The organism is Streptomyces sp. NPDC021096 (assembly GCF_040641275.1).
In the GTDB taxonomy this organism is placed as follows: Bacteria; Actinomycetota; Actinomycetes; order Streptomycetales; family Streptomycetaceae; genus Streptomyces.
Genome location: NZ_JBFADG010000004.1, coordinates 173,026 through 230,106 on the forward strand (window position 1 = coordinate 173,026; position 57,081 = coordinate 230,106).

Consider the following 57,081-nt stretch of genomic DNA (forward strand, 5'->3'; position numbering starts at 1 on the left):
CAGGGCCACCGCCCGAGGCTCCGCTCAGGGCCGCCAGGTGATGCGGTGCTCGGCGAGGTGGGAGAGCACCGCGTGATTGGCCTCCCAGCCGTCCGGGAACTTCACCGTGACCCCCAGTTGCACCGGTTCCGTCGAGGGGTGCTCGTCCAGCAGGCGGTCGACGCCCGCCCGGCACACCACCACGCACGCGTGCCGGTGGCGCGAGGCCAGGACGCACAGGCGCCCGGTCTCCAGGTGGAACGCCGTCGCGTCCGGGCGGCCCGACAGCGGGTGCAGCACCACGGTCAGGTCGAACTCCCGGCCCTGGAGCCGGTTGGCCGTGTCCACCGTGACCCCCTCGACGCCCAGGCCGGCGAGCGCCGCGCGCACGGCCGCGGCCTGGTCGCGGTGGGCCGTGCCGACCGCGATGCGGTCCGCCGTCAGCGGCACCGGGTCGGGCGAGCGCTCGCTGGTCACGGCCCCGCCCCGGTCCAGCGTGCGCCGCACGACCAGGGCCACCGCACCGACCGCCTCCGGGTCCGTGCGCGGCGTATGGCGCGCGGGCAGCTCCAGCAGGCCCCAGCCGGAGACGGCCGCCTCGTCCAGCACCCGGTCCGGGCCCGAGCCGTCGGACGCCACCCCGAACGCCAGCCGGCGGTCGCCGTGATCGGTGCCGCTGTGGAAGGGCGTGTACGGGTAGAACGCGTCGGAGACCAGCGGCGCCGCCGAGGCGGGCAGCCGCCAGGAGACCGGCAGCCGGTGCTGGGGAAGTCCGGGATTGTGCGCGAGCAGCGTGCTCACGGCGCTCGCCGACGGGTCGTACGACAGCCCCGCCCACTGCTCGGCCCCCACCACGCTGAAGGGGTCCAGCTGCCCGGGATCGCCCACGAACAGCGCCCGCTCGAACAGCCCCGCTACCGCGAGCAGCGCGTCCGAGCGCATCTGGTACGCCTCGTCGACGATCGCGTGCCCCCACGGCTCGGCGACCTTGGTGTGCGCCCACTTCGCGGCCGTGGAGACCACGACGTCCAGCCCGGCCAGATCCGCCGCCTTCGCCGACGGCACGACCTGGTCGAGCGCGTCGAGCGCCGGGTCGTAGGGGTGCCGCTCGTTGCTGTGCAGCCGGCCGACCGGCAGCTCGGGCTCCTGCTCCGCCAGCCGCAGCACGAGGTCGTCCACCTGGGCGTTGGTCTGCGCGACGATCATCAGCGGGCGGCCCGCGCCCGCCAGCTCACGCGCCGCCCGCACGACCAGCGTCGACTTGCCCGCGCCCGGCGGGGAGTCCACGACCACACCGCGGTGCGGGCCGTGCAGGGTGTCGCGCAGGATGGCGTCCGTGGCCGCCGCCGCGGCTCCGGCGGGGTCGAAGGCGCGGCCCCGCGCCAGGCGTACGGTCACAGACGGTCCTCCGCGGTCACGGGGTCGGGCGCTTCGGCCGGGGCGGCCGGCGGGCCGCCGTGGGTCCAGGGGGTCCGCTCGGGATCCGGCAGCTCGGGGCCGCCCCTGGGCGCGTGTTCGAAGAGTGTCCAGCACACGCGGTCGCCCGGCCCGGGCACCGAGCCCGTGTCGGGCACTTTGCCGCGCCCCATTCCGCCGGTCAGTCGTACGGTCAGGGCGCCGTCCGGCTCGTACGCCACGAACTCGGCGGGCTGCGCCTTGCCGTCCGGCAGCACACGGTGCAGCTTCACGCCGTCGGACAGGTGCGGGGTGTCGGACGTACGGAGGGTCACCAGCGGGCGGGGGCGCGGGACCTTCGCCTCCGAATACGCCATCACCACCTCGGTGACCTCGCCGGCGAACGCCTCGCCGGCCAGCCGCCGCCCGGCCATCACCAGCGGATCGTCCAGCGCCTCCTGTGCGTCCAGCCGCGCCTGCGCGCTCTCGCGGGCCGCGAGCTTGCGGGCCGCCGTCACGGCGTCGTCCCGCCGGGGCTGCGGGGGCTCGCCGGCGCGGACCCGGTCGCGGTGCGCGGTGTACGACCAGCGGTCGCGCTTCCAGCGCTCGGGGACGTGGGCGCCCTCGGGGAGGGCGCGCAGCAGGTCGACGCCGTGCCAGACGGCGTCCCACGTGGGGCGCAGCTGGGACTCGAGCAACTCGCGGACGGCACGCTCGGCGTCGGCCAGTGCCGTGTGCGCGGCCGCGACGCGGTGCGGCGGCGCCTCGAGGGCCTCGGCGCGGGCGCGGTCGTAGCGGGCGACGGCCGGGGCCAGGAGTCTGTTGTCGAAGACCGGGTCCGTGGCGGGGCCCGCGGGCGGGGTCACCGGCAGGCCGTCCGCGTCGCGCCCGAGCTCCGCCCGCAGGGCCGCCCGCGCGCCGGACGTCCCCTCCGGCGGGTCGATCCAGGCGAGCAGCGCCCCCAGGTGCTGGTCCTCCAGCACGCTCTGGCCCGTCGCCCAGTGCCGGCCCAGCGCCTGCGTCATGGACAGCAGCAGCGACGAGCCCGGTACGTGCGCCCGCTCCCCGTAGTGCGTCAGCCAGCGGCCCAGCAGAGGCACGCGCGGGGGAGCGGGGTGGGCGGCCTCGGGGTCCTGTTCGGCGGTGCGGCGGAAGCGCATCGAGCGGCCGAGCAGCCGGACGTACTCCACGCCGGCCGCACTCGGCACCAGCAGCTGTGGCGCGTCCGCGCACAGCTCGACCTCGACCGGCACCTTCTTCCCGGTCTCCGGATCGGTCTCCTTGCGCTCCTCGCGCTCGACGTCCTCGCCGTAGCCCTCGACGTAGGGCAGCATCTCGGCGGCCAGCTCGGCGAGGAAGGCGAACCGCAGGTCACGGTCGCGCGGCTGGGCCACGACGAGCAGCCGGGGCGCGTCCCGGTCGGTGCCCACCATCGCGCCCAGCGGCGCGCCCGCCTCGCCGGCGGTCGTCAGCGGCACGAACACGAGCGGCTTGCCGGACAGATGCCGGTGCCGCACGGTCGCGAGGGGCCGCGCCCGGCCCTCCCGTACGGCCTCCAGCCGCGCCAGCGTGCTGATCAAAGACATGCCGCCGCCCCCGGTTCCGCCGATGCCTCCGCCCTGAGCGCCGCCGCCCGGCGCAGCGCGGCGACCGTCGGGTCCCCGGGGTCGCCGGCTTCGCCGGCCGCCGCGGCGAGGACGGCCCCGACGGTGGTCAGCCCGCCCAGCTCGGCGCGGACGCCGCGGCCCAGGACCTGGACGCAGTCCGCCGCCCGCGCGCGCTCGCGGCAGTGGAAGGCCAGCTCGCACGCGGCCAGGCACTCGGGGGCGTACGCCGCCGCCACCGCGTCGACGGCGCCGGCCAGCTCGTGCGCGGGACGGGTCGGGGTGCGGCCGTCGTCGGCCAGGCGGAGGTCGAAGCTCGTGCCGTCCGGCAGGGCGGCGGCGATGTCCGCCACGCCCGTGAGCCTCTCGAGCTGGCGGCGGGTCGTGGCGAGCTGTTTGCGGATGTCGACGAGGGCGGCGTCCGGGAGGTTGGAGAAGTCCTTGGGGCAGACGAGCAGGACGTGATGGCGCACCGACGCGCCTTTCTCGACGCGTGCGGCCACGGGCTCCAGCGCGAGGGCGTACACCGCCGCCTGCCGTGCCGCGGCGCCCACCTTCGCGGAGTCGGCCGATCCGTCGACCATCGCGAAGGACTTGATCTCGACGACCGTCCAGCTGCCGTCGGGGTGCACGACGACCGCGTCCGGCTCCAGATAGCTGGGCGTCCCGGCGACGGTCAGGGCCAGCAGGGGATGGTCCAGCAGGGCCCACCGGCCGGCGGCGGTGGCCTCGCGCAGGGCCAGGGCCGTGCGGGCGGTGCGGCCCTCGGGACCGGCGGCGGACAGGTCGGGCCGGTCGATGTCCTGTGGCCCGGGCGGCGGGTCGCCCGCTTCGGCCAGCCGTGCGTGCAGCAGGCGGATCAGCTCCGCGCCCCCGTCGCCCTTGACCCGCGCCTCGAAGGCGTGGCCGCGGACGAACGCGAACTGGGACTGCCCGAACGTCGCCGGCGCGCCGAGGGCCCGTGCCAGCGCGGCCTTGTCCACGCCGGCGCCGTCGAGCAGGGCGCGGCGATGGCAGCCGGGGTTGGCGGCCAGCGCGGCGAGCGCGCGGGCGTCGAGGGGGAGCGGCGCGACGGAGGGGCCGCGCAGCTCAGCGAGCCGCTGTCGCAGCGCCGTCGGTGCGGCTGTCCCCGGCCTCGCCCCGGGCCTGCTGTCGAGGGATCTGGTCACTGGCGTCCGCCTCGCGAAGTCTCTCCGGCGCCCCCGGGCGGCCGGCTCCGGCCGGGGAGCCGGGGAAGGACGTCCGGGGAAGCGCTGTACCCGCCGAAGTCTCGCATCCGGCACTGACAATCGCGGGCGTCCCGGTGGTTTCCACGGGTTCGCTCCGGGTGAGCAGGCCGCGGATCCGCTCGGTGAGCCGCAGCGCGGGCCGCGCCAGCAGGTAGCCCACGCCCATGACGGCGGCGCCGGCGACGGCGTCCAGGAAGTAGTGGTTCGCGGTGCCCATCACCACGAGGGTGATGGCGAGGGGGTAGCCGACACCCGCGATCTTCGCCCAGGTGGCGCGCCCCTGGCGCCAGAGCACGGCACCGCACCACAGGGCCCAGCCGACGTGCAGGCTGGGCATCGCCGCGTACTGGTTGGTGAGCCCGCCCAGCCCGCGCGGTGCGCTGGCGTCGCCTCCCCACCAGCCGTACTCCGAGTACTGGTGCATCGTGTCGACGAAGCCGTAGGCCGGGTCGAGCAGCCGCGGCGGGCAGGTGGGCATGAGGGTGAAGCCGATGAGGCCGATGAGGGTGGAGATCATCAGCCAGGTCCGCATCCGGCGGTACTCGTCGGGGCGGCGCTTGAAGAGCCAGACCAGCAGCGCGGGGGTGAGGAGGTAATGCAGCGCGGCGTAGGCGAAATCGGCGGGTATGCCGATGGAGGCGTGGTCGGTGAACAGCCGGTTGAGCGGGTGCTCGAAGTTTATTCGGAACGTTTTTTCAAGATCGAGGATCGACAGGCCGTGATCGACAGCGGTCTGCACATTGCCTCTGACCAGCAGCCGGCCCGCCGAGTACAGCCCGTACACCACGGCTATCAGTGGCAGTTCGGTCCACCAGCGCGGCCGCTTCCGTTGGGGTGCGGTGCGGTACATCGGGACGGCTCTCCATATGCTCGGGCGACCAAACAAGCGCGCTAGCAACCGTACGGTGTACGCCACATTGCTCGCACACCGCCCCGGCCTTCACACAAACCCCACGGTGCTGGGGAGGAGACGCGGGGAATGGCCGAAGGGTTGCCTCGAGGTGACGTGAGTGATGATGGACGCGGAAAGTCACCGAAATCCCGAAGGGGCCTCACCATGGCACCGCGCATCCTGCTGGCCCGGCACGGACAGACGCAGTGGTCGCTGTCCGGCAAGCACACCGGCCGCACGGACATCCCGCTGCTCGACGAGGGGCGGCGCGGAGCCAAGCTGCTGGGCGAGCGACTGCACCGGGCCCCCTGGAACGCCCTGCCGGACGTGGAGATCCGCACGAGCCCGCTGGTGCGCGCCCGCGAGACCTGTGAGCTGGCCGGCTTCGGCGACCGGGCCACCGACTGGGACGCGCTGATGGAGTGGGACTACGGCGCGTACGAGGGCATGACCCCCGCCGAGATCAAGGCGGGGCGCCCGGACTGGCTGATCTGGCGGGACGGCGTCCCCGAGGGCGAGAGCCGGGAGGCGATCACCGCGCGCGCGGACGAGGTCGTGCGGTGGGCCCGCTCGGCCGACCGCGACGTCCTGATCTTCGCCCACGGCCACATCCTGCGCACGATCGCCGCACGCTGGCTGGGCGAGGACATCTTCTTCGGCTCCCGCATCCGGCTCGACCCGACCTCGCTGTCCGTCCTGGGCTGGGCCTACGGCGCCCCCGCCCTCGAGCGCTGGAACGACACCGGCCACCTCGGCTGACCGCCGCGGCCCACGGCGGGCCCCGCTCAGGCCGACTGCGCGGCCGACTCGTGGCGGGCCAGGAACGTGGCCACCGACGGATGCGTCGCATGCCGCCGGAGCATGCGGGCCGTCGAGGTGAGCATCGTGCGGATGCGGGCCGACTGCACCTGGTCCAGCAGGGCCAGGGCGCGGCCCCCCGCGGCCGCCGCCTCGTCCACGGCACCGGCCCGGGCCAGGTCGCCGGCCAGCTGGGCGGTGTAGAGCGCGATGTTCCGCGCGAAGTGCGGGTCCTGCAGGGCGACCGCGCGCTCCGCGTGCTCCGCCGCGCGCCGCCAGTCGCCGAGGGCGGACCAGCACTGGGACTCCAGCCCCTCCAGCTCCGCCTCGCCGAAGAAGCTCATCCACTCCGGATCCGCCTCGCAGGCCCCCCGCCCGAACAGCGCCCGCGCCCGCAGCAGCGCCTCCTCGGTCGCCGCCCGGTCCTCCAGCCGCGCCCAGCCGCCTGCCTCCCGCAGCGTCAGCAGCGCCATCAGCCGCGCCGACCCCAGCTGCCGGCCCGCCCGCTGGGCCGCCTGCGCGGCGCGCACCGCCTCCCGGGGCCGACCGGCGTCCCGCGCGAGGAACGCGGTGTTGCAGAAGGCGTGCGCCTCCAGACCGGCGTCCCCCGCGACGCGCGCGGTCGCCAGGGCCTCCGCGTAGTGCGAGCGGGCGTCGGCGAAGCGGCCCGAGTCGTGCGCCAGCCAGCCCACGGAAATGGCGAGTTCGCCGGCCCCCGCGTGCAGCCGGTCCGCCACCGACTGCCGCAGCGCCTGTGCGTCCAGCAGGTCGTACGCCGCCTTCAGTGGCCGGCCCGCACGCCGGTAGAGGCCGTCGGCGCCGTGCCGGTCGTCGAGCAGCCGGATGCGCCGCACCGCCTGCTCCACGGCGGCGGCCTCGGTCGCGCCGGCGCGGCGCTGGGCACTGGCGGCCGGGGCGCCGCCCAGGGAGGCGGCGGCCATGGCGGCCGTGCCCGTGGTCATGAACGCGCGACGCAACACGTCGCTCTCCTCGGTGCTGTCGAAGGAGCCGTCCACCGCACCGGGGGTACGGCTTTCGGCCGGGCTCTCGGCAGGCCCGGAGGGCGCGTGGCCCTTCCCGCGCGCCCCCCGTCCGCGCACTGTCTCGCGCGGTGCGAAGCCCATGTCCGCCGGTTCCCGGCCGGGGAACATATGCCGGAACACCCGCTCGTAGGCGTAGTTGGGGCAGCGGATCTCGCCGGACTCGACGCGCCCGATGTAGCGCGCGTCGCACGAGACGTGCTCGCCGATCTCACGGGCCGCACGGCGCACGGCCGCCGCGAACTCGCCTGGTGAGCGCTGTCCCCGCAGCTCCCGGAAGGCGGTGTTCGGACGCGGTGACGAGGACGCGCGGTGCGACGCCATGGCCGGACCCTCTCCCTGGCGAGCCGCCCCTCGGGCAACCCGCGGGGCGGGCGGCTGTGCTGCCGTGTGGCGTGATGACCGTACCGGCTGTGGCGAGGCCACTACATCCTGTTTGCCTACAAACCGGATATCCCACCTGCCATCCGCCATGAACCGCCATCCTTTGCGGCGGCATGGCGCCGTAGCCGTTGACGCCTCGCGGGCGTTGAACCGTGAAGAGCGTGAGCACGCTCGACGCGGAGTGGGCACGGCGTGAGGAGGGGTTTCCCGTGGCGGAGGCCGGACTGGACATCGGCGGCGGCTCGCGAACGACGGTGGCGCTGCACCAGCCGCGTCAGGACCGCAGCCGGTCCCCCTACCCGCCGCCGCCCGGCCACGAGGACGCCGGCCGGCCGTGCGACCTGGTGACCGTGCCCGCCCGCCAGGGCCTGGAGGCGGTCGACATCCTGCGGCTGCGCGACGGCGTCGGCCCCGTCCTGCACGACGGCGACTGCGACACCCTCGGCTTCCTCGTGCCCCCCGGCACGGCGGACGGCTGGGACCTGCCGGGCAGCGCCTGCACCCAGACCTACGGGCGCGGGCTGCGCACCGGGGCCTTCGCCGAGCCGCCCGTCACCGGCACCGGCTGGCTGGTCGCGCCCGACGCCGCCTACGGCGCCGCCACCGACCCCGCCGTGCTGCGTGCCGCGCTCGGCGAGGCGGCCCGCACGATCGAGGCCGTCGACCGCTGCCGTTAGCCGCCTGTGTGGGAGCAGCGATACTGGACGGGTGGCACGTCGGGTAGCAGGAGACAAGCAGAAGCAGGGGCGCGGACGCGCCGCGGAGCCGATATCCGCGCAGGTGGCGGGCGGTCTCGCGGAGCTCGTCCCCGACCGCGACCGGCCGCGCGGCCGCACCCTGCTGATAGACGGGGCCCCGCAGTCCCACGTCGACCTCGACGACCCCGCCTACCTCGACTTCGCCTACCAGCGCCGCCTCGGCCACATCGCCGACCTCGTCGCACCACCCGGAAAGCCCATCCAGGCGTTGCACCTGGGCGGCGGGGCGTTCACGCTCGCCCGCTACATCGCCGCGACCCGGCCCCGCTCCACCCAGCAGATCGTCGAGATCGACGGACCGCTCGTGCAGTTCGTGCGCAGCGAGCTTCCCCTGGAGGGCACCTGGCGCATACGGGTGCGCGGTGGCGACGCCCGCGAGATGCTCGCCAAGGTGCCGGACGGCTGGGCGGACCTGATCATCGCCGATGTGTTCAGTGGCGCCCGCACCCCCGCCCACCTGACCAGCACGGAGTTCACGGGCGAGGTGCGCCGGGCGCTGCGGCCGGGCGGCTTCTACGCCGCGAACCTCGCCGACGGCCCGCCGCTCGCCCACGTCAGGGCCCAGATAGCCACCGTACGGACCGTCTTCCCCGAGCTGTGCCTGACCGCCGACCCGGCGGTGCTGCGCGGGCGCCGCTTCGGCAACGCCGTCCTGCTCGCCGCCGACCGTGAGCTGCCGGTCGCCGAGCTGACGCGGCGGGCCGCCACCGATCCGCACCAGGGGCGCGTCGAACACGGCAAGGCCCTGGCCGACTTCACCGGCGGCGCGGCGCCCGTCACCGACGCCGACGCCCGTCCGTCGCCGGCGCCGCCGCCCTCCGTCTTCGAATAGCCGCCGCTCAGCGGGGCGGCAGCTGCCCCGTCCGCATCAGCCGCGCGTACCAGTGCGCACTGGACTTGGGCGTACGCGCCTGGGTGGCGTAGTCGACGTACACCGCGCCGAAGCGCTTGCTGTAGCCGTACGCCCATTCGAAGTTGTCCAGCAGCGACCACAGGAAGTAGCCGCGCACGTCCGCGCCGTCGGTCAGGGCCCGCAGCACGGCCTCGAGGTGGGCGTGGAGGTAGGCGATGCGTTCGGGGTCGTGCACCGTGCCGTCGGCGCCCGGCTTGTCGTCGTAGGCCGCGCCGTTCTCGGTGACGATCAGCGGCAGGCCCGGGGCCTCGCGCGTGAAGCGCATCAGCAGGTCGTAGAGGCCGGTCGGGTCGACGGACCAGTCCATCGCGGTTTGCTTGCCGGGCGGCCGGTGGAAGGCGACGCCCCCGGCACCCGGCCAGGGCGAGCGTTCGCCGCCGTGGCCGTCGGCGCGGACGGGCCGGTTGTCAGTGGCGGCTGATACCACTGACGGTGCGTAGTAGTTGATGCCCAGCGCGTCGAGGGGGTGCTTGATGACGTCCACGTCGCCGTCGAGGACGAACGACCAGTCGGTGATCGCCGCCGTGTCGGCCAGCAGATCGGCGGGGTACGTCCCGCGCAGCATGGGCTCGGTGAAGATACGGGTGGACAGGGCGTCGATGCGGCGCTGAGCGTCCACGTCCCCGGGGAAGGGGGTGCGGGCCCGTACGGCGCCGGGGTTGAGCGCCACGGACAGCCGCGCCCCGGCGGGCACGACGGCGCGCAGCGCCTGGGCGCCCAGACCGTGCGCCAGGTTGAGGTGGTGGGCGGCCCGCAGGGCGGCCGCGTCGTCCGTACGGCCCGGCGCGTGCACCCCGGAGGCGTAGCCCAGGAAGGCGCTGCACCAGGGTTCGTTGAGGGTGGTCCACAGCCCGACGCGGTCGCCCAGCGCCTCGCCGACCAGGTGCGCGTAGTCGGCGAAGCGGTGCGCGGTCTCGCGCTCGGGCCAGCCGCCCGCGTCCTCCAGCTCCTGGGGGAGGTCCCAGTGATAGAGGGTCAGCACGGGCCGGATGCCCTGGGCTAGGAGGTCGTCGACGAGCGCCCGGTAGAAGTCGAGCCCGCGCCGGGACGCGGGCCCGCGGCCGGTGGGCTGGACCCGCGGCCAGGAGACGGAGAAGCGGTACGCGCCCAGGCCCAGCTCCGCCATGAGGCCGACGTCCTCGCGGCGGCGGTGGTAGTGGTCGGTGGCGGTGTCCCCGGTGTCGCCGCCCAGCACCCGGCCGGGCGTGCGGGCGAACGTGTCCCAGATGGAGGGGGTGCGGCCGTCCTCCGCGGCCGCGCCCTCGACCTGGTAGGCGGCGGTCGCGGCGCCCCACAGGAAGCCGGGCGGGAAGGTCATGGTCATCAAGACGCTCCGAGGGGGGAGAGGGAACGTGCGAAGGTCAGCCCTTGACCGCGCCCCGCATGATGCCGCCGACGATCTGTCTGCCGAACAGGGTGAAGGCGAGCAGCAGCGGCAGGGTGCCCAGCAGTGCACCGGCCATGACCACGGCCTGGTCGGGTACGTAGCCGCGGCCGAGCCCGGTGAGGGCCACCTGCACGGTCGGGTTCTCCTGGGTCAGGGCGATGACGGGCCAGAAGAAGTCGTTCCACGCCTGGACGAAGGAGAGCATGCCCAGGACGGCCATCGCGGGCCGGGCGACGGGGAGGACGATGTGCCACACCACGCGCCAGCTGCTCGCCCCGTCGACGCGGGCCGCCTCGATCAGCTCGGTGGGCAGCGCCTCGAGAAGGTACTGCCGCATGAAGAAGACCCCGAAGGCGCTGACCAGGGTGGGCAGCACCACCGCCTGCAGCTGGTCGGTCCAGCCCAGGCCGGCGACGACCATGAAGAGGGGGACGACGCTCAGCTGCGGCGGGACCATCATCGTGCCGACGGTCAGCAGGAGCAGGGCGCTCTTGAGGCGGAACCGCAGCTTGGCGAAGGCGAAGCCGGCGACGGTGGAGAAGAGCACGGTACCCAGCGCGACCGTCCCGGCGACCAGCGCCGTGTTGAACAGCGCGAGCCCCATGTTGGCATCGCTCCACGCCGAACCGAGGTTCTTCAGCAGCCGGCCGCCGAACCAGAACGGCGGCGGGGTGCGGGCCAGCCGGGCGCTGTCGCCCGAGGCGGCCACCGCCGTCCACACCAGCGGGAACAGCGAGCCGACGGTGAACACCGTCAGCACGGCATAGGCGACGGGCCCGGCGTGCAGCTGCCGTCCCGCGCGGTGGGCCGGGGCCGGGGGCCTGGGGCTGAGGGGCGGCACGGCAGCGGCTCACCGGTCCTTCCGCAGACGTCGCGCGATCAGCCCGTTGGCGGCGGCGATCAGCAGCAGGATCAGGAACATCGTCCAGGCGACGGCCGAGGCGCGCCCGAGGTGGTAGTTGAACCAGCCCTGGTCGTAGAGGTAGAGGCCCAGGGTCTGGAACTGGTGCGAGGCGCCGCCCTTCTGGCCGCCCGCCCCGCCGAACAACAGGGGTTCGCCGAAGAGCTGGGTCGCCCCGATCGTCGAGACGACGACCGTGAAGAGGATCGTCGGCCGCAGCGCGGGCACGGTGATGTGCCGGAACTGCCGCCCGCGCGAGGCGCCGTCCAGCGCCGCCGATTCGTAGAGCTCGTCGGGGACCGCCTGCATGGCGGCCAGATAGATCAGCGCGTTGTAGCCCGTCCACCGCCAGATCACGATCGAGGAGACCGCGAACTGCGAGGACCAGGTGCCGCTCTGCCAGTCGACCGGGCCGATCCCCAGCCCGCCCAGCGCCCAGTTCACCATGCCGTAGTCCCGCCCGTAGAGCAGGACGAAGACGAGCGTGGCGGCGGCGACCGAGGTGGCGTAGGGCGTCAGCAGCGCGACCCGCCAGAACGTGGCGGCGCGCAGCCGGTAGTGGAGCAGATGCGCCAGGCCCAGCGCCATCAGCAGCTGCGGCACGGTCGACAGGACGCCGATGGTGAAGGTGTTGCGCAGGGCGTTCCAGAAGAAGTCGTTGCCCAGGAGCCGGGCGTAGTTGTGCAGCCCGGCCCACTGCATGCGGTCCGGGGCCGTCAGCTCCACGCGGTGCAGGGAGGCCCAGCCCGTATAGAGGAGGGGGAAGAGGCCGAATGCCACGAAGAAGAGGAAGAACGGGGCGACGAACGCATAGGGGCTGTAGTGCAGGTCCCAGCGGTACAGACGGCTGCGCCAGGGGCCCGGGCCCGCCCGGCCGCGGCTGCGCTCCCCGGCCTCGCCGGCCGGCGAGCCCTCCACCACGGTGGTCGTGGCGGTCATTCGTCCACCGCGTTCTCGATCTCCTTCTGCGCCGCCCTCCAGCCCGCGCGCGCGGACCTGCCCTGCTGTTCGACCTGGGGGATGCCGACGTCGGTGAACGCCGTCCCCATCTGCGCCTCCCGGGGACCGAAGACCAGCGTGGGGATGGAGCGGGCCGCCTCCGTATAGATCGCCCCGATGGGGGCGCCGCCGAAGTAGGGATTGCGCGCGTTTCTGACCTGCGGCATGGCGTACGAGGCCGGGGTGGAGGGGACGCCGGCCTGCCGCTCGAAGAGCCTGGCCTGCTGGGCGGGCGCCGTCAGCCAGACCGCGAGCTCGATCGCCGCGGCCTTGTGCCGGGCCGCCTTCGGGACGCCGATGAAGGAGCCGCCCCAGTTGGCGGGCCGGGGGGCCGCGGCCACGTCCCACTTGTCCTTGCCCGCGGCACCCGACTTCTCCTTGATGTAGCCGAGCATCCACGGCGGGCAGGCGACGGTGGCGAAGCGGCCGTTGGCGTACGCCTGGTCCCAGGGTTTCTCGAACTGCTTGAGCCGCGCGGTCAGCCCGCCCCGCACGGCCTGCATGGCCAGGTCCCAGGAGGCCCTGACCGCCGGGCTGTTCGTATAGACCGGCCTGCCCCGCCGGTCGTAGTAGCGCTCGGGGTAGGCGTGGACGGAGGCGTTGTAGATCCCGGCCGCCGAGTCGGTGAAGACCGTGCCGGCCGGGGCCCGCCGCGCATAGGCCCTGCCGGTGTCGATGTACTTCTGCCAGTCGCCGGCCCACAGCCGGCCGACCGCCTCCCGGTCCGTCGGCAGTCCGGCCTGCCGGAAGAGGTCCTTGCGGTAGCAGACGGCGATCGGGCCGATGTCCGTGCCGAGGCCGATGGTCCGGCCGTCCGGCGTGGTGGCCTGGGCCCACTTCCACGGCAGCCAGTCGCCCCTGCGGACGCCCTTGGCCTTGCCCAGGTCGACGAACAGATCGCCCTGGGCGGCCGCCACCTCGTGGATGTTGCCGACCTCCATGGCCTGGATGTCGGCGAGCCCGCTCCCCGCCGCGAGGTGGGTGAGGAGCTGGGGGTAGTAGGCGTCGTTGCGCTCGATCACGCTTTCCTTGATCGTGACGCCCGGGTGGAGCCGCTCGTACTCCTCGTAGAGCCCCGCCTGCTTATAGCCGAAGACACCGAAGGTGCCGATGGTGACCGTGGTCCTGCCGTTGCCGCCGGGGCGGTCCGCTTCACCGTCCGGGCCGTCCTTGGCGCAGCCGTCGAGCACGCTGACGCCGAGGACGAGCGCGGCGGCGGCCACGAGCAGCAGGGCCCGGCGCCGGTAGGGGCCGCTCGACCAGGCCGGGGTCACGTCTCGACGACGACGTTCTCAGCCTGCGGTCCCTTCGGTCCCTGGACGACGTCGTAGGAGACCTTCTGGTCCTCGTACAGCTCCTTGAAGCCGGTGCTCTGGATCGCGGAGAAGTGGACGAACACGTCCGGGCCCCCGTCGTCCTGCGCGATGAAGCCGAAGCCCTTGTCGGCGTTGAACCACTTCACTTTGCCTGTTGCCATTGGTCATGACCCTTCGTCCGGTGCCGCACCTCAGCATTCCCCGGACCAGGGGTGAACTTCCCCCGTACGCGCCGTGCGTCACCCCTGGGGACTACAAAACGACAAGAGCCCGACCCGCTTGCGCGGATCGGGCTCTTGTCGATCAGGGTGAGTAACGGGACTTGAACCCGCGACATCCTGGACCACAACCAGGTGCTCTGCCAGCTGAGCTATACCCACCATGTTGTTCGGTGTGTTTCCCACCGGACGAGAAAAAGTGTACAGGGTCTTCGGGGGTGCTCGCTCCCGGCTTTCGGCCGTGCCGGGAGCGAGCTGCGTCACACCGTCTGAGCGGGCAGGACGTGCTTGGCCGCGATGGCCTTCGCCGTGTCGGAGTCCGGGCCGGGCTGCGGCACGAAGATCGCCTCGCGGTAGTAGCGGAGCTCGGCGATCGACTCGCGGATGTCGGCCAGTGCCCGGTGGTTGCCGTTCTTCTTGGGGCTGGCGAAGTACGCGCGCGGGAACCAGCGGCGGGCCAGCTCCTTCACCGAGGACACATCCACGATCCGGTAGTGCAGGTGGCTCTCCAGAGCGGGCATGTCCCGCAGCAGGAATCCACGGTCGGTGCCGACCGAGTTTCCGCACAGCGGGGCCTTGCCCGGCTCCGGGACGTGCTCGCGGACGTACGCCAGGACCTGCCGCTCCGCTTCCTCGAGCGTCGTCCCGCCGTCCAGCTCCGCGAGCAGCCCGGAGGCCGTGTGCATCTGGCGCACCACCTCGGGCATGGTGACGAGTGCCTCGGCGGGCGGACGGATGACGATGTCCACGCCGTCCCCGAGGATGTTCAGCTCAGAGTCGGTGACCAGGGCGGCCACCTCGATGAGCGCGTCGTCCGACAGCGAGAGCCCGGTCATCTCGCAGTCGATCCACACCATGCGATCGTTCATACGTCTCACCCTACGGGGCGTTCCCGCTGACCGGGCAGGCGTGGGGCGTAGAGGTCGGAATCCGGCTTGCCCGGATCCGGGGCATTGATCCCCGGACCGCCACCATGACCCGGCATATGGGCGATATGGCCGCTGTGTCCGCTATGAGGTGAAGGAGCGCCCAAGGGCGCGCCCGTCACCGCATGGGCGGGGGCCATGGCCGTACGCCGCATCGACATGAGCGTCTCCCCGGACCGGGGCTCGACCGGCTCGGGCCGGTCGAACCTCTCGCTCCGCTCCGCACGCTCCGCCCTCTCGCCCCGCTCCGGCCGGTCCACCGGGCCGCTCTGCGGCCGGCGTGCCCGGTAGGCGGCCCGGTAGGCGGCGGGGGAGGACCCCAGCTGCCGCCGGAAGTGGCCGCGCAGGGCCACCGGCGAGCGGAAGCCGCAGCGCCCGGCGACCTCGTCCACGGAATAGTCCGAGGTCTCCAGGAGCCGCTGCGCCTGGAGGACCCGCTGAGTGATCAGCCACTGCAGCGGGGCACTCCCGGTGAGCGAACGGAACCGCCGGTCGAAGGTGCGACGGCTCATGTACGCGCGGGCGGCCAGGGTCTCCACGTCGAACTGCTCGTGGAGGTGCTCCAGCGCCCAGGCGACGACCTCGGCCAGCGGGTCGGCGCCGATCTCCTCCGGTAAAGACCTGTCGAGGTAGCGCTCCTGTCCGCCGGTGCGGCGCGGCGGTACGACGAGGCGGCGGGCCAGGGCCCCCGCGGCGTCGGCGCCGTGGTCGGTGCGGACGATGTGCAGGCACAGGTCGATGCCTGCCGCGGTGCCCGCGGACGTCAGTACGTCGCCGTCGTCCACGAAGAGCTCCCGCGGGTCCACGTGGACCGACGGATAGCGCTTGGCGAGCGTGGGCGCGTACATCCAGTGGGTGGTGGCGGGCCTGCCGTCGAGCAGGCCCGCGGCGGCCAGTACAAAGGCCCCGGTGCACAGTCCGACGATGCGGGCGCCCTCTTCATGGGCCCGGCGCAGCGCGTCGAGCGCGGCGGCCGGTGGCGGTTGTGTGATCGACCGCCAGGCCGGTACGACGACGGTGCCGGCCCTGGAGAGCGCCTCCAGGCCGTACGGTGCGGTCAATTCCAGGCCGCCGGTTGTTCGCAATGGCACATCTTCGCCCGCGCACACCAGCAATCGGTAGCGGGGAACTCCTGCGTCCTGTCGGTCGATTCCGAACACGGAGAGCGGGATGGAGCTTTCGAAGATGGGGCCGCCGCTGAAAAGAAGTACGGCGACGATCTCCCGGCGGCGGCGTCCGGAGAGCTTGCGCGCGGCCTCCGGTACGGTCGTGGAGTCCTGGCTCATGGCGCTAAGCCCCCCTCGGCGGTCGAGTCCTCTCGGTCCTGCACGTTTCCCCTCGGTCCTGAACGGTTCCCCCGCCGGTCATGGCCAAGATCGAATCTACTGCGTCACTTGGAGACGCGGTGACCAGTTCACCACCCGCCTCTAAGTCGACATGACAACTTGGCGCGAAGCGTTCGATCACGAAGCGTTGCACTTGCAGGCTCCGGTGAAAAGTACGCCTCTCGCCCATGCCCACTGTCCGTAGGCGGCAACCGCCCTCCACGGTGCTTTCCTTGCTGGTCGACCGGCTGTTGGAGGGGCCTCCGGCCAAGGTATGAAGTTCGGCCTGAACTTGGCCGAAAACATATGGGTCCAGGCGTGCGAGGGGGTCAGTCGAGGGGGGTGCCGGAGCCTGGATGGCGAGCCCCGCGGTGGCTTCCGCCGCCCGTCCGGCCATGCCTCCCGCGGTGCGGAATCGACTGCTCCGCCACGGCCCGGGCGGCGCTGCGCGCGGACTGGCGCAGGAGGGCGTGGCAGGCGCAGGTGAGGGCCACCAGACCGGCCGCGGTGCCGGCCGCGCCGCCGAAGGACTGACCGCACATCAGCAGGACGACCGGGACCAGGGCGCAGCTGAAGGCCGCCCAGCGGACCACGTCGCTCACCGGATCGGGGGACGCCCCCTCGGCGGCGTCCTCGCGGGCGTAATCACGGGTTCCGGGCACGGAACGGCTCCCTGCTGGCGGCTGCTGGCGGTATTACAACGGCGAGCCGGGGGCAGGGGTCACTGGGCGGGGAGCGGTGGGGGGCGGAGCCGGGGCCATTGCGCTACGCGCCGCGCTCGTGCATGCTCCGGGGAACGTCCACGGGGCCGTCGGCCCGCCGGGCAGCCTCTGGGCAGGCGGCGAGTGTCGCCGTACCCTGGGGGGTAAGCCCTTGAAAAGATGAATCCCGGACGGATTTCGCCGTCCATGATCCATCGTCGGGCGCACCCCACGACAACTCCAACCAGTCCACCGCCGTTCCCCTCGACAAGAGGCATCCTTCGCCGAGACACCGATGGCCGGTCACGAATTCTCCGAACCCGCGGACCGCAAGCGGATCGCCGATCAGACAGCGCATCCCGAAGCGGCGGAAGAAACACGTCATTCCTGCGATCCGGCGTTCCAGCACGGCGTCGTGGTGGGCTTCGACGGTTCCATGTCGAGCGAACGAGCGCTTGCGTATGCAATCGGAATGGCCCGGCGCTCGGGCTCGGGCCTGATCATCGTCCATGTGGCCAACCGGCTGCCGACGACCGTCTGGGCGGGCTGTGAACCGCCGGTCTTCGTGGACGTACCCGATCACCGCACCGAGGTGCTGGGCCTGGAGCTCGCCTGCGCGGACTATTTGTCCGAAGTGCCATGGATTCTGGTGGAACGCGGTGGGGACATCTGCCACGAACTCGAAGAAGTCGGGCGGGAGTACGCCGCCGACGCGATCGTGGTCGGCTCCACACACGGTCTGGTCGGGCGGATCTTCGGCTCGGTGGCCGGGCGGCTGGCGCGCCGGGCGCAGCGACCGGTGGTCGTCATCCCGTAGGGCGCCTCGACACGCCCCGGTCGAACGTCAACGCGCTTGCGCCGAAACGGGGTTGGCGCCGCGACCGGCTTGACAGTCCGCGAAATCTACTCGCGCGTAGAGGTGGATGGCGCCCTGGAGGCGGGTAAAACTCCGGCACACGACGCTGTCGTGCTGCCGGACGGGAGGTGACGGTTCCCGGGACCGGCGGCATCACGCCGGCGCGAGGGCGGCGCCGGCACAGGGGAGGCGGCTCTCTCCGCGCGCGTGGTGGCACGCGCGGAGAGAGCCGTCCCTTTTTTGCGGCTAAACCGCCGCCGCTCTCGCGGAGGTGGTTGCTCGCCGCCGGGGTTGCTCAATTCATGGTTGCGGGGACAGGCCGCTCCCGTAATGAGCCCCCCAGGTCACTCGACCGTGACGGACTTCGCCAGGTTGCGCGGCTTGTCGATGTCGCGGCCCATGGCCTTCGCCGTGTAGTAGGCGAAGAGCTGCAGCGGGATGCCCATGAGGATCGCGTCCAGCTCGTCCTCGTTCTTCGGCACGACGATCGTGTGGTCGGCCTTCTCCTGCTCCTGGTGCGCGACGGCGAGGATGCGGCCGCTACGGGCCTTGATCTCCTCGAGCGCGGCGCGGTTCTTCTCCAGCAGCTCGTCGTTCGGGACGATCGCGACGGTCGGCATCGCGGGCTCGATGAGCGCCAGCGGACCGTGCTTGAGCTCGGAGGCCGGGTAGGCCTCGGCGTGGATGTACGAGACCTCCTTGAGCTTCAGCGAGGCCTCACGGGCCACCGGGTAGCCCCGGACGCGGCCGATGAACATCATCGACTTGGCCTCGGCGTACTCCTTGGCCAGCTCTTCGATCTGCGCCTCGTTCGCCAGGATCTCCTCGATCTGGCCGGGGAGCTTGCGCAGGCCCTCGATGATCCGCTTGCCGTCCGCGACGGACAGGTCGCGGGTGCGGCCCAGGTGCAGGGCGAGCAGGCCGAAGGAGACCACCATGTTGGTGAAGCACTTGGTGGAGACGACGCAGACCTCGGGGCCGGCGTGGACGTAGATGCCACCGTCGGTCTCGCGGGCGATCGCGGAACCGACCACGTTGACCAGGCCCAGGACGCGGGCGCCCTTGCGCTTGAGCTCCTGGACGGCGGCGAGCACGTCGTAGGTCTCACCGGACTGGGAGACGGCGATGTAGAGGGTGTCGGGGTCCACGACCGGGTTGCGGTAGCGGAACTCGGAGGCCGGCTCGGCGTCCGCGGGGATACGGGCCAGCTCCTCGATCATCTGGGCGCCGATCTGGCCGGCGTGGTACGAGGTGCCGCAGCCGAGGATCTTCACCCGGCGCACGGCGCGGGCGTCGCGGGCGTCGAGGTTCAGGCCGCCCAGGTGCACGGTGGAGAAGCGGTCGTCGATGCGGCCGCGCAGGGCGCGGTCCACGGCGTCGGCCTGCTCGTGGATCTCCTTGTGCATGTACGTGTCGTGGCCGCCCATGTCGTACGACTCGGCCTCCCACTCGACGGTGGTCGGCTGGGCCGAGGTGGAGGAGCCCTCGGTGGTGTACGTGCGGTAGTCGTCGGCCCGGAGGGTGGCCATCTCGCCGTCGTCGAGGGTGACGACCTGGCGGGTGTGGCTGACCAGCGCGGCGACGTCGGAGGAGACGAACATCTCCTTCTCGCCTATGCCCAGGACGACCGGGGAGCCGTTGCGGGCGACGACGATGCGGTCCGGGAAGTCGGCGTGCAGCACGGCGATGCCGTACGTGCCCTCGATGTGCTTGACGGCCTCGCGGACCTTCTCCTCGAGCGTTCCGGCCTCGGAACGGGCGATGAGGTGGGCGAGGACCTCGGTGTCGGTGTCGGAGACGAAGACGAAGCCCTCGGCCGTCAGCTTGGCACGCAGGTCGGAGGCGTTGTCGATGATGCCGTTGTGGACGACGGCGACCTTCTCCTCGGCGTCCAGGTGCGGGTGGGCGTTGACGTCGTTCGGCGCGCCGTGGGTGGCCCAGCGGGTGTGGGCGATGCCCGTGGTGCCCGCGAAGCGCTTGGGTAGGCGGGACTCCAGCTCGCGGACGCGGCCCTTGGCCTTGGCGGACTTCAGGCCACCGGTCTTGCCGTGCAGGGCGATGCCGGCGGAGTCGTAGCCGCGGTACTCCAGGCGCTGCAGGCCCTCGAGCAGCAGCGGCGCGACATCACGCTTGCCGATGTATCCGACGATTCCGCACATAGGTGACCCTCCCAGGTAGATGTTCAGGGGTGCCCGAAGGCGACGACGGTGGCGGTGGAGCGGCGTGCGGGCCGCCTCACCCGTCGAGGTCGTCCCGGCCGGTCAGCCGTAGACGATGCGGCGCAGCTGCCGCAGTGAAAGCTGTGGTGGCGCCACCGCGCGGTGCGGCAGCTCGGCCGCGATCCGCTCGAAGATCTCCGCGTTGTTCAGTCCGCCGGACTGGAGCTCGCGGTGGCGTCTGCGGACGAATTCCTCGGCCGTCTCGTCGAAGTACGCCAGCACGTCGAGCACCACCCGGGCTGCCTCGCCGCGCTGTAGCGGCGTGCTGCGCACCAGGTGGTCGACCAGGTCGTCGTGTGACATGCGGCGTTCGAGCACCCGTCGATACTGAGGGCAACGAGTGCCTTTCGCAAGAATCCTGCCCGATTTCGGGCAGGAGTGCTAGCGAATGTGATGTGAATCGTGGGGAAACGCCTAGAAACGACGCAGGATGGCCTGTTTCGCGGCGGTGAACTCCTCGTCGGTGAGGACGCCCGCGCGGTGCAGCTCGCCCAGCTCGCGCAGCCGGCGCAGCAGGGCGTCGTGATCGTCGCCGCCCGAGGGCGCCGCCGGGGCCGCCTCGGCGGCGCCTTCCGGCGGGACGGCGGCCGGGCTGTGGCCGGGGCCGTGGAGGGCCTTGGGGGCGCGGTCGGGGGCGGCCGGGTGCGGCAGCCGGGCCACGACGGCGGCCGCCACCAGCGCCATCAGGGGGTCCTTCTTGAAGCCGTAGAGCTCGATCGCGTGCGGATCGTGCTTGGGCGGGGCGCTGGTCGGCACCTGGGGGAGGGCGAAGCGGAGGTAGCCGTTCTCCAGGCCGACCGAGGGCTGCCACTCCACCGAGGAGATGTCCCGCAGGGGCAGCATGCGCGTACCGGCCGACTTCTTCCCTTCCTCCGTCTTCCAGTTCCATTCCAGCCGCACCCGCTCGCCGTCGAACGAGGCCGTCCCGTCCCCGGCGCCCACCGACAGCGGAAGGGCGGGACCCGGCAGCAGATAGCGGTCGGTGGGGCCGGAGGGGACCTGCTCCAGCAGGAGGGCGTTGCGCACCTCGTCCACGAAGTACTCCGCGACGCCCGCGCGGTCCGGATCGACGGTCAGCTGATACGGATCGGCGGCTTCCGACAGCCGTCCGCGGGTGACCTGGGAGAGGGGGTCGGCGCCGTCGCGCAGCCGCAGCCGGAGCCGGCCGCTCTTGCGACCGGGCTCGAAGGCGATGCCCGCCACGGCCGTCAGCGGGACGGCCAGCTCACCGAGGGTCTGGCGGAGCAGGTGCACCCCGCGCTCCCGGCCGGGCACGATGCGTATCGTGCCGCCGTCGAATGCCCATGTGCCATCCGTCTGGAGGATCTCAGCCATGGACGGGATTCTCTCAGGTTGATCTTGTTCCGCGGGGCCGTCCGGCGGGCGGCCCCGCGCCGCGTTCAGTCCGTGAGGCCGAGCTCGCGGGCGATGAGCATCCGCTGGACCTCGCTGGTGCCCTCGCCGATCTCCAGGATCTTGGAGTCGCGCCACATCCGGGCCACGGGGTACTCGTTCATGAAGCCGTAGCCGCCGTGGATCTGGGTGGCCTCGCGGGCGTTGGTGACCGCGATCTCGGAGGAGTAGAGCTTGGCCAGCGCCGCCTGCTTCTTGAACGGCTCGCCGTGCACCAGGCGGGAGGCCGCGTCGCGCCAGGCGACGCGGGCGGTGTGGGCCCGCATCTCCATGTCGGCGATCTTGAACTGGATGGCCTGGTTGCTGCCGATCGGCCGGCCGAAGGCCTCGCGGGTCTTCGCGTAGGCGACCGACTCGTCGACGCAGCCCTGGGCCAGGCCCGTGGCCAGCGCCGAGATCGCGATCCGGCCCTCGTCGAGTATCCGCAGGAACTGGGCGTACCCGCGGCCCTGCTCGCCCAGCAGGTTGGCCGCCGGCACCCGGACGTCGGAGAAGGACAGCTCGCGGGTGTCCGAGGCGTTCCAGCCGACCTTGGAGTAGGGGGCCGCGACCGTGAAGCCGGGCGTGCCCGAGGGCACGATGATCGAGGAGATCAGCGGCTTGCCGTCCTCCTTGCGGCCGGTGACGGCGGTGACGGTGACCAGGCCCGTGATGGTCGTGCCGGAGTTGGTGATGAAGCACTTGGTGCCGTTGATCACCCACTCGCCCGTGGCCTCGTCCAGGCGCGCGGTGGTGCGGGTGGCGCCCGCGTCGGAGCCGCCGTCGGGCTCGGTCAGGCCGAAGGCGCCCAGCATCTCGCCGGAGCAGAGCCGCGGCAGCCACTCGCGCTTCTGCTCCTCCGTGCCGAAGCGGTAGATGGGCATCGCGCCCAGCGAGACGCCCGCCTCCAGGGTGATCGCCACGGAGGAGTCCACCCGGGCGAGCTCCTCGAGGACGAGGCCGAGGGCGAGATAGTCCCCGCCCATGCCGCCGTACTCCTCGGGGAACGGCAGCCCGAACAGCCCCATGCGGCCCATCTCCCGCACGATTTCGTACGGGAACTCATGACGCTCGTAGAAGTCGCCGATCTTCGGGGCGACGACGTCGTGTGCGAACTCCTCCACGGTGCGGCGGAGTTCCTCGTGCTCGGGGGTGAGGCGGTGGTCCAACGACATGGTTCAGGACTCCTGGTGGGAGAGGGCACGAACAGTGCGGGACGGGCTCGGCCGGCCGAGCCGGCCGGCCATCCACACGCTAGTGGCGGACAGGAGACCAAGATCAACCCCGGTGGTGATGCCGAGTCCGTCGAGCATCCACACCAGGTCCTCGGTCGCGAGATTGCCGGTCGCGCTCTTCGCGTACGGGCAGCCTCCGAGGCCGCCGGCGGAGGCGTCGACTGTGGTCACGCCGTGCCGCAGGGCGGCGAGGGTGTTGGCGAGGGCCTGGCCGTAGGTGTCGTGGAAGTGCACCGCGAGGCGCCCGGCGGCCACCCCGGCCTCGTCCAGCGCGGCCAGCAGGGCGGCGACGTGGCCGGGAGTGGCAACGCCGATGGTGTCGCCGAGGCTGAGCTCGTCGCAGCCGAGGTCGAGCAGGCGGCGGCTGACGCGGACGGTCTGCTCGATGGGGACGGGGCCCTCCCAGGGGTCGCCGAAGCACATCGAGAGATAGCCGCGCACCCGCAGCCCCGCCTCGCGGGCCGTCTCGACGACCGGGGCGAACATCTCCAGCGACTCGGCGACCGTGCGGTTGAGATTGGCCTTGGCGAACGACTCCGTCGCGCTGCCGAAGACGGCGACCTCGCGGACGCCGAGCGCGAGGGCGCGCTCCAGGCCCCGCGCGTTGGGCACCAGCACGGGCAGGCGGGCCCCGACGCCGTCGAGCAGCGGCATCAGCTGCTCGGCGTCGGCCAGCTGGGGCACCCACTTGGGGTGCACGAAGCTCGTGGCCTCGACGGTGGACAGGCCCGCCGCGGCGAGGCGGCGGATGAACTCCGCCTTCACCTCGACGGGCACGACCGTCTTCTCGTTCTGCAGGCCGTCGCGGGGGCCCACCTCGTGGATGCGGACGTGGGTGGGCAGGGCCGGGTCGGGCACGACCATGGGCAGTCGGCCGGTCATGACTCCTCCAGGGGCGGGGCCGGGGTGACGACGGCCAGGACCTGGTCCATCGCCACGGTGGCACCGGCGCTCACGTCGAGCTCGGTGACGGTGCCGGCGTGCGGGGCGGCGATGACGTGCTCCATCTTCATCGCCTCGACGACCAGCAGGCTCTGCCCGGCCGCGACCTCGTCCCCGACGGCCGCCTTGACGACGGTGACCGTGCCGGGCATGGGGGCGGTGAGGGCGCCCGCGTGGGCGGCGGCGGTGCCGCCGCCGGCGTCGACGGGGTCGTGGTCGGTCAGGTGCCAGGTGTCGCCGTCGCGGGCGAGCCAGGTGCCCTCCGGGCCGGGGGCGGCGGTGAAGGCGTGGGTGCGGCCGTCGAGGTCGAGCGTGAGCCGCTCCCCGGCCCCCTGGGCGGGCAGCAGCTTCGCGCTGCGGGGTGCCGCGTCGGCGGAGCCTGCCGCACCCTCTCCCGGCGGCGGCAGCAGGAGCTCCGCGTCGGACAGCTCGCCGCGCACGCGCACCGTCACCGGGGTGTGCCCCGGTACGCGGAAGTGGTGGGCCGCCCAGGCGGGGGTGCCGCCCAGGCGCCAGCCGGTGGGGAGCGAGAAGGGGTCCACCCAGGCGGGGGAGGGGGCGGGGTCGGGGGAGCGGCGGCGCTGCCGGAGCAACGCACCCGCCGCGTACACCTCGTCCGGCACCTCCGTCGGCACCAGGGACGCCGCGTCCCGGTCCACCAGTCCCGTGTCCAGGTCGCCCGCCACCACGTCCGGGTGCGCCAGCAGCCTGCGCAGGAAGCCGGCGTTGGTGTCGACGCCCAGCACGACCGTCTCCGCGAGGGCCGCCCGCAGGCGGCGCAGGGCGGTGGCCCGGTCGGGGCCGTGCGCGATCACCTTCGCGAGCATCGGGTCGTAGGACGTGCCGACCTCGGCGCCCTCGAAGAGCCCCGAATCGACGCGCACCCCCTCACCGGCCGGCTCGCGCAGCGCCCGCACCGTGCCCGCCGACGGCAGGAAGTCCACCCGGTCACCGCTGACCCGCGCCGTCTCCGCGCAGATGCGGGCCTCCACGGCGTGACCGGTCAGGGTCACCTCCGCCTGGGTGGGGCCCAGCACCTCGGCCGCGGCCACCCGGACCTGCCACTCCACCAGGTCCAGGCCCGTGATCAGCTCCGTCACCGGGTGCTCGACCTGCAGGCGGGTGTTCATCTCCATGAAGAAGTACGAGGCCGGGTCGTCGCCCGGGACGATGAACTCCACCGTGCCCGCCCCGGTGTAGCCGCAGGAGCGGGCGGCCTGGACGGCGGCCTCGCCCATCGCCGCACGGGTGGCCTCGTCCAGCAGGACGCTCGGCGCCTCCTCGATGATCTTCTGGTGGCGCCGCTGCAGCGAGCACTCGCGCTCGCCGAGGTGGATGACGTTGCCGTGGCCGTCGGCGAGCACCTGGATCTCGATGTGCCGGGGCCGGTCGACCCACCGCTCGACGAGCAGCGTGTCGTCGCCGAAGGAGCCGCGCGCCTCGCGCCGCGCGGCGGCGATCTCCTCGGCGAGCAGCGCCTCGTCGCGGACGAGCCGCATGCCCTTGCCGCCGCCGCCCGCCGAGGGCTTGAGCAGCACCGGCATCCCGATCTCCCGGGCGGCCTCGGTGAGCTGTGCGTCGCTCAGGCCGCTGCCGGACGAGCCGGGCACGACCGGCACGCCCGCCGCCCGGACCGTCTCCTTGGCGCGGATCTTGTCGCCCATCAGCTCGATCGCCGCGGCGGGCGGGCCGATGAAGGCGAGCCCGGCGTCGGTGCAGGCGCGGGCGAAGGCGGCGTTCTCGGCGAGGAAGCCGTAGCCGGGGTGGACGGCCTGCGCACCGGTGCGGGCCGCGGCGTCCAGGAGCCGTTCTATGGACAGGTAGCTCTCAGCGGCGGCCGCCGGGCCGATACGGACGGCGGTGTCGGCCTCGCGCACGTGCCGGGCACCGGCGTCGGCGTCGCTGAACACGGCGACGGAACGGATGCCGAGCGTGCGCAGCGTACGGATGACCCGTACGGCGATCTCGCCTCGGTTGGCGACAAGGACAGTGTCGAACATGCTCCGCCTCACATCCGGAAGACGCCGTAGCCGGGCGCCGTGCGGTCCCTTTGGGGCAGCGGCGCGTTGGCGCACGCGGTCAGGGCCAGACCCAGCACCTGCCGGGTCTCCAGGGGGTCGATGACGCCGTCGTCCCACAGCCGCGCGGTCGCGTAATAGGCGTTGCCCTGGGTTTCGTACTGCTCGCGGATGGGGGCCCGGAAGGCGTCCTCGTCCTGCGCGCTCCACTGCTCGCCGCGCGCCTCGAGCTGGTCGCGCTTGACGGTGGCCAGGACCGAGGCCGCCTGCTCGCCGCCCATCACCGAGATCTTCGCGTTGGGCCACATCCACAAAAAGCGCGGTGAATAGGCGCGACCGCACATCGAGTAGTTGCCCGCGCCGTACGAGCCGCCGACGACGACCGTGAGCTTGGGGACCCGGGTGCAGGCGACGGCCGTGACCATCTTGGCGCCGTGCTTGGCGATGCCGCCCGCCTCGTACTGCCGGCCGACCATGAAGCCGGAGATGTTCTGCAGGAAGAGCAGCGGTATGCCGCGCTGGTCGCACAGCTCGATGAAGTGGGCGCCCTTCTGGGCGGATTCGGAGAAGAGGATGCCGTTGTTGGCGACGATGCCCACGGGGTGGCCGTGGATGCGCGCGAAGCCGGTCACCAGCGTCTGCCCGAACTCGGCCTTGAACTCGGCGAAGCGCGAGCCGTCGACGATCCGGGCGATGACCTCGCGCACGTCGTACGGGGTCCGCGAGTCGACCGGCACCGCGCCGTAGAGCCCCGCGGGGTCGGCCTTGGGCTCCTCCACCGGCTCCACGGACCAGGGCAGGGGGCCGCGCCCGGGGAGCGTGGAGACGATGGTCCGCACGATCCGCAGGGCGTGGGCGTCGTCCTCGGCGAGGTGGTCGGTGACGCCCGAGACCCGGGAGTGGACCTCGCCGCCGCCCAGCTCCTCGGCCGTGACGACCTCGCCCGTGGCGGCCTTCACCAGCGGCGGGCCGCCGAGGAAGATCGTGCCCTGGCCGCGCACGATCACGGCCTCGTCGCTCATCGCCGGCACATAGGCGCCGCCGGCCGTGCAGGACCCGAGCACGGCGGCGATCTGCGGGATGCCGGCGCCGGACATCCGGGCCTGGTTGTAGAAGATCCGGCCGAAGTGCTCGCGGTCGGGGAAGACCTCGTCCTGCATGGGCAGGAAGGCGCCGCCGGAGTCGACGAGATACAGGCACGGGAGCCGGTTCTCCAGCGCGATCTCCTGGGCGCGCAGATGCTTCTTGACCGTCATCGGGTAGTACGTGCCGCCCTTGACCGTGGCGTCGTTGGCGACGATCAGCGTCTCGCGGCCGGAGACCCGGCCGATGCCGGCGATCACGCCTGCGGCCGGCGCCGCCCCGCCGTACATCCCGTCGGCGGCCAGCGGCGCGATCTCCAGGAAGGGCGAGCCGGGGTCCAGCAGGGCGTCGACGCGGTCCCGGGGCAGCAGCTTGCCGCGCGCGGTGTGCCGCGCGCGGGGGCCCTCGCCCCCGCCCAGCCGTGCGGCGGCGAGCTTCTCGCGCAGCCGCGCGGACAGCTCGCGGTGCGCGGCCTCGTTCGCCCGCCAGGCGTCGGACGCCGGATCTGCGGCGCTCCCCAGCACCGGTGCCTGCTGCATGTACTCGAGCTCCCTTGCTCGGTTAATGAGCGTTAACACTTTCCTTCAGGTTAACGACCACTAACGCGGCTGTCTAGAATTACCTTCGTGAAAGACGCAGCGACCCGGCCCCCCACCGCTCCCGCCCCCACCCGCCGCGAGCAGATCCTCCAGGAGGCCGCCCGGCTCTTCGCCGAGCGCGGTTTCCACGGCGTCGGCGTGGACGAGATAGGGGCCGCGGTCGGCATCAGCGGTCCCGGCCTCTACCGCCACTTCGCGGGCAAGGACGCGATGCTCGCGGAGCTGCTGGTCGGCATCAGCGGACGGCTCTTCGCCGGCGGCCGCAAGCGGGTCGCCGAGGCCTCCGAGGCGGGCGCCGGGCCGGCCGTCGTGCTCGACTCGCTCATCGACGGGCACATCGACTTCGCCCTCGACGACCGCGCGCTCATCACCCTGCACGACCGCGAGCTCGGCCAGCTCCGCGACAGCGACCGCAAGCTGGTGCGCTCCCTGCAGCGCCAGTACGTGGAGCTGTGGGTCGACGTGGTCCGCAAGCTCCACCCCGGTGCCGCGGAGGCCGAGGCCCGCACCGCCGTCCACGCCGTCTTCGGGCTGCTCAACTCCACCCCGCACCTCGGCCGCCCCGGCGCGCTCCCCAGCAGGGCCGCCACCGCCGCCCTGCTGCGCCGCCTCGCCCTGGGGGCGCTGGGCGCCCTGTCGGACTGAGGGCGCCGCCCGGCGCCCGCCCGGGGTCGGGCGGGCGCGCCCATGGACCGTCGTGATCACGCCAACGGGATCTGGACAGTCTCGATGACCGGCCGGTAACTTCGCTGAGCAAGCGCTTACACAGCCGGGAGGGGACGCCATGCGCCGCACCGTCTTCAGCGAGGATCACGAGGCTTTCCGGGAGACCGTCCGCGACTTCATCGCCGCCGAGGTCGTGCCGCACTACGACGCCTGGCGCGAGGCGGGCTTTGTCCCGCGCGACTTCTACAAGAAGCTCGGCGAGCTCGGCGTCCTCGGCATCGAGGTGCCCGAGGAGTACGGCGGCGCCGGTCAGCGCACCTTCAAGTTCCAGGCCGTCATCACCGAGGAGTGCGCCCGTGCCGGCGTCAGCTTCGGCGGCAGCAGCGTCCACACCGCCCTCTGCCTGCCCTATCTCCTGAAGTACGCGAACGACGAGCAGAAGCGGCGCTGGCTGCCCCCCTTCGTCACCGGCGACATGATGACCGCCATCGCCATGACCGAGCCCGGCACCGGCTCCGACCTGGCCGGCATGAAGACCACCGCCCAGCTCTCCGAGGACGGCACGCACTACGTCCTCAACGGCGCCAAGACCTTCATCACCGGCGGCGTCCAGGCCGACCGGGTGCTCGTCTGCGCCCGTACCGCCCCCGCCACCCCCGAGGACCGCCGCGGCGGCATCTCCATCCTCGTCGTCGACACCGCCTCCGAGGGCTTCGCCGTCGGCCGCAGGCTGGAGAAGCTCGGCCTGAAGGCCTCCGACACCGCCGAGCTCTCCTTCACCGACGTCAAGGTGCCCGCCCGGGACCTGCTGGGCGAAGAGGGCAAGGCGTTCGGGTACCTCACCCACAACCTGCCGCAGGAACGTCTCGGCATCGCCGTCAGCGCGTACGCGCAGTCCGCCGCCGCCCTCCGGTTCGCCACCCAGTACGTGCGGGACCGCACGGTCTTCGGGCAGAGCGTGGCCTCGTTCCAGAACACCAAGTTCGTCCTGGCCGACTGCCGGTCGGAGGTCGACGCGATGCAGGCCGTCGTGGACCGCGCCCTGGACGCGCTCGACGCGGGCGAACTGACCGCCGCCGACGCCGCCTCCGCGAAGCTGTTCACCACCGAGCGCGCGGCCGTCGTCATCGACAAGTGTCTCCAACTGCACGGCGGCTACGGCTACATGATGGAGTACCCCATCGCCCGCCTGTACGCCGACGTCCGCGTCACCCGCATCTACGGCGGTACGAGCGAGGTCATGCGCTCGATCATCGCCAAGTCGATGGGGCTGTGATCCGCCGCCCCACCCGCACGCCCCACCATCTGTAAGGACCACCGGCCAATGAGCGAGCCTCTTACCCCCCTGGACGACCTCCTCGGTCTGCTCGACCTCGAACGCATCGAGAAGGACATCTTCCGCGGCACCACCGGCCGGCCCGTGCTCGTGCCGCGGGTCTTCGGCGGGCAGGTGGCCGCTCAGGCACTGGTCGCCGCGGGACGCACCGTCCCCGGCGACCGCCTTGCCCACTCCCTGCACTCCTACTTCCTGCGCCCCGGCGACCCCCGGGTGCCCATCGTCTACACCGTCGACCGCATCCGCGACGGCCGCTCCTTCACCACCCGGCGCGTGGTCGCCGTCCAGCACGGCCAGCCGATCTTCCACCTCTCCGCGTCCTTCCAGGCGTACGAGGAGGGGCTGGAGCACCAGGAGCCCATGCCGGCCGCGCCGGACCCGCTCACCCTCCCCGCCCCGGCCGAGATGCTCGCCCAGCACGCCGAACTGCTCGGCGGGCCGGACGTCGTCGAGCGGATCCTGGAGGCCCGGGGCGCGGTCGACCTGCGGTACGTGGACGCACCGCCGTTCGCCAGCATCGGCGAGCCGCGCGAGCCCACCTCGCAGGTTTGGTTCCGCACGAACGGCAAACTGGCGGACGATCCGCTGCTGCACATCTGCCTGGCCACCTACGTCTCCGACATGACGCTCCTGGACTCCGTCCTGCTCGCCCACGGGCGCGGCGGCTGGGCCGTCGGCGACGTCGTCGGGGCGAGCCTGGACCACGCCATGTGGTTCCACCGCCCCTTCCGGGCCGACGAATGGCTGCTCTACGACCAGGAGAGCCCCACGGCCCAGGGCGGCCGGGGGCTCGCCAGGGGACGGATCTTCACCGCGGACGGGCGGCTGGCGGTTTCGGTCATCCAGGAGGGGGTCGTACGCGTTCCGCGGGACTGACGACGGTGACGCGCTACTCTCGTGATTAACCGTCAGTAGCTGTAGGGGGGAACGGGAATGACGCGCGCGTCCGCGCCGATGGGGATGGCGTTCAGAGGCATGCTGATAGCGGGGGGCTGCACCGCCATCCTCCTCGGCATCGTCCTCGCGTTCTTCTGGCACGCCGAGGTCGTCGACATGACCGGCGCCCCCCGGGTGATGGCGGGGCTGGCCCTGCGGGCCTTCGAGGCCGCCGTGCTGTACGGCGGCTCCTGGCTGGCCGTCCGGGGCTGGAACGGCCGCCCGCAGACGGAGACTTCTCACCCATAGCCGGACGGGCTGGAAATCCAGCCCGTCCGGCTATGACCGGGGTCCGGGGCGGAGCCCCGGTTACAGCAGGCCCGCCGCGTCCAGCAGGTACGCCGTCATCGGCTCGTAGAAGCGCGGGTCCAGGACGTGGTCGTCCAGCGGCACCGCCACCTGCAGGGTGCCCTCCGCCTCGCCGAGGAAGAGCGCCGGGTCGTTGGAGTCGGCGTAGCCCACCGCGTCGATGCCGCGCTGCGCCGCACAGCCGGCCCAGCCGTGGTCGGCCACCACCAGGTCCGGCAGCGGCCGGCCCTCGCGCTGCAGGCCGTCGAGGATCGCGGCCATCGGCGCGGGGGAGTGGGTGTGCCACAGCGTCGCGCCGCGCTCGTACACCGCGACGTCGGCGACCTGGTACACCGAGCCGTCGTCCGCCCGCAGCCCACTGGGGATCGAGACGATCTCGCACCCCGCCGCCCGCAGCGCGGCCGCCGTCGTGCGGTGCACGTCCAGCAGGCCGCCCGGGTGACCGGTGGCGAACAGCACCCGCTGCCCGCCCTCCGCCGCCTTGCGCAGGAACGCGGCCATCCGCTCCAGGCCGGCCACCGTCAGCTCCGGGTCGATCGTGTCCTGGCCCGCGCGGTGCTCGAGGTCGTCGCTGACGCCACAGCGCTCCGCCATGACGGCCAGGACGTCCTGGGTGTCCGTCCAGCGGTCGCCGAGTTCCAGGCCCAGCCAGTACAGCCGGTCGCCCTGCGCGAGCCTGCGGTAGTGGTCGAGGTTGTTCTCGCGGGGAGTGGCGACGAGGCCCGCGATACGCGTACGGACGAGGTGGTCGATCAGTTCGGTACGGCTGGGTGGTATCGGCATGGGCTCATTCTCCCCCTGGAGTGCGCGATGGACGCCATGTCCATATGGCGAAGCCGGACCCTTCAGTTCCGTACATGTGCGGAATCCGCCTCCCTGCCTACCCTCGGGTACGTCCATCGCCGCTGCTCCGACGTTGACGTGAACGTGACCCGTCGGCGCCCCGTCCGTGATCCGAGAGGCCTTCAGCATGAGCACCCCCGCCCCCCGTGAACCGCGCGGCCCCGTCGACTCCTCCCGCATTCCCCGCTACGCGGGCCCCGCGACCTTCGCCCGGCTGCCCCGCCTCGACGAGGTCGGCACCACCGACGTCGCCGTCGTCGGCGTGCCCTTCGACACCGGCGTCTCCTACCGCCCCGGCGCCCGCTTCGGCGGCAACGCCATCCGCGAGGCCTCGCGCCTGCTGCGCCCGTACAACCCGGCCCAGGACGCGTCGCCCTTCGCCCTGGCGCAGGTCGCGGACGCCGGTGACATCGCCGCGAACCCGTTCAACATCGACGAGGCCGTCGAGACGATCGAGGCCGCGGCGGACGACCTCCTCGGCACCGGCGCCCGCATGATGACCCTCGGCGGCGACCACACCATCGCCCTGCCCCTGCTGCGCTCGGTGGCCAAGAAGCACGGCCCCGTCGCCCTGCTGCACTTCGACGCGCACCTGGACACCTGGGACACCTACTTCGGCGCCGAGTACACCCACGGCACGCCGTTCCGCCGGGCCGTCGAGGAGGGCATCCTCGACACCGAGGCGCTCTCCCACGTCGGCACGCGCGGCCCGCTGTACGGCAAGAAGGACCTCACCGACGACGAGAAGATGGGCTTCGGCATCGTCACCTCCGCCGACGTCATGCGTCGTGGCGTCGACGAGATCGCCGACCAGCTGCGCCAGCGCGTCGGCGACCGCCCGCTGTACATCTCCATCGACATCGACGTCCTGGACCCGGCCCACGCGCCCGGCACCGGCACGCCGGAGGCGGGCGGTCTGACCTCCCGCGAGCTGCTGGAGATCATCCGCGGCCTGTCCTCCTGCAACCTGGTCTCCGCGGACCTGGTCGAGGTCGCCCCGGCCTACGACCACGCCGAGATCACGTCCGTGGCGGCCTCGCACGCCGCGTACGAGCTGACGACGATCATGTCGCGGCAGATCGCCGCCGCCCGCGCCTGAACAATCCGGGGGGGGCGCCCCCCCCCCCCCCGCGCCACAAAACCCCCGGGGGGGCGCGTACCGCCCCCCCCCCGGCACTAAACTGGGGGGGGCCCCCCCCCCCGCCCCCGCGCACAACCCCCGCGGGGGGGGCTCGAATCGAGCCCGCCCGGCGTAAAGACCGCGTAAGGCGAGACGCCCCCGGCGACAAGGGCCCGTAAGGACGCGATCACGGTTCGTGTCCGAGCCGGTTGGCTGAGCGGGTGCTCTATCGTGCCCCGCAACGCCGCACCCGCCACAGCCACCGCCGGGTCGCAGGCGGCCTCGTCGACCCCAAGCAGCTGATCGCCTCCTTCCCGGAGGCGGTCCGCAAGCTGCACCCGAGGGTGATGGTCAAGCACCCGGTGCTGTTCGTCGTGGAGACCGGTGCCGTCCTCACCACGCTCTCCGCGCTTCTCGACCCGTCCGTCTTCACCTGGCTCATCAGCGTCTGGCTCTGGCTGACCGTCGTCTTCGCCAACCTCGCCGAGGCCGTCGCCGAAGGCCGCGGCAAGGCCCAGGCCGAGACGCTGCGCCGCACGCGCAGCACGACCGTCGCGCGCCGGCTGCGCACCTGGCGGGTGAGCATGGACCGCCGGGACTGGGCGGAGGAGCATGTTCCGGCTGGTGACCTGCGGCCGTACGACTTCGTGGTGGTCGAGGCGGGCGGGATCGTCCCCGGCGACGGCGAGGTCGTCGACGGCATCGCGTCGATCGACGAGTCGGCGATCACCGGCGAGTCCGCGCCCGTCATCCGCGAGCCCGGCGGCGACCGCTCGGGCGTCACGGGCGGCACCACCGTGCTCTCCGACCGGATCGTGGTCCGGATCACCTCGCGGCCCGGCAACACCTTCCTCGACCGCATGATCGCCCTGGTCGAGGGCACCAGCCGGCAGAAGACGCCCAACGAGCTGGCCCTCAACATCCTGCTGGCCTCGCTGACGGTGATCTTCATCCTGGCCGTGGTCTCGCTCCAGCCCATGGCCGCCTGGGCGGGCGCCCCGCAGACCATCACGGTGCTGGTCGCCCTGCTGGTCACCCTCATCCCGACCACCATCGGCGCCCTGCTGTCCGCCATCGGCATCGCCGGCATGGACCGCCTCGTGCAGCGCAACGTCCTCGCCCTGTCCGGCCGTGCCGTCGAGGCCGCCGGGGACGTCAACACGCTCCTTCTCGACAAGACCGGCACCATCACCCTCGGCAACCGCCAGGCCGCCTCCTTCGTGCCCGTCCAGGGCGTCCCCGCCGAGCTCCTGGCCGACGCCGCCCAGCTGTCGTCGCTGGCGGACGGGACGCCCGAGGGCCGCTCCATCGTCGCCCTCGCCGGGCAGCAGTACGGCATCGAACGCGCCGAGGGCGAGCTCTCCCACGGCCGCTTCGTGCCCTTCACGGCGGAGACGCGGATGAGCGGCGTCGACTTCGCCTTCGAGGGCGACTTCTGCCGCATCCGCAAGGGCGCGGCGAGCGCGGTCACCCACTGGGTCGCCCGGCGCGGCGGCCACGTCCCCGCCGAGGCCGGCTGGATCGCCGACTCCATCGCGGCGGGCGGCGGCACCCCGCTGCTGGTCGCCCTCGAGGACGCCGACGGCCCCCGGGTGCTGGGCGCGGTCCACCTCAAGGACGTCGTCAAGCCCGGCATCGCCCAGCGCTTCGCCGAGCTGCGGGCCATGGGCATCAAGACCGTCATGGTCACCGGCGACAACCCGCTCACCGCCAAGGCCATCGCCGCCGAGGCCGGCGTCGACGACTATCTGGCCGAGGCCACGCCCGAGCAGAAGCTGGCCCGCATCAAGGAGGAACAGGCCGGCGGCAACCTCGTCGCCATGACCGGCGACGGCACCAACGACGCCCCCGCCCTCGCCCAGGCCGACGTCGGCGTCGCCATGAACACCGGCACCTCGGCCGCCAAGGAGGCCGGGAACATGGTCGACCTCGACTCCAACCCCACCAAGCTCATCGAGATCGTCGAGGTGGGCAAGCAACTGCTCATCACCCGCGGCGCCCTGACCACCTTCTCCATCTGCAACGACGTCGCCAAGTACTTCGCCATCGTGCCCGCCATGTTCGGCGGCGTCGCCGGCTACGAGGGCCTGGAGAAGCTCAACGTCATGGGCCTGCACAGCTCGACCTCGGCCATCGCCTCCGCGATCATCTTCAACGCGCTCGTCATCGTCGCCCTGATCCCGCTGGCCCTGCGCGGCGTCCGCTACGCCCCCTCCTCCGCACACGCGCTGCTGCGCCGCAACCTGAGCCTGTACGGGCTGGGCGGCCTCGTCGCCCCCTTCATCGGCATCAAGATCATCGACCTGCTGATCCAGTACGTACCGGGCATGTGACACCGATCCCGCACCGATCCGACACGCCCTCCGGCGCCCGTCCGACCAGGACGTTTCGTAACGGCGGGATGAAATCCGCAGTCCGCGGCGTTGGGGCCTTCCGTCAGAACAGGGGAGCGGGGCAGCGGGAGGTCTCGGGTGGCGGCGACGGAAACAACCGGTCAGGGGTGGGCCAGGAGGCTCACGTCGTACTGCTGGCGGTACCGCCGCACGGTACTGCTCGCGCTGGGATCCTCCCTCGCCGGCATGGCCGTCATGGCGCTCGTCCCCCTCATACCCAAGCTGATCATCGACGACGTCATAGGCTCCCGTCAGCGTCCCCTCGCCCCCTGGGCCACCCTCCTGGTCGTCGCCGCGGTCGTGGTCTACGCGCTGACCTACGTGCGGCGCTACTACGGCGGCCGGCTCGCGCTCGACGTCCAGCACGACCTGCGCACCGAGATGTACGCCTCGATCGCCCGCCTCGACGGCAAGCGGCAGGACGAGCTCTCCACCGGACAGGTCGTGGGCCGGGCGACCAGCGACCTCCAGCTGATCCAGAGCCTGCTGTTCATGCTGCCGATGATGATCGGCAACATCCTCCTCTTCGTCATCTCGCTCATCGTGATGGCGGTCCTCTCACCGCTGCTCACCGTCGTCGCGCTCGCCGTCGCCCCGGCGATCTGGTTCCTCGCCCAGCGCAGCCGCACCAAGGTCTTCCCCGCCACCTGGTACGCCCAGGGCCAGGCCGCCGCCGTCGCGGGCGTCGTGGACGGCGCCGTCACGGGCGTGCGCGTCGTCAAGGGCTTCGGGCAGGAGGCACAGGAGGCCGGAAAGCTCCGCGAGGTCAGCCGCAGGCTGTTCGCCGGACGGATGCGCACGGTCCGGCTCAACTCCCGCTACACCCCCGCCCTGCAGGCCGTGCCCGCGCTCGGACAGGTCGCCATGCTGGCGCTCGGCGGCTGGATGGCCACGCGCGGCCAGGTCACGCTCGGCACGTTCGTCGCCTTCTCGACCTACCTCGCGCAGCTCGTCGGGCCCGTGCGCATGCTGACCATGGTCCTGACGGTCGGCCAGCAGGCGCGCGCCGGCGTCGAGCGCGTCCTGGAGCTCATCGACACCGAGCCCGTGGTGAAGGAGCGCGACCAGGCGCACGAGCTTCCCGCGGACGCCCCCGCAACGGTCGAGTTCGACGACGTCGGCTTCGGCTACGACCCCGAGCACCCCGTCCTCGAGGGCCTCTCGCTGCGCATCGAGCCCGGTGAGACGGTGGCCGTCGTCGGCGCCTCCGGCAGCGGCAAGTCGACCCTGGCGCTGCTGCTGCCGCGCTTCTACGACGTCACCTCCGGCACGGTGCGCGTCGGCGGCCACGACGTGCGCGAGCTGACGCTCCCCTCGCTGCGCGCGGCCATCGGACTCGTGCCCGAGGACAGCTTCCTGTTCTCCGACAGCGTCCGCGACAACATCGCCTACGGCCTGCCCGACGCGACGGACGAACAGGTCCGGGCGGCGGCCCGGGCCGCACAGGCGGACGGCTTCATCCGCGACCTCCCCGAGGGCTACGACACCAAGGTCGGCGAACAGGGCCTGACCCTCTCCGGCGGCCAGCGCCAGCGCATCGCCCTCGCGCGGGCCATCCTGACCGACCCGCGGCTGCTGCTCCTGGACGACGCGACCTCCGCGGTCGACGCCCGCGTGGAGCACGAGATCCACGAGGCGCTGCGGGGCGTCATGGCCGGCCGTACGACGCTGCTGATCGCCCACCGCGCCTCGACGCTGGCGCTGGCCGACCGGATCGCGGTGCTGGACGGCGGCCGGCTCGCCGACATCGGCACGGCCGAGGAGCTGCAGGGCCGGTGCGCGCTGTACCGGCGGCTGCTCACGGACCCGGAGGAGCTGGCGGGCGTGGCCAAGGACCCCGCCGGCCGGGCGCTCACCCCGGGCGCGCAGCCGGCCCTGGCGGGCGGCTTCGACGGCGAGGCGTCGGCCACGGGCCTGGTGGAGCGGGAGGCGCCCGACCAGGACCTCGTGGCGGCGACCGACCCGCACGCGCCCGTCACGGTGGACCGCACCGTCGTCGACGGCGTCACCCCCGCCCTGTGGGTGCGCAGGGAGACCTCGGAGGTTCCCGGGCACGGCCAGGGCGTCCTCGCCGGGATGCCGGCCACGCCCGAGCTGCTCGCCAAGGTGGACGCCCTGCCGCCCGCCGACGACACCCCGGACGTCGACGAGGAGCTCTCCGCGCGGCCCGAGGAGTCCTACGGCCTGCGGCAGCTGCTGCGCGGGTTCCGGGGGCCGCTGCTCGTCAGCCTGCTGCTCGTGGCCGTCGACGCGGTCGCCGGCCTGCTGCTGCCCGTACTGATCCGGCACGGCATCGACCAGGGCGTCCAGCGCATGGCCCTGGGCGCGGTGTGGGCGGCGTCCGCCCTCGCGCTGCTCGTCGTGCTCGGCCAGTGGGCCGCGCAGTTCGGGGAGATGCGGATGACCGGGCGGACGGGCGAGCGCGTGCTGTACGCGCTGCGCGTGAAGATCTTCGCCCAGCTGCAGCGGCTCGGCCTGGACTACTACGAGCGCGAGCTCACCGGCAAGATCATGACCCGGATGACGACGGACGTCGACGCCATGTCGACGTTCCTGCAGACCGGCCTGGTCACGGCCGTCGTCTCCGTCATGACGTTCTTCGGCATACTCGTCGCGCTCCTCGTCATCGACGTCGAGCTGGCCCTGGTCGTCCTCGCCACGCTGCCGCCGCTCGTCCTGGGCACGTTCTACTTCCGCAGGCAGAGCGTCAAGGCCTACGAACTGGCCCGCGAGCGCGTCGGCGTGGTCAACGCCGACCTGCAGGAGAGCGTCGCCGGCCTGCGCATCGTGCAGGCGTTCCGCCGCGAGGGCGCCGGCGCCCGGCGCTTCGCCGCGCGCAGCGACGCCTACCGGCAGGCGCGGGTGCGCGGCCAGTGGCTGATATCGGTGTACTTCCCGTTCGTCCAGCTGCTCTCGTCCGTCGCCGCGGCGGCGGTGCTGATCGTGGGCGCGGGCCGGGTGAGCGACGGCACGCTGACGGCGGGTGCGCTGGTGGCGTACCTGCTCTACATCGACCTGTTCTTCGCGCCCGTCCAGCAGCTCTCGCAGGTCTTCGACGGCTACCAGCAGGCCACGGTCTCCCTCGGCCGGGTGCAGGACCTGCTGCGCGAGCCGACGACGACGCCGGTGGCGAAGCGGCCGCGTCCGGTCCGCGAGCTGAGCGGCGAGGTCGTCTTCGACGACGTGCGGTTCCACTACGGCTCCGACGGCGAGGAGCCCGCGCTCTCCGGCATCCGGCTGACGGTCCCCGCCGGCCAGACCGTCGCCTTCGTCGGCGAGACCGGCGCGGGCAAGTCCACGCTGGTGAAGCTGGTCGCCCGGTTCTACGACCCCACCGCCGGGGCCGTCCTGGTCGACGGCCACGACCTGCGCGAGCTGGACCCGGTCGGCTACCGCCACCGGCTCGGCGTCGTCCCCCAGGAGCCGTACCTCTTCCCCGGCACGGTGCGCGACGCCATCGCCTACGGGCGCGCCGACGCGAGCGACGCGGAGGTCGAGGCGGCGGCCCGGGCGGTGGGCGCGCACGCGATGATCGCCACACTGGACGGCGGCTATCTGCACCCGGTCACCGAGCGTGGCCGCAACCTCTCCGCCGGACAGCGGCAGTTGATCGCCCTGGCCCGCGCCGAGCTCGTCGACCCGGACATCCTGCTGCTGGACGAGGCCACGGCCGCGCTGGACCTGGCCACCGAGGCGCTGGTCAACCAGGCCACCGACCGGCTCGCCGGCAAGCGCACCACGCTGGTGGTGGCGCACCGGCTGACCACGGCGGCCCGCGCCGACCGGGTGGTGGTCCTGGACCGCGGCCGCGTGGTGGAGGACGGGACGCACGACGAACTGCTGGCGAGCGACGGGCGGTACGCGCGGTTGTGGCGTACTTTCACGGGTGCGACTGTTCCGGCCCGGCAGGTGGGTGCCGTAGGTTAACCAAGGAACGATCTTGGCAGGCTGAGCGGGGGACCCATGCGCAAGCTCACGTACTTCATCTCCACGACCCTCGACGGGTGCATCGCCGGCCCGGACGGTGAGTACGACTTCATGTACCCGGTCCTCGACGAGGACTTCACCGCCGCGCTCGTCGCCAGCCACCCCGACGCCCTGCCCGGCCACGTGCGCCCGCACGTCGGGCTCGGGCCCGACAACCGTGACTTCGACACGGTCGTCATGGGGCGCGGCACGTACGAGCCGGGTCTGAAGGCGGGCTTCGCCAGCCCGTACCCGCACATGAAGCAGTACGTGGTCTCGACGTCCCTCGCCGAGAGCCCCGACCCGGCCGTGACCGTCTTCGCCGGCGACCCGGTGGAGCTCGTCCGCGAGCTCAAGGCGCAGGAGGGCAAGGGCATCTACCTGTGCGGCGGCGGGAACCTCGCGGGCCAGCTGCGCGAGGAGATCGACGAGCTGGTGCTGAAGATCTACCCGTTCGTCGCCGGGGACGGCATCCGGCTGTTCTCCGGCGACTTCTCCCCCGAGCGGTACGAGCTGAAGGACTCGCGCACCTTCAAGAACGGCGCCATCGTGGCCCGGTACACCAAGATCACAACCGTCTGACTCTGGCGTGGCGGATGTTGCCCCGGGTAGGTTCGCGGCGACCTTTGCGAACCCAGGGGAGGGCGCATGCGCAAGGCTCTCAGAGCACTGCTGGCACTGACGATGTCCATCGGGACGGTCGGTGCCGGCAGCGCGGCGGCAGGTGCGGCCACGACCACCGACACCGTGCCGGACATCAAGCAACGCATCCTGAGCATTCCGGGGATGAGTTTCGTCGAGGAGAAGCCCTATGAGGGCTACCGCTACCTCGTGTTGAACTATCAGCAGCCTGTCGACCACAAGAACCCGGCCAAGGGCACCTTCCAGCAGCGCTTCACGCTGCTGCACAAGGCCACGGACCGGCCCACCGTCTTCTACACCTCCGGCTACAACGTCTCCACCAACCCGTCCCGCAGCGAGCCGGCCCGGATCGTCGACGGCAACCAGGTGTCGATGGAGTACCGCTTCTTCACTCCGTCCCGCCCGAAGCCGGCCGACTGGTCCAAGCTCGACATATGGCAGGCGGCCAGCGACCAGCACCGCCTCTACCAGGCCCTCAAGCCGGTCTACGGCAAGAACTGGCTGGCCACCGGCGGCAGCAAGGGCGGCATGACCGCCACCTACTTCCGCCGCTTCTACCCGAACGACATGAACGGCACCGTGGCCTACGTCGCGCCCAACGACGTGGTCAACAACGAGGACTCGGCCTACGACCGGTTCTTCGCGGGCGTGGGCGACAAGGCCTGCCGCACCCAGCTGGAGTCGGTGCAGCGCGAGGCGCTCGTACGCCGCGACGAGATCGTCGGCCGCTACCAGAAGTGGGCCGACGCCAACGGCAAGACCTTCAAGGTCGTCGGCAGCGCCGACAAGGCCTACGAGAACGTCGTCCTCGACCTCATGTGGGCGTTCTGGCAGTACCACCTGCAGAGCGACTGCAAGACCGTCCCGGCGACGAAGGCGTCCACGGACGACCTCTACAAGTTCGTCGACGAGATCTCCGGCTTCGACGCCTACACCGACCAGGGCCTGGAGCAGTTCACGCCGTACTACTACCAGGCGGGCACCGAGCTCGGCGCCCCGACCTTCAAGTCCCCGCACCTGAAGGGCCTGCTGCGCTACCCGGGCATCTACCAGCCGCGCAACTACGTGCCGCGCGACATATCGATGACCTTCCGCAACAACGCGATGGCGGACGTCGACCGCTGGGTGCGTGAGGACAGCAAGCGGATGCTGTTCGTCTACGGACAGAACGACCCGTGGAGTGCCGAACCGTTCCGCCTCGGCAGGAACGCCGAGGCCCGGCACGACTACCGGTTCTACGCTCCGGGCGGCAACCACGGCACCAAGATCGCTGATCTGGTGGCCGACGAGCGGGCCAAGGCCACGGCCGAGGTCCTGCGCTGGGCCGGCGTCGCACCCGCGACCGTGCAGAAGGACGACCGGCACGCCAAGCCGCTGGCGCCCTACGACGCGAAGCTCGACCGCTCCGTGGAGCAGAAGTCCATGCTGCGTCCGTAGGCCCGCCACGCCTTCGGGCGGCACGCCTTCAGGACAGGCGGCGGGCGCACCCCACCGGTGCCCCGCCGCCCACCTGTACGTACAGGTCCGTATCCGGCGGGCAGTCGTCGCGGGTGCGGACCGCCTCCTCCACGCGGAACTCCGGGGCCCGGGCCGCCGGACCCTCGCAGGCGGTCTCCTTCACCACCCCGTGCCGCTCGGTGTACACGCAGTCGCCCACCACCGTCAGCGGGCCGCCGCCCCGGCCGGGGTCGCCCGGGTGCGGGGCGCGCAGATTGCGCATGCAGGCGTAGCCCTCCGGGGCGCTCTCCGACTCCGACGTACCGGTGTTGACCGCCGTGATGTGCAGGACGAAGTCCGTGGTCTCCGGGCAGCGCGGGCCCCCGGCCCGCGGGCCGTAATAGCGGGCGAGGACCGTCGCGGTGGCCTGCTCGCTCGCGCAGTCCACCTCCCCGAAGGCCGGCCGGCCCCGGCCGGCGCACGAGCCTCGGCCCAGGAACGTCGCACCGCCCCCCGGAACGGACGGGGACAGGGCCGCCCCCTCGCCCTGGCTGACGCTCTCCGCGCCGGTGCGGCCCGGGGCATGGCAGCCGGTGAGCACGCACGACCCGTACAGGACCGCCAGCGCGAACAGCGCCTCCGGCAGCGCGCCATGGCGCATCTTCTCCCCCAACCGCCGTACGAGCGTCCACAGTTACCCGACGGCCACCAGCGCACGCCAGGCGTGCGGGAGGGTTCGCGGAGGGTGACCGCACGCCCCTGGCCTGCCGTCCTCCCGCCGACCCGGCGGTCCGCCGCCGGCGCAGCGGGAGGGGTGCGCACCGGCGACGGCGGGCTGCCGGCCGCAGGCGGTGGAGAGGGGTGGCCGGCACCGCGGTCAGCGAACGGAGCCGGTACCGCTCTGCGGAATCCCAGCGGCAGCACGCCTGTGTGACGGGCCGCGCGCCGGAGCGGTTCCGCGGTGGCCGGCCTAACCCGTGGCGCCGCGGGCCTTGCCGAAGCCGCGCGCCCTGCCGAACCGCACCGGCGAGCGCAGGGTCAGCAGCTTCGCGCGGGGGGCGAGCCGGCGGACCATCGCGAACACCGACTCCGTGCGGGAGCGGTCGGCGTCCAGGACGGTGAAGAGGTTGACGCCCAGATAGAAGGTCACCGCGGCGTTGGCCAGGTCGCGCGGGGGTGTGAGCCGGGCGAGCGGCGTGCCGCCGATGACCCGCTCCAGGGTCTCCTCCATGAACGCCAGCCACGGCTCCACCCGGATGCGGATCTCCTCGCGCAGCTCGGGCTTGGCGACCGCGGCGGCGACGAGCTCGGACAGGAGCGTGATGTGGCCGCCGTCGAGGTCGTCGCGGTAGATGCGGGTGGCGCGCTCGGCGAGCTCCTCCAGCGTTCTCGCGTCCGCGACGGTGGCGGTGTGCCGTTCCATCCGCTCGGCGGACGAGCGGTCGAGCGCCGCGAGCAGCAGCGGGTCGACGCCCCCGAAGTGGTAGAAGATCAACGCCGAGTTGACGTCGGCCTCCTTGGCGATCGTCCGTGCGCTCGCCTTGCCGTACCCCTGCGTACGCAGGACCGTGCCCGCCGCGGTGATCAGCCGTTCCTTGGTCTCCACCGACATGTGCCGCCCTCTCGAAGAGGGTTCATCATACGGTTTAAGCGACTGGTCAAAAGGACTGGTCACAGCGACCGTGCCGGCCACTGCTCACGCAGCAGCCGCACGGTCTCGCTGATCGCCGGCCGGCGGGCCGCGCCCGTGCGCCAGTAGGTGAACAGCCGCCGTACGGGGACGGGTTCGAGCGGCACGGCCAGCACGCCGTCGGGAATCGGGCCCCGCCCCAGGCGGGGCAGCAGCGCGATGCCCAGGCCCGCCGCGACGAGGGCGAGCTGGGTGTGGTTCTCGGCGGCCTGGTAGGCGAGGTCCGGCTCGCTGCCGCCGGCGCGCAGGGTGCGTACCAGCCAGTCGTGGCAGACCGTGTCGGGAGGCTGGCAGATCCAGCGCTGGTGCGCCAGGTCCGCGTGGCTCAGCCGCTCCCGTCCGGCCAGCGGGTGACCCCGCGGCACCAGTACGTCGCACAGGTCGTCGCCGATCCGCGCCCGGCCCAGCCCCTCCGGCGCGGGCAGCGGCGCGATGTCCCACTCGAAGGTGACCGTCAGATCGAGCACCCCCTGGGCCACCAGGCCGACGGACAGATGCGGGTCGACCTCGACCAGGCGGGCGTCCAGGGCGGCGTGCTCGCGGGCCAGGGCGGCCAGCACGCCCGGCAGGAGGCCGCGTGCGGCCGACGCGAACGCCCCGATCACCAGGCGCCCCGCCGGCACCCCGCGCTGCTCCTCCAGGTCGGTCTCCGCCCGCTCGACCATCGCCAGCAGCTCCTGCGCGGTATCCGCCAGCCGGACCGCCGCGTCGGTCAGCGCCACTCCGCGCCCCCGGCGCTCCAGCAAGGTGGTGCGGGTCTCGCGCTCCAGCTTGGTGATCGACTGGGAGACGGCGGAGGGGGTGTACCCCAGGGCGACGGCGGCGGCGCTGACCGAGCCGTGGACGGACACGGCGTGCAGGGCCCGCAGGCGGGACAGGTCCAACATGGTCTTCCGAACCCCCCATTGTTGAGTGTTGCTGAATCCCATCATGAAGAAGTGCGCGCTGGTGCTACATGGTGGATGCACGTGATCCTTTGGGCATGCGACCACTGCACATAGCCCTGGCCGTCGCCGTCGCGGCCTTGTGGGGCGTCAACTTCGTCGTCATCCACGTCGGGCTCGAACACTTCCCGCCCCTGCTCTTCTGCGGCTTGCGCTTCCTCGCGGCCGCACTGCCCGCCGTCTTCCTCGTGCGGCGGCCGTCGGTGAAGTGGCGGTGGATCATCGGGGTCGGACTGGCGCTCGGAGTGGGCAAGTTCGGACTGCTGTTCGTCGGCATGCACGCGGGGATGCCGACCGGGCTGTCCTCGCTGGTCCTGCAGGCGCAGGCGGTCTTCACCGCCCTCTTCGCCATGGTCGCCCTCGCCGAACGACCGGGAAGGGTACGGCTGGCGGGCATGGCCGTGGCCCTGGCGGGCATCGCGGTGGCCGCCGTCGACGAGGGCGCCTCCGGACCTCTGCTCGGCTTCGCCCTGGTCGTGATCGCGGCGGCCTTCTGGGGCGTGTCCAACATCCTGACCCGCAAGGCCGCACCGGCCGACGCCCTGGGCTTCACCGTGTGGATCAGCACCGTCCCGGTGCTGCCGCTGTTGCTGCTCTCCCTCGTCTTCGAGGGCCCGGCCGCCGACGCCGAGGCCCTGCGCTCCCTCGACTGGAGCGGCGTCGGCGCCCTGCTGTTCGTCGCCTGGGTCAGCACCGTGCTCGGCTTCGGCGCCTGGAGCTTCCTGCTGCGCACCTACGACGCCTCGGCCGTCGCCCCGTTCTCCCTGCTGGTGCCCGTCTTCGGCATGTCCTCGGCGGCGCTGCTGCTGGGCGAGAGCGTGAGCCCGCTGCGGTGGTGCGCGGCGGTGCTGCTGGTGGGCGGCGTCGCGGTCACCTCGCTGGCGGGGCGGCGGCGACCAGCCCCCGCAGATACTCCGCTCCCGGCCCCGCCAGCTGAGCGAACTCGGCCGCCTGCGGATGCCAGCGCTTCTCGTACTCCCAGCACAGCCAGCCGTCCCAGCCGGCACGGCTGAGCGCCCCTACACAGGCGCCCAGCGGCAGCACGCCCGAGCCCAGCGGCAGCGGCGCGCTCTCCTGCGCCGAGGCGACGTCCTTGACCTGTACGTAGCCCAGGTGCGGGGCCAGGGCCGGGAAGCTGACGGCGGGTTCCTCCCCGCCCAGCCAGGTGTGCAGCACGTCCCACAGCGCACCGATGCTGCCGTGCCCCACCGGGCCCAGGATCCGCACCGCGTCCTGGGCCCTGCGGTGCGAGTCGTGGGTCTCCAGCAGGACGCGTACGCCCGAGTCGGCGGCGAGCGGCGCGACGGTGGCCAGGCGGCGCGCCGCGACCGCGTCGGCCTCCTCCGCCGGCTGGTCCCCGCCGCCGGGGAACACCCGCACGAACGGCGCCCCGAGGTCCGAGGCGAGCCGGATCAGGGCATCCAGCTCGGCCAGGACCGGCTCGTCGGGCCCGGGGGCGGCGACCCGGGCGTACCCGGCCAGCGCCAGGATCTCCACTCCCGCCCCGGCGAACTGCTCGGCCGTCGCCGCCCGCTGCGCGAGGCCGATGCCCGGGTGCACGGGTTCCTCCGGGTCGGCCCTCAGCTCGACCCCGTCGTAGCCGTGCGCACGGGCGAGCCGTACGACGTCGCTCAGGGGCGTTCCGGGTACACCGAGGGTGGAGAAGGCCAGCTTCATGCTGATCGGTTTCCCCGTTGTGCGGTGGGAAATGCCCCTGGTGCCGAAGACGGGAGGATCCGGGCAGATGACGGTCAGGAACATACGCATCGCCATGAACGGCGTCACCGGCCGCATGGGCCACCGCCAGCACCTCGTGCGCTCCGTCCTCGCCCTGCGCGAACAGGGCGGCATCGACGCCGGCGACGGAGTGACGCTGTGGCCCGATCCGGTTCTCGTGGGCCGCGACGGGCGCAAGCTGGCGGCGCTCGCCGCTCGCCACGGGATCAGCTGCTGGTCCACCGACCTCGACGCCGTCCTCGCCGACCCGGCCGTCGAGGTCTACTTCGACGCCCAGGTCACCGCCGCCCGCGAGGCCGCCGTGCGCAAGGCCATAGCGGCGGGCAAACACGTCTACTGCGAGAAGCCCACCGCCGCCGGCCACGCGGGCGCCCTCGCCCTGGCCCGCCTCGCCGAACGGGCCGGGGTACGGCACGGAGTCGTCCAGGACAAGCTCTTCCTGCCCGGCCTGCGCAAGCTCAAGCGGCTCGCCGACGGCGGCTTCTTCGGCAGGGTGCTGTCCGTGCGCGGCGAGTTCGGCTACTGGGTCTTCGAAGGCGACTGGCAGCCCGCGCAGCGGCCCTCGTGGAACTACCGGGCCCACGACGGCGGCGGCATCGCGGCCGACATGTTCCCCCACTGGGAGTACGTCCTGCGCGAGCTGGCCGGACCCGTACGGGCCGTCCAGGCGCGGCTGGTCACCCACATTCCGTGCCGCTGGGACGAACGGGGCGCCGCCTACGAGGCGACCGCCGACGACGCCGCCTACGCGGTCTTCGAACTGGAGGGCGGAGCCATCGCACAGTTCAACTCCTCCTGGGCGGTGCGGGTGCACCGCGACGAGCTGCTGGAGCTGCAGATCGACGGCACCGAGGGCTCGGCCGTCGCGGGCCTGCGCACCTGCCGCGCGCAGCACCGCTCCGCCACCCCCAGGCCCGTGTGGGACCCCGACCTGCCCGCCGGCCAGGACTTCCGCGCCCAGTGGCAGGAGGTGCCGGACAACGGGGACGACGGCGTACACCCCAACGCCTTCAAGGCGCAGTGGGAGCTGTTCCTGCGCCATGTGGCCCTCGGCGAGCCCTGGCGCTTCGACCTGCACGCGGGCGCCCGCGGGGTGCAGCTGGCGGAGCTGGCCCGGCGGTCCTCCGCCGAGGGGCGCCGGGTGGCCGTGCCGGAGTCCGCGCCGTGATCCGGCTGCCGGACGCGACCGGCGCGCTGCGCCCGTACGAGCCCCGGCCCGCGGCGCCCGTGCCACCGGGGCCGCCTCCCGCGAGCCGCACGCTCTACGCGGCCGCCCACATCGTCGTGGACCCCTACGGCGACACCACCCCCTTCGGCCGGGCCGGCCTCGACTGGGACGCCACGCTGGCCTTCCGCCGCCACCTGTGGGCGCACGGCCTCGGCGTGGCCGAGGCGATGGACACCGCCCAGCGCGGCATGGGCCTGGACTGGCCGGCCGCCGCAGAGCTCGTGCGGCGCTCCGCCGCCGAGGCGCGGGCCGTGGGCGGCCTCCTGGTGTGCGGGGCGGGCACGGACCAGCTGGCGCCGCCCTACGGCCGTCTGGAGGCCGTCGTGGCGGCCTACGAGGAACAGCTGGCGGTGGTGGAGGCGGCGGGTGCCCGGGCCGTCGTCATGGGCTCGCGCGCCCTGGCCGCCGTCGCCACCGAACCGGAGCACTACGAGGAGGTTTACGGCCGGCTGCTGCGCCAAACAGCCGAACCGGTGATCCTCCACTGGCTCGGCCCCATGTTCGACCCCGCGCTGGAGGGCTACTGGGGCAGTGGCGACCCGGAGGTGGCCACCGAGACCCTTCTGCGGATCGTGGCGGCCCACCCGGACAAGGTCGACGGGGTGAAGGTGTCGCTGCTGGACGCCGGGCGCGAGCGGGAACTGAGGCGACGGCTGCCCGCCGCAGTGCGCTGCTACACCGGCGACGACCTGCACTACCCCGCTCTCCTCGAGGGCGACGGGCACGCGCACAGCCACGCCCTGCTGGGAGCCCTCGACCCGCTGGGCCCGCTCGCCGCCCACGCCGTGCGCCTGCTCGACGCCGGCGACGGGCCCGGCTGCCGGGCCGCCCTCGACGCGACCGTCCCCCTGGCCCGGCACCTCTTCGAGCCGCCGACCCGCTGCTACAAGACGGGCATCGTCCTGCTGGCCTGGCTCGCCGGCCACCAGCGGCACTTCACGATGGCCGGCGGCCTGCACGCCGCACGCCCGCTGCCGCACCTGGCGCGGGCCTACGAACTGGCCGACGGCCTCGGCCTGTTCCCGGACCCGGCGGCGGCCGAGGCCCGGATGGCCGCTCTGCTGGCGGTCCACGGGGTCGAGCGGTGACGCGGCCGCCGGAGCGGCTGAGCCTGAACCAGCAGACGGTGCGCCAGTGGTCGCTGCCCGAGCTGGCAGCGGGCTGCGCGGCCGCCGGGGTGCGCACCGTCGGGCTGTGGCGGGAGCCCGTGCGGGAGTACGGGGTGCGGGCCGCCGCCCGGCTCGTACGCGACGCCGGACTGGCCGTCAGCAGCCTGTGCCGCGGCGGCTTCCTCACGGCGGCCGATCCGGCCGGACGGGCCGCCGCCCTCGCCGACAACCGCGCCGCGATCGAGGAGGCGGCCACCCTCGGCACCGCCACGCTCGTGCTGGTCTCCGGCGGCCTGCCGCCCGGCAGCCGGGACCTGGCCGGCGCCCGCGAGCGGGTGGCCGACGCCCTCGCCGAGCTGGCCCCGTACGCGGCCGCATGCGGGGTGCGGCTGGCGATCGAGCCGCTGCATCCGATGTTCGCCTCCGACCGCTGTGTGGTCTCCACCCTCCGCCAGGCCCTCGACCTCGCCGAGCGGTTCCCCGCCGACCGGGTGGGCGTCGTCGTGGACACCTACCACCTGTGGTGGGACGACACGGTCGCCGAGCAGCTCGAACGGGCGGGCCGCGGCGGGCGCGTCGCGGCCTTCCAGCTCGCCGACTGGGTCACCCCGCTGCCCGAGGGCGTCCTGCTGGGGCGGGGGCAGCTCGGGGACGGGTGCGTGGACCTGCGGTGGTTCCGCCGGCGCCTCGACGCGGTGGGCTACGCGGGCCCGGCCGAGGTGGAGATCTTCCATCCGGGGCTGTGGCGGCGGCCGGGAGCGGAGGTGCTGGCGGAGGTGATCGACCGTTATCGCGCCCATGTGCAGTGAACTGCGGGTTCCACACGTCATGTAACGGAAAGATAACGCTTCGGAATCACTGCAACCCTTCGGGGCCCAGGTGGGTCGTTATGGGCATCAGGCTTCCCGGGGAGGGATCCGGGGGGATTCGGGGAAGCCGGTTCCGGGGGGAACGCGAGGGGCTCGGTCGTCGGACCGGGCCCCTCGAATCATTGCGAACCGGTCCGGTCGGAATGTTTCCGCCCGGGCTCGGGTGGGGGGCCGGGACCGGCCCGGCAGGCGGCGGCCCAGGAAGCGGAACCACGGCTGCCCACAGGCCCGAACGCCCTGTCGGACCCCGGCGGTACCGTCGGGGCATGGTGCAACTGGCAGTGGTCGAAGGGGTCCTCGAGCGGATCACCTACGCCAACGAGGAGAGCGGCTACACCGTCGCCCGCGTCGACACCGGCCGGGGCGGCGGGGACCTCCTCACGGTGGTCGGCTCGCTCCTCGGCGCGCAGCCGGGCGAGTCGCTGCGCCTGGAGGGCCGCTGGGGCTCCCACCCGCAGTACGGACGGCAGTTCACGGTGGAGAACTACACCACCGTCCTGCCCGCCACCATCCAGGGCATCCGCCGCTACCTGGGCTCCGGCCTCATCAAGGGCATCGGGCCGCGCATCGCCGACCGCATCGTCAGCCACTTCGGCACCGACACCCTCGACGTCATCGAGTCCGAGCCGAAGCGCCTGATCGAGGTGCCCGGCCTGGGGCCCAAGCGCACCAAGTCCATCGGCGCCGCCTGGGAGGAGCAGAAGGCCATCAAGGAGGTCATGGTCTTCCTGCAGGGCGTCGGCGTCTCCACCTCCATCGCCGTGCGCATCTACAAGAAGTACGGCGACGCCTCGATCTCCGTCGTCCGCAACCAGCCCTACCGGCTGGCCGCCGACGTGTGGGGCATCGGCTTCCTGACCGCCGACCGCATCGCCCAGTCCGTCGGCATCCCGCACGACAGCCCCGAGCGGGTCAAGGCCGGACTGCAGTACGCCCTGTCCCAGTCCGCCGACCAGGGCCACTGCTTCCTGCCCGAGGAGCGGCTGATCGCCGACGCGGTCAAGCTGCTCCAGGTCGACACCGGGCTCGTCATCGACTGCCTCGGCGAACTGGCCGCCGAGGAGGAGGGCGTGGTCCGCGAGAGCGTCCCCGGGCCGGACGGCGGGGAGCCGGTCACCGCCGTCTACCTCGTCCCCTTCCACCGCGCCGAGCTCTCCCTGGCGGGGCAGCTGACGCGGCTGCTGCGCACACAGGACGACCGGCTGGCCGCCTTCGCCGACGTCGACTGGGACAAGGCCCTGCTCTGGCTCGCCGGCCGCACGGGCGCCGAGCTGGCGCCCGAGCAGCAGGAGGCGGTGCGCCTCGCGCTCACCAGCCGGGTCGCGGTCCTCACCGGCGGGCCGGGCTGCGGCAAGTCCTTCACCGTGCGGTCCGTGGTCGAGCTGGCCCGGGCCAAGAAGGCCAAGGTCGTGCTGGCCGCGCCCACCGGCCGGGCCGCCAAGCGGCTGTCCGAGCTCACCGGCGCCGACGCCTCCACCGTGCACCGGCTGCTGGAGCTCAAGCCCGGCGGCGACGCGGCGTACGACCGGGAGAGACCGCTGGACGCCGACCTGGTGGTCGTCGACGAGGCCTCCATGCTCGATCTGCTGCTGGCCAACAAGCTGGTCAAGGCCGTGCCGCCGGGCGCCCACCTGCTGCTCGTGGGGGACGTGGACCAGCTGCCGTCGGTGGGGGCCGGGGAGGTGCTGCGCGACCTCCTCGCCCCGCAGAGCCCCGTCCCCGCGGTCCGGCTCACCCGCATCTTCCGGCAGGCGCAGCAGTCCGGCGTGGTGACGAATGCACACCGCATCAACTCCGGGGTGCAGCCCATCACTCAAGGGATGACGGATTTCTATCTCTTCCCCGAGGAGGACACCGAGGAGGCCGGCCGGCTCACCGTGGACGTGGCCGCCCGGCGCGTCCCCGCGAAGTTCGGGCTCGACCCGCGCCGGGACGTACAGGTGCTGGCCCCCATGCACCGCGGCCCGGCCGGCGCGGGCACCCTCAACGGCCTCCTGCAGCAGGCCATTACGCCCGCACGGCCCGACCTGCCCGAGCGGCGCTTCGGCGGCCGGGTCTTCCGGGTGGGCGACAAGGTCACCCAGATCCGCAACAACTACGAGAAGGGGCGGAACGGCGTCTTCAACGGCACGGTGGGCGTGGTCACGGCCCTGGACGCCGTCGAGCAGCGGCTGACCGTGCGCACCGACGAGGACGAGGAGGTCGACTACGACTTCGACGAACTGGACGAACTCGCCCATGCCTATGCGGTGACCATCCACCGCTCCCAGGGCAGTGAATATCCGGCCGTGGTGATCCCCGTCACCACCGGTGCCTGGATGATGCTGCAGCGCAATCTTCTCTATACCGCCGTTACCAGGGCGAAACGACTGGTGGTGCTGGTCGGCTCGCGGCGTGCCCTGGCCCAGGCGGTGCGTACGGTCTCGGCGGGCAGGCGCTTCACGGCCCTGGATCACCGGCTTGCGGGGGGCGGTGGAGGTGGTGTTCGTCTCTGAGCGGTTTACCAATCAGGGCGAACGGGGCAGGATGGGCAGGCTGGACGGCACTCAGTGCCGTCTTTAGGCCCTATGGCCGACCCCGAGTGCACGTACATCGTCCAAATGGGGGAAGGTAGGGGTAGTCAGGGCACCTCGAAGAAGAGGCACAACGTCGGTGAGGGATGACGTGAGCGACAACTCTGTAGTACTGCGGTACGGGGACGGCGAATACACCTACCCGGTGGTCGACAGCACCGTCGGCGACAAGGGCTTCGATATCGGCAAGCTCCGTGCGCAGACCGGTCTGGTGACCCTGGACTCCGGCTACGGCAACACCGCCGCCTACAAGTCCGCGATCACCTACCTCGACGGCGAGCAGGGCATCCTGCGCTACCGCGGCTACCCGATCGAGCAGCTCGCCGAGCGCAGCTCGTTCCTGGAGACGGCGTTCCTGCTGATCAACGGTGAGCTGCCGACCGTCGACGAGCTGGCGGCGTTCAAGGGTGAGATCACCCAGCACACGCTGCTGCACGAGGACGTCAAGCGGTTCTACGACGGCTTCCCGCGTGACGCCCACCCGATGGCCATGCTGTCGTCCGTGGTCAGCGCGCTGTCCACCTTCTACCAGGACAGCCACAACCCGTTCGACGAGAAGCAGCGCCACCTGTCCACGATCCGGCTGCTCGCCAAGCTGCCGACGATCGCGGCCTACGCGTACAAGAAGTCGATCGGTCACCCGGTCGTCTACCCGCGCAACGACCTCGGCTACGTCGAGAACTTCCTGCGCATGACCTTCTCGGTGCCCGCCGCGGAGTACGAGCTGGACCCGGTCGTCGTCAGCGCCCTGGACAAGCTGCTGATCCTGCACGCCGACCACGAGCAGAACTGCTCCACCTCGACCGTGCGCCTGGTGGGCTCCTCGCAGGCGAACATGTTCGCCTCGATCTCCGCGGGCATCAGCGCCCTGTGGGGCCCGCTGCACGGTGGCGCCAACCAGTCGGTGCTGGAGATGCTCGAGGGCATCCAGGCCAACGGTGGCGACGTCGACTCCTTCATCCGCAAGGTGAAGAACAAGGAGGACGGCGTCCGCCTGATGGGCTTCGGGCACCGCGTCTACAAGAGCTTCGACCCCCGGGCGAAGATCATCAAGGCGGCGGCGCACGATGTCCTCTCGGCGCTCGGCAAGTCCGACGAGCTGCTGGACATCGCGCTGAAGCTGGAGGAGCACGCGCTCTCCGACGACTACTTCGTCTCGCGCAACCTCTACCCCAACGTGGACTTCTACACCGGTCTGATCTACCGGGCGATGGGCTTCCCCACCGAGATGTTCACCGTGCTCTTCGCGCTCGGCCGGCTCCCCGGCTGGATCGCCCAGTGGCACGAGATGATCAAGGAGCCCGGCTCCCGCATCGGCCGTCCGCGCCAGATCTACACGGGCGTCGTCGAGCGCGACTTCGTCCCCGTCGAGGAGCGCTGACCCTCCCCGGCCACCGCCGGGAGGCCGCCCGCGGCCCGTACGCAGGAAGGCGCCCCGCACCTCACCGGTGCGGGGCGCCTTCGCGTGTCCGCGTGTGGGGGAGCCGTCCAACAGACGTCGCCCGCCGCGACCGCCCGCCCTGTGTGTACGCGGTCATATGTGTACACAGCATGTGAAAAGCGCCCCGACACCGATCCCCCCACGGGTCGGAGCGAGGCGCTTTCCTGCCCCGGCGCGGATTCCCCCCACGGGATCCGGCCGGGAGCGGACGGACGCGATCTGCCGGGACGCGTACGTACGGGAGGGCCGCTCAAAGCTCCCCGGGTACGTGCCCCGGCCACGCGTGGCCGGTCCGTCCCCCAAGACGACCCAGCACTGCCTGGTTAGACCAATGTCCCCCCGCGATGGTTACCTCCCAATCGCTGTGATCTAGGTCTCCCGGAGCAAGTGGGCGTAAAAGGGCAAGACCCTACTTGTAGGGATTGCGTGAAAATCGGGCCGGCTCAGCCCTGGCCGACGAGCTCGTAGCCGGCCTCGTCCACCGCGGCGCGGACGGCCGCGGCGTCCAGCGGCGCCTCGGAGACCACGGTGACCTCGCCCGTGGCGGCGACGGCCGCGACCGAGGTGACGCCGCCGATCGCGGAGATCTCGCTGGTGACCGCGGACTCGCAGTGGCCGCAGGTCATGCCGGTCACCTTGTAGACGGTGGTGGTCATGGGCGTACTCCTCGGAAAGTGTCGTGCTGTGCTTTCTGGTGCGGACAGCACTTTACCCCCCGGGGGTATTCCCCGGAGGGCAAAGGGCAGGGATTTAAGGTTTCTTCGGGGTCAGGACCTGCCGCGCGCACGGCCGTTGCGGCCGGGACGCTGCGTCACCCAGGTCCGGATGGTGTCGGCGAACCAGAACGGTCTGCCGCCCTCGGTGAGATCGGGAGCGGGCAGCATCCCGTGTTTGCGGTACGAGCGCACGGTATCGGTCTGGACGCCGATGTGTGCCGCGATTTCCTTGTAGGACCAGAGTCGACGGTCGGTCATCTCTCGCGCCTCTCCGCTGCGCCGCAGCCACGGAGGGGGGTCCGTTGGGGGAGCTGCGGCGCGGCCGTTCTTGATCGCTAGCCTGTCCCCGGACAACGACGGAGAGTGACTGTGGCGGAGCGCTGTCGGACTTCTGTGACGGAAAGCTCGCGCGGGCGTGACGACCGTGACGGGAAGGTGACTCGGTAACAGGAGGTGGCGGGCCTCAGCCGGCGGACGGCTCCACCCGTACGGGCCGGTTCTCCCGGCGGGAGCGTTCGCAGGCCTCCGCGACGAGCAGCGCCCGCAGCCCCTCCTGGCCCGGGCAGGGGTTGCCGGCCTTCCCCCGTGCGGCCTCGACGAACGCGGCGAGCTCCGCGCGGTAGGCGTCCGCGAACCGCTCCAGGAAGCCCGGCCAGGGCCGCTCGGGCCCCGCCGGACCGTCAGGCTCCGCCGACGTCATGGGCGTCCGTGCGCCGAGCCCGGCCACCCACTGGTCGCGCTCGCCCGACAGCTCCATCCGCACGTCGTACCCCGCGCCGTTGTAACGGGTGGCGGTCGCCGTCACCAGCGTGCCGTCGTCCAGGGTGAGCAGGGCGGTGGCGGTGTCCACGTCGCCCGCCTCCCGGAAGAAGGCCGCGCCGCCGTTCGAGCCCCGCGCGTACACCTCCACCACCTCACGGCCCGTCATCCAGCGCACGGCGTCGACGTCGTGGACCAGGCAGTCGCGGAACAGCCCGCCGGACAGCGGCACGAACTCCGCCGGCGGCGGCACGGCGTCGGAGTTGACGCACCGGATGGTGTGCACCCGCCCCAGCGCCCCCGACCGCAGCGCCTGGCGCGCCGCCTTGAAGCCGGCGTCGAAGCGGCGCTGGAAGCCGATCTGCAGCAGCGTGCCCGCCGCCTCCACCTCGCGCAGCGCGGCGGCCGTGCCCGCCGGGTCCAGCGCCAGCGGCTTCTCGCAGAAGGCGGGCAGCCTGGCCCGGGCCGCCCGGGTGATCAGCTCCGCGTGGGCGCTGGTGGCGGTGGCGATGACCACGGCGTCGCTCGCCGCGAGGACCTCCTCCGCCGACCCGACGGCGCGGGCTCCGGCCACGCGCCCCGCCAGAGCCCGCGCCCTGGCGGGCTCGGCGTCGGCGATCACCAGCTCGCCGACCCCTTCCGTCGCGGCGAGCGCCCCCGCGTGGAACGATCCGATCCGGCCCGCGCCGAGCAGGCCGACGCGCAGGCGGTCACCGGTCATGGTCTCCCCGTCCGTTCCGTGGTCGTCGGTGCGGCCGCATCGCGGTGGCGGTCACCGCCCGGCGGGGCCCGGCGCGTACAGGGCCGGGCGTTCGGCGAGCGCGACCGTCGTGCGCTCGCCGCTCTCCTGGGCCCGTACGCCCGCCTCGCAGACGGCGGCCGCCGCGTAGCCGTCCCAGGCGCTCGGGCCGGTCGTCTCACCGCGCCGGGTGGCGTCGACCCAGGCCTGGACCTGGCGGTCGTAGGCGTCCCGGAAGCGCACCACGTAGTCCTGGGCGATCTCCCCGCCCCACCGCCCGGCGGCGTTGACGTACAGCCCGTGGGCGTCGCCGGCCCGCGCGGTGCCGCTCTCGCCGACCGCCTCGCAGCGCACCTGATAGCCGAAGCCGCAGTTGACGAAGATCTCGACGTCGACGACCGCGCCGCCGGAGGTCTCCAGGAGCACGAGCTGGGGGTCGCTCAGGGCCTCGGGCGCGGCGGAGGAGGGGGCCGGCCGCAGGACGGTGACGGCGGTGATCTCCTGCTCCAGCAGCCAGCGCGTGACGTCGATCTCGTGCACCACCGAGTCGTTGATCATCATGCGGCTGGTGAAGCCCGGCGGCGTCGAGGCGTTGCGGTGCGTGCAGTGCAGCATCAGCGGCCGCCCGAGCCCGCCCGCGTCCAGCAGCGCCTTCAGCTGGGCGAACTCCGCGTCGTAGCGGCGCATGAAGCCCACCTGCACCCGCCGGTGGCCCAGCCGCTCCTCCGCCTCGACCACCCGCAGGGCGGACGCGGCGTCCGGGGTGAGCGGCTTCTCGCACAGCACGGGCAGGTCGTGCGCGAACGCCTCCAGCAGCGCCGCCTCGTGGGCCGGGCCGGGGGAGGCGACGAGCACGGCGTCGACGTCGGCGGAGGCCATGGCGGCGGCCGGGTCGGTGTAGGCGGTGCAGCCGTCGACGCGGGCGGCCACCGACTTGGCGCGCTCGCCGTCGATGTCGACGACGGCGGCCACCCGTGCCCCGCTGATGACCTCGTCGAGGCGCCGGACGTGGTCCGAGCCCATCCTGCCGGTGCCGATCACGGCCACGCCGAGTGTTCCGTCTCGCGTCATCGCTGGTCCTCGCTGGTCCTCGGTGGGTGTCGTCGTCAGGCGCCGCAGGAGCGCAGGAAGGCGCGGGTGCGCCGGGCGATGGGCAGCGGCGTCTCGGGCGGGCAGGGGTACATGTCCTGCTCGACGATGGCGAACAGGTCCACGCCGAGCCCCTGCGCGGCGGTCAGGACGGGCTCCAGCGCCGGGATGCCGCGCGGCGGTTCGCACATCACGCCCTGCCGCACGGCCGGGCCGAAGGGGATGCCCTGGGCGCGCACGTCGGCCAGGACCGCCGGGTCCACCTGCTTGAGGTGGAGGTAGTCGATCCGCTCGCCGTAGGTCTTGATGAGCTTGACGCTGTCGCCGCCGCAGTAGGCGTAGTGCCCGGTGTCCAGGCAGAGGTTGACCAGGCCCGGGTCGGTGGCGTCGAGGAGGCGCTCGACGTGCGTCTCGGTGTCGATGTGGGTGTCGGCGTGGGGGTGGACGGCGATGGAGAGCCCGTACCTGCTCATGACCTCGCGCGCCAGGCGTTCCATGCCGGTGTTGAGGTGGCGCCACTGCTCGGCGGTGAGCTCGGGGCTCTCGATGATCTCGGCCGTCTTGTCGTCGCGCCAGAAGGAGGGGATGACCACGAGGTGGTGCGCGCCCGTGGCCCGGGTCAGCTCGGCCACCCTGGCCACCTGCGCCCACGTCTCGTCCCAGACGGCGGGGCCGCGGTGCAGGGCGGTGAAGACCGTACCGGCGGAGACCTTAAGGCCCCGGCGGCCGGTCTCGTCGCGCAGCCGGGCCGCCTCGGTGGGCAGATAGCCGTACGGGCCCAGCTCGATCCACTCGTAGCCGGCCTCGGACACCTCGTCCAGGAAGCGTTCCCAGGGAACCTGCGCCGGATCGTCGGCGAACCAGACGCCCCACGAATCCGGTGCGGAGCCGACGCGGATCCGGTTCAGGACGGGGGACAGGGGCGATGGGGCGGCGGCGTCCATGCGGCGGCTCTCCTCTCGCCGGTCGGCGTTGACCGGGCAAGGCTGGGGATGCCCGTAGCTTCCTGGTGCGGGCCGGGAGTGTCAAGGTTTCGTCCGGACATATGGACGTAACGTCAATACCCGCCCCGCGACGTCCTTATGTAAGGACAAATGCTTGACACCGCCGTGCGCCCCCGGCTAGACCTGAGCCCGGAACCGAAGGGCGGAGGGGAGATCATGACCGGTCCGTACGACCTCGTCACCATGGGCCGGGCCGGGGTGGACCTCTATCCCCTGCGCACCGGGGTGCCGCTGGCGGAGGTCGAGACGTTCGGGAGGTTCCTGGGCGGATCGGCGGCCAACGTCGCGGTCGCCGCGGCCCGGCTGGGCCGCCGCACCGCCCTGATCAGCCGCACCGGCGACGACCCCTTCGGCGGCTACGTCCGCCGGGCGCTGCGCGACTTCGGCGTCGACGACCGCTGGGTGACGCCCGTGGCCGCCTACCCC

At 72.6% G+C, this 57,081-nt stretch carries 49 protein-coding genes, 1 tRNA gene and 1 pseudogene (1 of these 51 only partly in view); 20 read left to right on the forward strand and 31 right to left on the reverse strand.

Annotated features, from left to right (window positions below; translation table 11 throughout):
* Positions 1–24: 24 nt before the first annotated feature.
* From AB0G59_RS09375 to AB0G59_RS09390, 4 genes are read right to left on the reverse strand one after another with little or no spacing between them, the layout of a single operon-like run.
* Positions 25–1,377: an AAA domain-containing protein gene (locus AB0G59_RS09375; protein WP_360909638.1), complete on the reverse strand. Its 1,353-nt coding sequence runs from the start codon at positions 1,375–1,377 to the stop codon at positions 25–27.
* A complete protein-coding gene (locus AB0G59_RS09380; RefSeq protein ID WP_360909640.1) occupies positions 1,374–2,960 on the reverse strand; it encodes a hypothetical protein in 1,587 nt (528 codons plus the stop codon). The genes AB0G59_RS09375 and AB0G59_RS09380 overlap by 4 nt, the downstream gene beginning before the upstream one ends.
* Positions 2,951–4,147, reverse strand: coding sequence for a hypothetical protein (locus tag AB0G59_RS09385; RefSeq protein WP_360909642.1), 1,197 nt, complete (start codon positions 4,145–4,147; stop codon positions 2,951–2,953). Before AB0G59_RS09385 ends, AB0G59_RS09380 begins: the two co-directional genes overlap by 10 nt.
* The gene (locus AB0G59_RS09390; protein ID WP_360909644.1) at positions 4,068–5,057 is read right to left on the reverse strand and encodes a phosphatase PAP2 family protein; all 990 of its coding nucleotides are present in this window, start codon (positions 5,055–5,057) and stop codon (positions 4,068–4,070) included. Before AB0G59_RS09390 ends, AB0G59_RS09385 begins: the two co-directional genes overlap by 80 nt.
* Positions 5,058–5,264: 207 nt before the next feature.
* On the opposite strand from AB0G59_RS09390, the gene AB0G59_RS09395 reads away from it, so the two are divergent.
* Positions 5,265–5,858, forward strand: a complete 594-nt coding sequence (locus AB0G59_RS09395) for a histidine phosphatase family protein (RefSeq protein WP_360909646.1) — start codon at positions 5,265–5,267, stop codon at positions 5,856–5,858.
* 26 nt (positions 5,859–5,884) lie between these two features.
* Here the strand turns inward: AB0G59_RS09395 and AB0G59_RS09400 are convergent, their stop codons facing one another.
* The gene (locus AB0G59_RS09400) at positions 5,885–7,261 is read right to left on the reverse strand and encodes a tetratricopeptide repeat protein (protein WP_360909648.1); all 1,377 of its coding nucleotides are present in this window, start codon (positions 7,259–7,261) and stop codon (positions 5,885–5,887) included.
* Between the two features lie 284 nt (positions 7,262–7,545).
* Between AB0G59_RS09400 and AB0G59_RS09405 the strand changes: the two genes are divergently transcribed.
* Both AB0G59_RS09405 and AB0G59_RS09410 read left to right on the forward strand, forming a co-directional pair.
* Entirely contained in the window at positions 7,546–7,998 is a 453-nt protein-coding gene (locus AB0G59_RS09405; RefSeq protein ID WP_360910001.1) for a hypothetical protein, read from the forward strand.
* Positions 7,999–8,029: 31 nt separating this feature from the next.
* Positions 8,030–8,911, forward strand: a complete 882-nt coding sequence (locus AB0G59_RS09410) for a fused MFS/spermidine synthase (RefSeq protein WP_360909650.1) — start codon at positions 8,030–8,032, stop codon at positions 8,909–8,911.
* A gap of 7 nt (positions 8,912–8,918) precedes the next feature.
* On the opposite strand, the gene AB0G59_RS09415 is transcribed toward AB0G59_RS09410, so the two are convergent.
* From AB0G59_RS09415 to AB0G59_RS09455, 9 genes are all read right to left on the reverse strand, one after another.
* On the reverse strand, positions 8,919–10,316 hold the full coding sequence (locus AB0G59_RS09415) for a GH1 family beta-glucosidase (RefSeq protein ID WP_360909652.1): 1,398 nt from the start codon (positions 10,314–10,316) through the stop codon (positions 8,919–8,921).
* A gap of 37 nt (positions 10,317–10,353) precedes the next feature.
* Positions 10,354–11,220 (reverse strand): carbohydrate ABC transporter permease, encoded by an 867-nt coding sequence (locus AB0G59_RS09420; protein WP_360909654.1) that lies wholly within the window; start codon positions 11,218–11,220, stop codon positions 10,354–10,356.
* 9 nt (positions 11,221–11,229) lie between these two features.
* Positions 11,230–12,219 (reverse strand): sugar ABC transporter permease, encoded by a 990-nt coding sequence (locus AB0G59_RS09425; protein WP_360909656.1) that lies wholly within the window; start codon positions 12,217–12,219, stop codon positions 11,230–11,232.
* Positions 12,216–13,553 carry an extracellular solute-binding protein gene (locus tag AB0G59_RS09430; RefSeq protein WP_360909658.1) on the reverse strand — a complete coding sequence of 446 codons (1,338 nt, stop codon included), beginning with the start codon at positions 13,551–13,553 and terminating at the stop codon, positions 12,216–12,218. Before AB0G59_RS09430 ends, AB0G59_RS09425 begins: the two co-directional genes overlap by 4 nt.
* Positions 13,550–13,756: a cold-shock protein gene (locus tag AB0G59_RS09435; protein WP_071965921.1), complete on the reverse strand. Its 207-nt coding sequence runs from the start codon at positions 13,754–13,756 to the stop codon at positions 13,550–13,552. Before AB0G59_RS09435 ends, AB0G59_RS09430 begins: the two co-directional genes overlap by 4 nt.
* 146 nt (positions 13,757–13,902) lie before the next feature.
* A tRNA-His gene (locus AB0G59_RS09440) sits at positions 13,903–13,975 on the reverse strand.
* Positions 13,976–14,073: 98 nt separating this feature from the next.
* Entirely contained in the window at positions 14,074–14,682 is a 609-nt protein-coding gene (orn, locus tag AB0G59_RS09445; protein WP_360909660.1) for an oligoribonuclease, read from the reverse strand.
* A gap of 5 nt (positions 14,683–14,687) precedes the next feature.
* On the reverse strand, positions 14,688–16,025 hold the full coding sequence (locus AB0G59_RS09450) for a helix-turn-helix domain-containing protein (protein WP_360909662.1): 1,338 nt from the start codon (positions 16,023–16,025) through the stop codon (positions 14,688–14,690).
* Between the two features lie 368 nt (positions 16,026–16,393).
* The gene (locus tag AB0G59_RS09455) at positions 16,394–16,726 is read right to left on the reverse strand and encodes a hypothetical protein (protein ID WP_360909664.1); all 333 of its coding nucleotides are present in this window, start codon (positions 16,724–16,726) and stop codon (positions 16,394–16,396) included.
* 334 nt (positions 16,727–17,060) lie between these two features.
* Here AB0G59_RS09455 and AB0G59_RS09460 point away from each other — a divergent pair, with 334 nt between their 5' ends.
* Positions 17,061–17,582: a universal stress protein gene (locus AB0G59_RS09460; RefSeq protein WP_071965807.1), complete on the forward strand. Its 522-nt coding sequence runs from the start codon at positions 17,061–17,063 to the stop codon at positions 17,580–17,582.
* 383 nt (positions 17,583–17,965) lie between these two features.
* Here AB0G59_RS09460 and glmS read toward each other — a convergent pair whose 3' ends face one another.
* The 7 genes from glmS to AB0G59_RS09495 form a co-directional block, all read right to left on the reverse strand.
* Positions 17,966–19,780 carry a glutamine--fructose-6-phosphate transaminase (isomerizing) gene (gene glmS / locus AB0G59_RS09465; protein ID WP_360909667.1) on the reverse strand — a complete coding sequence of 605 codons (1,815 nt, stop codon included), beginning with the start codon at positions 19,778–19,780 and terminating at the stop codon, positions 17,966–17,968.
* A 102-nt stretch (positions 19,781–19,882) separates the two neighbouring features.
* Positions 19,883–20,158, reverse strand: a complete 276-nt coding sequence (locus AB0G59_RS09470) for a hypothetical protein (RefSeq protein ID WP_071965213.1) — start codon at positions 20,156–20,158, stop codon at positions 19,883–19,885.
* Positions 20,159–20,254: 96 nt separating this feature from the next.
* Positions 20,255–21,175, reverse strand: a complete 921-nt coding sequence (locus AB0G59_RS09475) for a DUF4429 domain-containing protein (RefSeq protein ID WP_360909669.1) — start codon at positions 21,173–21,175, stop codon at positions 20,255–20,257.
* 65 nt (positions 21,176–21,240) lie between these two features.
* A complete protein-coding gene (locus AB0G59_RS09480) occupies positions 21,241–22,401 on the reverse strand; it encodes an acyl-CoA dehydrogenase family protein (protein WP_360910003.1) in 1,161 nt (386 codons plus the stop codon).
* Positions 22,402–22,410: 9 nt separating this feature from the next.
* On the reverse strand, positions 22,411–23,349 hold the full coding sequence (locus tag AB0G59_RS09485; protein ID WP_360909671.1) for a hydroxymethylglutaryl-CoA lyase: 939 nt from the start codon (positions 23,347–23,349) through the stop codon (positions 22,411–22,413).
* The gene (locus AB0G59_RS09490) at positions 23,346–25,409 is read right to left on the reverse strand and encodes a biotin carboxylase N-terminal domain-containing protein (RefSeq protein WP_360909673.1); all 2,064 of its coding nucleotides are present in this window, start codon (positions 25,407–25,409) and stop codon (positions 23,346–23,348) included. Before AB0G59_RS09490 ends, AB0G59_RS09485 begins: the two co-directional genes overlap by 4 nt.
* Before the next feature lie 8 nt (positions 25,410–25,417).
* The gene (locus AB0G59_RS09495) at positions 25,418–27,049 is read right to left on the reverse strand and encodes a carboxyl transferase domain-containing protein (protein WP_360909675.1); all 1,632 of its coding nucleotides are present in this window, start codon (positions 27,047–27,049) and stop codon (positions 25,418–25,420) included.
* An 87-nt stretch (positions 27,050–27,136) separates the two neighbouring features.
* Between AB0G59_RS09495 and AB0G59_RS09500 the strand changes: the two genes are divergently transcribed.
* From AB0G59_RS09500 to AB0G59_RS09515, 4 genes are all read left to right on the forward strand, one after another.
* Positions 27,137–27,754: a TetR/AcrR family transcriptional regulator gene (locus AB0G59_RS09500; protein WP_071965806.1), complete on the forward strand. Its 618-nt coding sequence runs from the start codon at positions 27,137–27,139 to the stop codon at positions 27,752–27,754.
* Positions 27,755–27,893: 139 nt separating this feature from the next.
* A complete protein-coding gene (locus AB0G59_RS09505; protein ID WP_360909677.1) occupies positions 27,894–29,051 on the forward strand; it encodes an acyl-CoA dehydrogenase family protein in 1,158 nt (385 codons plus the stop codon).
* 48 nt (positions 29,052–29,099) lie between these two features.
* On the forward strand, positions 29,100–29,987 hold the full coding sequence (tesB, locus tag AB0G59_RS09510; RefSeq protein WP_360909679.1) for an acyl-CoA thioesterase II: 888 nt from the start codon (positions 29,100–29,102) through the stop codon (positions 29,985–29,987).
* A gap of 57 nt (positions 29,988–30,044) precedes the next feature.
* Entirely contained in the window at positions 30,045–30,296 is a 252-nt protein-coding gene (locus tag AB0G59_RS09515) for a hypothetical protein (protein WP_360909681.1), read from the forward strand.
* A gap of 60 nt (positions 30,297–30,356) precedes the next feature.
* Here the strand turns inward: AB0G59_RS09515 and AB0G59_RS09520 are convergent, their stop codons facing one another.
* Positions 30,357–31,139 carry a phosphatase gene (locus AB0G59_RS09520; RefSeq protein ID WP_360909683.1) on the reverse strand — a complete coding sequence of 261 codons (783 nt, stop codon included), beginning with the start codon at positions 31,137–31,139 and terminating at the stop codon, positions 30,357–30,359.
* Between the two features lie 187 nt (positions 31,140–31,326).
* On the opposite strand from AB0G59_RS09520, the gene speB reads away from it, so the two are divergent.
* The 5 genes from speB (at position 31,327) to AB0G59_RS09545 (ending at position 40,757) form a co-directional block, all read left to right on the forward strand.
* The gene (speB, locus tag AB0G59_RS09525) at positions 31,327–32,298 is read left to right on the forward strand and encodes an agmatinase (protein ID WP_360909685.1); all 972 of its coding nucleotides are present in this window, start codon (positions 31,327–31,329) and stop codon (positions 32,296–32,298) included.
* Positions 32,299–32,540: 242 nt separating this feature from the next.
* Positions 32,541–34,652, forward strand: coding sequence for a potassium-transporting ATPase subunit KdpB (gene kdpB / locus AB0G59_RS09530; protein WP_360909687.1), 2,112 nt, complete (start codon positions 32,541–32,543; stop codon positions 34,650–34,652).
* 138 nt (positions 34,653–34,790) lie between these two features.
* The gene (locus AB0G59_RS09535) at positions 34,791–38,639 is read left to right on the forward strand and encodes an ABC transporter ATP-binding protein (protein ID WP_360909689.1); all 3,849 of its coding nucleotides are present in this window, start codon (positions 34,791–34,793) and stop codon (positions 38,637–38,639) included.
* Positions 38,640–38,675: 36 nt separating this feature from the next.
* The gene (locus AB0G59_RS09540) at positions 38,676–39,260 is read left to right on the forward strand and encodes a dihydrofolate reductase family protein (protein ID WP_360909691.1); all 585 of its coding nucleotides are present in this window, start codon (positions 38,676–38,678) and stop codon (positions 39,258–39,260) included.
* A 66-nt stretch (positions 39,261–39,326) separates the two neighbouring features.
* A complete protein-coding gene (locus AB0G59_RS09545; protein ID WP_360909693.1) occupies positions 39,327–40,757 on the forward strand; it encodes a S28 family serine protease in 1,431 nt (476 codons plus the stop codon).
* A 28-nt stretch (positions 40,758–40,785) separates the two neighbouring features.
* Here the strand turns inward: AB0G59_RS09545 and AB0G59_RS09550 are convergent, their stop codons facing one another.
* The 3 genes from AB0G59_RS09550 to AB0G59_RS09560 form a co-directional block, all read right to left on the reverse strand.
* On the reverse strand, positions 40,786–41,418 hold the full coding sequence (locus AB0G59_RS09550; RefSeq protein ID WP_360909695.1) for a hypothetical protein: 633 nt from the start codon (positions 41,416–41,418) through the stop codon (positions 40,786–40,788).
* 309 nt (positions 41,419–41,727) lie between these two features.
* Positions 41,728–42,369, reverse strand: coding sequence for a TetR/AcrR family transcriptional regulator (locus AB0G59_RS09555; RefSeq protein WP_360909697.1), 642 nt, complete (start codon positions 42,367–42,369; stop codon positions 41,728–41,730).
* Between the two features lie 59 nt (positions 42,370–42,428).
* Positions 42,429–43,334 (reverse strand): LysR family transcriptional regulator, encoded by a 906-nt coding sequence (locus AB0G59_RS09560; protein ID WP_071963543.1) that lies wholly within the window; start codon positions 43,332–43,334, stop codon positions 42,429–42,431.
* Between the two features lie 95 nt (positions 43,335–43,429).
* Here AB0G59_RS09560 and AB0G59_RS09565 point away from each other — a divergent pair, with 95 nt between their 5' ends.
* The gene (locus AB0G59_RS09565) at positions 43,430–44,404 is read left to right on the forward strand and encodes an EamA family transporter (protein ID WP_360909699.1); all 975 of its coding nucleotides are present in this window, start codon (positions 43,430–43,432) and stop codon (positions 44,402–44,404) included.
* Here the strand turns inward: AB0G59_RS09565 and AB0G59_RS09570 are convergent.
* Positions 44,286–45,068, reverse strand: a pseudogene (locus AB0G59_RS09570) (sugar phosphate isomerase/epimerase family protein); the annotation flags it as partial. The gene AB0G59_RS09565 and the pseudogene AB0G59_RS09570 sit on opposite strands and share 119 nt — an antisense overlap.
* Before the next feature lie 67 nt (positions 45,069–45,135).
* Here AB0G59_RS09570 and AB0G59_RS09575 point away from each other — a divergent pair.
* The 5 genes from AB0G59_RS09575 (at position 45,136) to AB0G59_RS09595 (ending at position 52,288) form a co-directional block, all read left to right on the forward strand.
* Positions 45,136–46,296 (forward strand): Gfo/Idh/MocA family oxidoreductase, encoded by a 1,161-nt coding sequence (locus AB0G59_RS09575; RefSeq protein WP_360909701.1) that lies wholly within the window; start codon positions 45,136–45,138, stop codon positions 46,294–46,296.
* Positions 46,293–47,444 carry a dihydrodipicolinate synthase family protein gene (locus AB0G59_RS09580; protein WP_360909703.1) on the forward strand — a complete coding sequence of 384 codons (1,152 nt, stop codon included), beginning with the start codon at positions 46,293–46,295 and terminating at the stop codon, positions 47,442–47,444. Before AB0G59_RS09575 ends, AB0G59_RS09580 begins: the two co-directional genes overlap by 4 nt.
* A complete protein-coding gene (locus tag AB0G59_RS09585; RefSeq protein ID WP_360909705.1) occupies positions 47,441–48,274 on the forward strand; it encodes a sugar phosphate isomerase/epimerase family protein in 834 nt (277 codons plus the stop codon). The genes AB0G59_RS09580 and AB0G59_RS09585 overlap by 4 nt, the downstream gene beginning before the upstream one ends.
* 326 nt (positions 48,275–48,600) lie before the next feature.
* Entirely contained in the window at positions 48,601–50,829 is a 2,229-nt protein-coding gene (locus AB0G59_RS09590; RefSeq protein WP_071963549.1) for an ATP-dependent RecD-like DNA helicase, read from the forward strand.
* Between the two features lie 169 nt (positions 50,830–50,998).
* Positions 50,999–52,288 (forward strand): citrate synthase, encoded by a 1,290-nt coding sequence (locus AB0G59_RS09595; protein WP_071963550.1) that lies wholly within the window; start codon positions 50,999–51,001, stop codon positions 52,286–52,288.
* A 503-nt stretch (positions 52,289–52,791) separates the two neighbouring features.
* Here the strand turns inward: AB0G59_RS09595 and AB0G59_RS09600 are convergent.
* The 5 genes from AB0G59_RS09600 to AB0G59_RS09620 form a co-directional block, all read right to left on the reverse strand.
* A complete protein-coding gene (locus AB0G59_RS09600; RefSeq protein ID WP_360909707.1) occupies positions 52,792–53,004 on the reverse strand; it encodes a cation transporter in 213 nt (70 codons plus the stop codon).
* A 111-nt stretch (positions 53,005–53,115) separates the two neighbouring features.
* Complete coding sequence (locus tag AB0G59_RS09605) at positions 53,116–53,322, reverse strand: MerR family transcriptional regulator (protein WP_071963552.1); 207 nt, start codon at positions 53,320–53,322, stop codon at positions 53,116–53,118.
* Positions 53,323–53,527: 205 nt separating this feature from the next.
* Positions 53,528–54,529, reverse strand: a complete 1,002-nt coding sequence (locus AB0G59_RS09610; protein WP_360910005.1) for a Gfo/Idh/MocA family oxidoreductase — start codon at positions 54,527–54,529, stop codon at positions 53,528–53,530.
* 66 nt (positions 54,530–54,595) lie between these two features.
* The gene (locus tag AB0G59_RS09615; RefSeq protein ID WP_360909709.1) at positions 54,596–55,633 is read right to left on the reverse strand and encodes a Gfo/Idh/MocA family oxidoreductase; all 1,038 of its coding nucleotides are present in this window, start codon (positions 55,631–55,633) and stop codon (positions 54,596–54,598) included.
* A 35-nt stretch (positions 55,634–55,668) separates the two neighbouring features.
* Positions 55,669–56,571, reverse strand: a complete 903-nt coding sequence (locus tag AB0G59_RS09620; RefSeq protein ID WP_360910007.1) for a sugar phosphate isomerase/epimerase — start codon at positions 56,569–56,571, stop codon at positions 55,669–55,671.
* Positions 56,572–56,811: 240 nt separating this feature from the next.
* On the opposite strand from AB0G59_RS09620, the gene iolC reads away from it, so the two are divergent.
* A protein-coding gene (iolC, locus tag AB0G59_RS09625; protein WP_360909711.1) for a 5-dehydro-2-deoxygluconokinase crosses the window boundary here: on the forward strand, positions 56,812–57,081 show its 5' end (the start). The gene runs 756 nt beyond the window's last position; 270 of the gene's 1,026 nt are visible here — the first part of the coding sequence; its start codon is at positions 56,812–56,814; its stop codon lies beyond the right edge, outside the window.

Bases quoted from the DNA above. Each gene is read 5' to 3' on its own strand.
- AB0G59_RS09380 (WP_360909640.1), bottom strand. From the start codon at position 2,960: ATGTCTTTGATCAGCACGCTGGCGCGGCTGGAGGCCGTACGGGAGGGC.
- AB0G59_RS09390 (WP_360909644.1), bottom strand. From the start codon at position 5,057: ATGTACCGCACCGCACCCCAACGGAAGCGGCCGCGCTGGTGGACCGAA.
- AB0G59_RS09395 (WP_360909646.1), top strand. From the start codon at position 5,265: ATGGCACCGCGCATCCTGCTGGCCCGGCACGGACAGACGCAGTGGTCG.
- AB0G59_RS09400 (WP_360909648.1), bottom strand. From the start codon at position 7,261: ATGGCGTCGCACCGCGCGTCCTCGTCACCGCGTCCGAACACCGCCTTC.
- AB0G59_RS09415 (WP_360909652.1), bottom strand. From the start codon at position 10,316: ATGACCATGACCTTCCCGCCCGGCTTCCTGTGGGGCGCCGCGACCGCC.
- AB0G59_RS09425 (WP_360909656.1), bottom strand. From the start codon at position 12,219: ATGACCGCCACGACCACCGTGGTGGAGGGCTCGCCGGCCGGCGAGGCC.
- AB0G59_RS09435 (WP_071965921.1), bottom strand. From the start codon at position 13,756: ATGGCAACAGGCAAAGTGAAGTGGTTCAACGCCGACAAGGGCTTCGGC.
- orn (WP_360909660.1), bottom strand. From the start codon at position 14,682: ATGAACGATCGCATGGTGTGGATCGACTGCGAGATGACCGGGCTCTCG.
- AB0G59_RS09450 (WP_360909662.1), bottom strand. From the start codon at position 16,025: ATGAGCCAGGACTCCACGACCGTACCGGAGGCCGCGCGCAAGCTCTCC.
- AB0G59_RS09460 (WP_071965807.1), top strand. From the start codon at position 17,061: ATGGCCGGTCACGAATTCTCCGAACCCGCGGACCGCAAGCGGATCGCC.
- glmS (WP_360909667.1), bottom strand. From the start codon at position 19,780: ATGTGCGGAATCGTCGGATACATCGGCAAGCGTGATGTCGCGCCGCTG.
- AB0G59_RS09475 (WP_360909669.1), bottom strand. From the start codon at position 21,175: ATGGCTGAGATCCTCCAGACGGATGGCACATGGGCATTCGACGGCGGC.
- AB0G59_RS09485 (WP_360909671.1), bottom strand. From the start codon at position 23,349: ATGACCGGCCGACTGCCCATGGTCGTGCCCGACCCGGCCCTGCCCACC.
- AB0G59_RS09490 (WP_360909673.1), bottom strand. From the start codon at position 25,409: ATGTTCGACACTGTCCTTGTCGCCAACCGAGGCGAGATCGCCGTACGG.
- AB0G59_RS09495 (WP_360909675.1), bottom strand. From the start codon at position 27,049: ATGCAGCAGGCACCGGTGCTGGGGAGCGCCGCAGATCCGGCGTCCGAC.
- AB0G59_RS09505 (WP_360909677.1), top strand. From the start codon at position 27,894: ATGCGCCGCACCGTCTTCAGCGAGGATCACGAGGCTTTCCGGGAGACC.
- tesB (WP_360909679.1), top strand. From the start codon at position 29,100: ATGAGCGAGCCTCTTACCCCCCTGGACGACCTCCTCGGTCTGCTCGAC.
- AB0G59_RS09515 (WP_360909681.1), top strand. From the start codon at position 30,045: ATGACGCGCGCGTCCGCGCCGATGGGGATGGCGTTCAGAGGCATGCTG.
- AB0G59_RS09520 (WP_360909683.1), bottom strand. From the start codon at position 31,139: ATGCCGATACCACCCAGCCGTACCGAACTGATCGACCACCTCGTCCGT.
- speB (WP_360909685.1), top strand. From the start codon at position 31,327: ATGAGCACCCCCGCCCCCCGTGAACCGCGCGGCCCCGTCGACTCCTCC.
- AB0G59_RS09540 (WP_360909691.1), top strand. From the start codon at position 38,676: ATGCGCAAGCTCACGTACTTCATCTCCACGACCCTCGACGGGTGCATC.
- AB0G59_RS09545 (WP_360909693.1), top strand. From the start codon at position 39,327: ATGCGCAAGGCTCTCAGAGCACTGCTGGCACTGACGATGTCCATCGGG.
- AB0G59_RS09550 (WP_360909695.1), bottom strand. From the start codon at position 41,418: ATGCGCCATGGCGCGCTGCCGGAGGCGCTGTTCGCGCTGGCGGTCCTG.
- AB0G59_RS09555 (WP_360909697.1), bottom strand. From the start codon at position 42,369: ATGTCGGTGGAGACCAAGGAACGGCTGATCACCGCGGCGGGCACGGTC.
- AB0G59_RS09560 (WP_071963543.1), bottom strand. From the start codon at position 43,334: ATGTTGGACCTGTCCCGCCTGCGGGCCCTGCACGCCGTGTCCGTCCAC.
- AB0G59_RS09565 (WP_360909699.1), top strand. From the start codon at position 43,430: ATGCGACCACTGCACATAGCCCTGGCCGTCGCCGTCGCGGCCTTGTGG.
- AB0G59_RS09575 (WP_360909701.1), top strand. From the start codon at position 45,136: ATGACGGTCAGGAACATACGCATCGCCATGAACGGCGTCACCGGCCGC.
- AB0G59_RS09590 (WP_071963549.1), top strand. From the start codon at position 48,601: ATGGTGCAACTGGCAGTGGTCGAAGGGGTCCTCGAGCGGATCACCTAC.
- AB0G59_RS09600 (WP_360909707.1), bottom strand. From the start codon at position 53,004: ATGACCACCACCGTCTACAAGGTGACCGGCATGACCTGCGGCCACTGC.
- AB0G59_RS09605 (WP_071963552.1), bottom strand. From the start codon at position 53,322: ATGACCGACCGTCGACTCTGGTCCTACAAGGAAATCGCGGCACACATC.
- AB0G59_RS09615 (WP_360909709.1), bottom strand. From the start codon at position 55,633: ATGACGCGAGACGGAACACTCGGCGTGGCCGTGATCGGCACCGGCAGG.